At 64.4% G+C, this 48,600-nt stretch carries 51 protein-coding genes and 1 riboswitch (1 of these 52 running past the window's edge); of the genes, 29 read left to right on the forward strand and 22 right to left on the reverse strand.

Annotated features, from left to right (window positions below):
• The 4 genes from purB to hmpA form a co-directional block, all read left to right on the forward strand.
• A protein-coding gene (purB, locus tag ABWL39_RS17335; protein ID WP_367794198.1) for an adenylosuccinate lyase crosses the window boundary here: on the forward strand, positions 1–886 show its 3' portion. 485 nt of this gene lie to the left of the window's left edge; the window shows 886 of its 1,371 coding nt (coding positions 486–1,371); its start codon lies beyond the left edge, outside the window; its stop codon occupies positions 884–886.
• Positions 887–1,069: 183 nt separating this feature from the next.
• Positions 1,070–1,519, forward strand: a complete 450-nt coding sequence (locus ABWL39_RS17340; protein ID WP_367794200.1) for an Rrf2 family transcriptional regulator — start codon at positions 1,070–1,072, stop codon at positions 1,517–1,519.
• A 10-nt stretch (positions 1,520–1,529) separates the two neighbouring features.
• Positions 1,530–1,922 carry a group III truncated hemoglobin gene (locus ABWL39_RS17345; RefSeq protein ID WP_367794202.1) on the forward strand — a complete coding sequence of 131 codons (393 nt, stop codon included), beginning with the start codon at positions 1,530–1,532 and terminating at the stop codon, positions 1,920–1,922.
• 187 nt (positions 1,923–2,109) lie between these two features.
• A complete protein-coding gene (gene hmpA, locus ABWL39_RS17350; protein ID WP_367794204.1) occupies positions 2,110–3,327 on the forward strand; it encodes an NO-inducible flavohemoprotein in 1,218 nt (405 codons plus the stop codon).
• Positions 3,328–3,420: 93 nt separating this feature from the next.
• On the opposite strand, the gene ABWL39_RS17355 is transcribed toward hmpA, so the two are convergent.
• From ABWL39_RS17355 to ABWL39_RS17370, 4 genes are all read right to left on the reverse strand, one after another.
• Positions 3,421–3,999: a DJ-1/PfpI family protein gene (locus ABWL39_RS17355; protein WP_367794206.1), complete on the reverse strand. Its 579-nt coding sequence runs from the start codon at positions 3,997–3,999 to the stop codon at positions 3,421–3,423.
• 126 nt (positions 4,000–4,125) lie between these two features.
• A complete protein-coding gene (locus ABWL39_RS17360) occupies positions 4,126–4,419 on the reverse strand; it encodes a hypothetical protein (RefSeq protein WP_367794209.1) in 294 nt (97 codons plus the stop codon).
• A 95-nt stretch (positions 4,420–4,514) separates the two neighbouring features.
• Positions 4,515–5,897, reverse strand: a complete 1,383-nt coding sequence (locus tag ABWL39_RS17365) for a sigma-54-dependent transcriptional regulator (protein ID WP_367794212.1) — start codon at positions 5,895–5,897, stop codon at positions 4,515–4,517.
• Positions 5,888–7,486, reverse strand: a complete 1,599-nt coding sequence (locus ABWL39_RS17370) for a nitrogen regulation protein NR(II) (protein WP_367794215.1) — start codon at positions 7,484–7,486, stop codon at positions 5,888–5,890. Before ABWL39_RS17370 ends, ABWL39_RS17365 begins: the two co-directional genes overlap by 10 nt.
• A gap of 84 nt (positions 7,487–7,570) precedes the next feature.
• Here ABWL39_RS17370 and ABWL39_RS17375 point away from each other — a divergent pair, with 84 nt between their 5' ends.
• From ABWL39_RS17375 to ABWL39_RS17420, 10 genes are all read left to right on the forward strand, one after another.
• On the forward strand, positions 7,571–8,875 hold the full coding sequence (locus tag ABWL39_RS17375; RefSeq protein WP_367794342.1) for a glutamate-5-semialdehyde dehydrogenase: 1,305 nt from the start codon (positions 7,571–7,573) through the stop codon (positions 8,873–8,875).
• A gap of 141 nt (positions 8,876–9,016) precedes the next feature.
• Entirely contained in the window at positions 9,017–10,033 is a 1,017-nt protein-coding gene (locus tag ABWL39_RS17380; protein WP_367794217.1) for a DUF2804 domain-containing protein, read from the forward strand.
• Positions 10,034–10,137: 104 nt separating this feature from the next.
• Positions 10,138–11,739, forward strand: a complete 1,602-nt coding sequence (locus ABWL39_RS17385) for a methyl-accepting chemotaxis protein (RefSeq protein WP_367794220.1) — start codon at positions 10,138–10,140, stop codon at positions 11,737–11,739.
• Positions 11,740–11,823: 84 nt separating this feature from the next.
• Entirely contained in the window at positions 11,824–12,486 is a 663-nt protein-coding gene (gene nadD / locus ABWL39_RS17390) for a nicotinate-nucleotide adenylyltransferase (RefSeq protein ID WP_367794223.1), read from the forward strand.
• Between the two features lie 7 nt (positions 12,487–12,493).
• A complete protein-coding gene (rsfS, locus tag ABWL39_RS17395; protein ID WP_367794226.1) occupies positions 12,494–12,862 on the forward strand; it encodes a ribosome silencing factor in 369 nt (122 codons plus the stop codon).
• Between the two features lie 28 nt (positions 12,863–12,890).
• On the forward strand, positions 12,891–13,361 hold the full coding sequence (rlmH, locus tag ABWL39_RS17400) for a 23S rRNA (pseudouridine(1915)-N(3))-methyltransferase RlmH (RefSeq protein ID WP_367794229.1): 471 nt from the start codon (positions 12,891–12,893) through the stop codon (positions 13,359–13,361).
• On the forward strand, positions 13,361–13,951 hold the full coding sequence (locus ABWL39_RS17405) for a nucleoside triphosphate pyrophosphatase (RefSeq protein ID WP_367794232.1): 591 nt from the start codon (positions 13,361–13,363) through the stop codon (positions 13,949–13,951). Before rlmH ends, ABWL39_RS17405 begins: the two co-directional genes overlap by 1 nt.
• A gap of 57 nt (positions 13,952–14,008) precedes the next feature.
• Positions 14,009–15,463, forward strand: coding sequence for a ribonuclease G (gene rng / locus ABWL39_RS17410; protein WP_367794235.1), 1,455 nt, complete (start codon positions 14,009–14,011; stop codon positions 15,461–15,463).
• A 46-nt stretch (positions 15,464–15,509) separates the two neighbouring features.
• The gene (locus ABWL39_RS17415) at positions 15,510–15,884 is read left to right on the forward strand and encodes a diacylglycerol kinase (protein ID WP_367794238.1); all 375 of its coding nucleotides are present in this window, start codon (positions 15,510–15,512) and stop codon (positions 15,882–15,884) included.
• Positions 15,885–15,895: 11 nt separating this feature from the next.
• Positions 15,896–16,207 carry a Dabb family protein gene (locus tag ABWL39_RS17420; protein WP_367794241.1) on the forward strand — a complete coding sequence of 104 codons (312 nt, stop codon included), beginning with the start codon at positions 15,896–15,898 and terminating at the stop codon, positions 16,205–16,207.
• A 172-nt stretch (positions 16,208–16,379) separates the two neighbouring features.
• Here ABWL39_RS17420 and ABWL39_RS17425 read toward each other — a convergent pair whose 3' ends face one another.
• From ABWL39_RS17425 to ABWL39_RS17435, 3 genes are all read right to left on the reverse strand, one after another.
• Complete coding sequence (locus ABWL39_RS17425; RefSeq protein WP_367794244.1) at positions 16,380–17,357, reverse strand: lysophospholipase; 978 nt, start codon at positions 17,355–17,357, stop codon at positions 16,380–16,382.
• 136 nt (positions 17,358–17,493) lie between these two features.
• Positions 17,494–18,243 carry a LytR/AlgR family response regulator transcription factor gene (locus ABWL39_RS17430; RefSeq protein ID WP_367794247.1) on the reverse strand — a complete coding sequence of 250 codons (750 nt, stop codon included), beginning with the start codon at positions 18,241–18,243 and terminating at the stop codon, positions 17,494–17,496.
• A 2-nt stretch (positions 18,244–18,245) separates the two neighbouring features.
• Entirely contained in the window at positions 18,246–19,229 is a 984-nt protein-coding gene (locus tag ABWL39_RS17435) for a sensor histidine kinase (RefSeq protein ID WP_367794249.1), read from the reverse strand.
• 96 nt (positions 19,230–19,325) lie between these two features.
• On the opposite strand from ABWL39_RS17435, the gene argH reads away from it, so the two are divergent.
• Positions 19,326–20,726, forward strand: a complete 1,401-nt coding sequence (gene argH, locus ABWL39_RS17440) for an argininosuccinate lyase (RefSeq protein WP_367794251.1) — start codon at positions 19,326–19,328, stop codon at positions 20,724–20,726.
• A gap of 92 nt (positions 20,727–20,818) precedes the next feature.
• Positions 20,819–21,277, forward strand: a complete 459-nt coding sequence (locus ABWL39_RS17445) for a GNAT family N-acetyltransferase (RefSeq protein ID WP_367794253.1) — start codon at positions 20,819–20,821, stop codon at positions 21,275–21,277.
• Between the two features lie 21 nt (positions 21,278–21,298).
• Here ABWL39_RS17445 and infA read toward each other — a convergent pair whose 3' ends face one another.
• The 11 genes from infA to metK form a co-directional block, all read right to left on the reverse strand.
• Positions 21,299–21,565 carry a translation initiation factor IF-1 gene (gene infA / locus ABWL39_RS17450; RefSeq protein WP_367794254.1) on the reverse strand — a complete coding sequence of 89 codons (267 nt, stop codon included), beginning with the start codon at positions 21,563–21,565 and terminating at the stop codon, positions 21,299–21,301.
• 317 nt (positions 21,566–21,882) lie between these two features.
• Positions 21,883–22,791 (reverse strand): DMT family transporter, encoded by a 909-nt coding sequence (locus tag ABWL39_RS17455; RefSeq protein WP_367794256.1) that lies wholly within the window; start codon positions 22,789–22,791, stop codon positions 21,883–21,885.
• Between the two features lie 55 nt (positions 22,792–22,846).
• Positions 22,847–23,344: a methylated-DNA--[protein]-cysteine S-methyltransferase gene (locus ABWL39_RS17460; RefSeq protein WP_367794258.1), complete on the reverse strand. Its 498-nt coding sequence runs from the start codon at positions 23,342–23,344 to the stop codon at positions 22,847–22,849.
• A 52-nt stretch (positions 23,345–23,396) separates the two neighbouring features.
• Positions 23,397–24,860 carry a DNA-3-methyladenine glycosylase 2 gene (gene alkA, locus ABWL39_RS17465; RefSeq protein ID WP_367794259.1) on the reverse strand — a complete coding sequence of 488 codons (1,464 nt, stop codon included), beginning with the start codon at positions 24,858–24,860 and terminating at the stop codon, positions 23,397–23,399.
• A 154-nt stretch (positions 24,861–25,014) separates the two neighbouring features.
• Complete coding sequence (locus ABWL39_RS17470) at positions 25,015–25,383, reverse strand: TfoX/Sxy family protein (protein ID WP_367794261.1); 369 nt, start codon at positions 25,381–25,383, stop codon at positions 25,015–25,017.
• A 2-nt stretch (positions 25,384–25,385) separates the two neighbouring features.
• Positions 25,386–26,216: a methylenetetrahydrofolate reductase [NAD(P)H] gene (metF, locus tag ABWL39_RS17475; RefSeq protein WP_367794264.1), complete on the reverse strand. Its 831-nt coding sequence runs from the start codon at positions 26,214–26,216 to the stop codon at positions 25,386–25,388.
• A gap of 128 nt (positions 26,217–26,344) precedes the next feature.
• Complete coding sequence (locus tag ABWL39_RS17480) at positions 26,345–27,634, reverse strand: hypothetical protein (protein ID WP_367794267.1); 1,290 nt, start codon at positions 27,632–27,634, stop codon at positions 26,345–26,347.
• Positions 27,635–27,878: 244 nt separating this feature from the next.
• The gene (ahcY, locus tag ABWL39_RS17485; protein ID WP_367794270.1) at positions 27,879–29,282 is read right to left on the reverse strand and encodes an adenosylhomocysteinase; all 1,404 of its coding nucleotides are present in this window, start codon (positions 29,280–29,282) and stop codon (positions 27,879–27,881) included.
• A gap of 153 nt (positions 29,283–29,435) precedes the next feature.
• Positions 29,436–29,503: riboswitch (S-adenosyl-L-homocysteine riboswitch) on the reverse strand.
• 84 nt (positions 29,504–29,587) lie between these two features.
• Entirely contained in the window at positions 29,588–30,595 is a 1,008-nt protein-coding gene (locus ABWL39_RS17490) for an anion permease (protein WP_367794273.1), read from the reverse strand.
• Between the two features lie 16 nt (positions 30,596–30,611).
• Positions 30,612–31,253, reverse strand: coding sequence for a DUF47 domain-containing protein (locus tag ABWL39_RS17495; RefSeq protein WP_367794276.1), 642 nt, complete (start codon positions 31,251–31,253; stop codon positions 30,612–30,614).
• A gap of 174 nt (positions 31,254–31,427) precedes the next feature.
• The gene (gene metK, locus ABWL39_RS17500; protein WP_367794279.1) at positions 31,428–32,597 is read right to left on the reverse strand and encodes a methionine adenosyltransferase; all 1,170 of its coding nucleotides are present in this window, start codon (positions 32,595–32,597) and stop codon (positions 31,428–31,430) included.
• 78 nt (positions 32,598–32,675) lie between these two features.
• Between metK and ABWL39_RS17505 the strand changes: the two genes are divergently transcribed.
• The 9 genes from ABWL39_RS17505 to ABWL39_RS17545 all read left to right on the forward strand — a co-directional run bounded on the left by ABWL39_RS17505 (position 32,676) and on the right by ABWL39_RS17545 (position 40,662).
• Positions 32,676–33,536, forward strand: a complete 861-nt coding sequence (locus ABWL39_RS17505; protein WP_367794282.1) for a lysophospholipid acyltransferase family protein — start codon at positions 32,676–32,678, stop codon at positions 33,534–33,536.
• Positions 33,533–34,402, forward strand: a complete 870-nt coding sequence (locus tag ABWL39_RS17510; RefSeq protein ID WP_367794285.1) for a lipid A biosynthesis acyltransferase — start codon at positions 33,533–33,535, stop codon at positions 34,400–34,402. Before ABWL39_RS17505 ends, ABWL39_RS17510 begins: the two co-directional genes overlap by 4 nt.
• Positions 34,399–34,956 (forward strand): D-alanyl-D-alanine carboxypeptidase family protein, encoded by a 558-nt coding sequence (locus tag ABWL39_RS17515; RefSeq protein ID WP_367794288.1) that lies wholly within the window; start codon positions 34,399–34,401, stop codon positions 34,954–34,956. The genes ABWL39_RS17510 and ABWL39_RS17515 overlap by 4 nt, the downstream gene beginning before the upstream one ends.
• On the forward strand, positions 34,953–35,819 hold the full coding sequence (locus ABWL39_RS17520; RefSeq protein WP_367794291.1) for a lysophospholipid acyltransferase family protein: 867 nt from the start codon (positions 34,953–34,955) through the stop codon (positions 35,817–35,819). Before ABWL39_RS17515 ends, ABWL39_RS17520 begins: the two co-directional genes overlap by 4 nt.
• 10 nt (positions 35,820–35,829) lie before the next feature.
• Positions 35,830–36,243, forward strand: a complete 414-nt coding sequence (locus ABWL39_RS17525) for a CoA-binding protein (protein ID WP_367794294.1) — start codon at positions 35,830–35,832, stop codon at positions 36,241–36,243.
• A 45-nt stretch (positions 36,244–36,288) separates the two neighbouring features.
• Positions 36,289–37,119, forward strand: coding sequence for a diaminopimelate epimerase (gene dapF / locus ABWL39_RS17530; protein ID WP_367794298.1), 831 nt, complete (start codon positions 36,289–36,291; stop codon positions 37,117–37,119).
• Positions 37,120–37,303: 184 nt separating this feature from the next.
• Entirely contained in the window at positions 37,304–37,981 is a 678-nt protein-coding gene (locus tag ABWL39_RS17535) for a DUF484 family protein (RefSeq protein WP_367794301.1), read from the forward strand.
• Positions 37,978–38,961: a tyrosine recombinase XerC gene (gene xerC / locus ABWL39_RS17540; RefSeq protein ID WP_367794304.1), complete on the forward strand. Its 984-nt coding sequence runs from the start codon at positions 37,978–37,980 to the stop codon at positions 38,959–38,961. Before ABWL39_RS17535 ends, xerC begins: the two co-directional genes overlap by 4 nt.
• 102 nt (positions 38,962–39,063) lie before the next feature.
• Entirely contained in the window at positions 39,064–40,662 is a 1,599-nt protein-coding gene (locus ABWL39_RS17545) for a mechanosensitive ion channel family protein (RefSeq protein ID WP_367794307.1), read from the forward strand.
• Between the two features lie 103 nt (positions 40,663–40,765).
• Here the strand turns inward: ABWL39_RS17545 and ABWL39_RS17550 are convergent, their stop codons facing one another.
• The 4 genes from ABWL39_RS17550 to ABWL39_RS17565 all read right to left on the reverse strand — a co-directional run bounded on the left by ABWL39_RS17550 (position 40,766) and on the right by ABWL39_RS17565 (position 43,116).
• Positions 40,766–41,548: a DUF2063 domain-containing protein gene (locus ABWL39_RS17550; RefSeq protein ID WP_367794310.1), complete on the reverse strand. Its 783-nt coding sequence runs from the start codon at positions 41,546–41,548 to the stop codon at positions 40,766–40,768.
• The gene (locus ABWL39_RS17555) at positions 41,545–42,378 is read right to left on the reverse strand and encodes a DUF692 domain-containing protein (RefSeq protein ID WP_367794313.1); all 834 of its coding nucleotides are present in this window, start codon (positions 42,376–42,378) and stop codon (positions 41,545–41,547) included. The genes ABWL39_RS17550 and ABWL39_RS17555 overlap by 4 nt, the downstream gene beginning before the upstream one ends.
• 37 nt (positions 42,379–42,415) lie before the next feature.
• Positions 42,416–42,670, reverse strand: a complete 255-nt coding sequence (locus ABWL39_RS17560) for a hypothetical protein (protein WP_367794316.1) — start codon at positions 42,668–42,670, stop codon at positions 42,416–42,418.
• 185 nt (positions 42,671–42,855) lie between these two features.
• Positions 42,856–43,116, reverse strand: a complete 261-nt coding sequence (locus tag ABWL39_RS17565; RefSeq protein ID WP_367794319.1) for a hypothetical protein — start codon at positions 43,114–43,116, stop codon at positions 42,856–42,858.
• 441 nt (positions 43,117–43,557) lie between these two features.
• Here ABWL39_RS17565 and leuS point away from each other — a divergent pair, with 441 nt between their 5' ends.
• Genes leuS through ABWL39_RS17585 form a run of 4 tightly spaced genes read left to right on the forward strand, consistent with a single transcriptional unit; the run spans position 43,558 to position 48,452 of the window.
• Entirely contained in the window at positions 43,558–46,173 is a 2,616-nt protein-coding gene (gene leuS, locus ABWL39_RS17570) for a leucine--tRNA ligase (protein WP_367794322.1), read from the forward strand.
• A gap of 57 nt (positions 46,174–46,230) precedes the next feature.
• Entirely contained in the window at positions 46,231–46,755 is a 525-nt protein-coding gene (gene lptE, locus ABWL39_RS17575) for an LPS assembly lipoprotein LptE (protein ID WP_367794324.1), read from the forward strand.
• Complete coding sequence (gene holA / locus ABWL39_RS17580) at positions 46,756–47,787, forward strand: DNA polymerase III subunit delta (RefSeq protein WP_367794327.1); 1,032 nt, start codon at positions 46,756–46,758, stop codon at positions 47,785–47,787.
• Positions 47,784–48,452 carry an HAD family hydrolase gene (locus ABWL39_RS17585; protein WP_367794330.1) on the forward strand — a complete coding sequence of 223 codons (669 nt, stop codon included), beginning with the start codon at positions 47,784–47,786 and terminating at the stop codon, positions 48,450–48,452. The genes holA and ABWL39_RS17585 overlap by 4 nt, the downstream gene beginning before the upstream one ends.
• Positions 48,453–48,600: the final 148 nt, after the last annotated feature.

The raw sequence follows: 48,600 nt of genomic DNA on the forward strand, positions 1-48,600 counted from the left end.
CGATGTGCCGATGATGTCGCGCACGCACGGCCAGCCGGCCACGCCCTCCACCATGGGCAAGGAATTCGCCAACGTCGTCTACCGCCTGCGCCGCCAGCGTGAGCAGATCGCCGGCGTGCAGTTGCTGGGCAAGATCAACGGCGCCGTCGGCAACTACAACGCCCACCTGTCCGCCTACCCTGACTTCGACTGGGAAGGCTTCGCCAAGCGCTTCGTCGAGAGCCTCGGGCTGAGCTTCAACCCCTACACGATCCAGATCGAGCCACACGATTACATGGCCGAGTTGTACGATGCCATCGCCCGCGCCAACACCATCCTGATCGACCTTGACCGCGACGTGTGGGGCTATATCTCGCTGGGCTTCTTCAAGCAGAAGGTCAAGAAGGATGAAGTCGGCAGCTCGACCATGCCGCACAAGGTCAACCCGATCGACTTCGAGAACTCCGAGGGCAACCTCGGCCTCGCCAACGCCGTGCTGCGCCATCTCGCCGAGAAGCTGCCGATCAGCCGCTGGCAGCGCGACCTGACCGACTCCACGGTGCTGCGCAATATGGGCGTGGCCATCGGCTACACCATGCTCGGCCTCGTTGCGCTCGCGCGCGGCCTGAACAAGCTCGAAGCCAACCCGCAGCGCATGGCAGACGACCTCGACAACAACTGGGAAGTGCTGGCCGAGCCGATCCAGACCGTGATGCGCCGCTACGGCGTGCCCAACCCCTACGAACAGCTCAAGGAGCTGACTCGTGGCAAGGGCGGCATCAGCAAGGAGGCGCTGCATGCCTTCATCGGCGACCTGGCCATTCCGCAGGATGCCAAGGCACGCCTGATCGAGATGACGCCATGGAGCTACATCGGCAAGGCCGCCGAGCTGGCCAGGCGCATCTGACCGCTTTCCATGCCTGAAAAAGCCCGGCTGAGAGCCGGGCTTTTTCATTGCCGGCGCCGGTACCAGCGAGGCAACAGAAGGCCTGGATGAGGCGGCAGGGCAGGGTGCATTGCAGCAATTTTAAGTTGCATATAAAATACATGTTAATTATCATGGCATCCAACGCTGCCACATGAGCCCGCCATGCAACTTACCCGCTTCACCGACCTGGGCTTGCGCGTCCTGATGTATCTCACCCACCGGGACCGCGACGCGCTGGTGACCATCGCCGAGATTGCCGAGCAGTTTGCCGTGCCGCACAACCATCTGATCAAGGTGGTCAACCGCTTGGGCAAGCTGGGCTGGGTCCACACGCTGCGTGGCCGCAGCGGCGGCTTGCGGCTGGCGGTGGTGCCGGCCGAGCTGACCATCGGCCGGGTGTTGCGCGAGCTCGAAGGCAGCACCGAACTCATCGATTGCGCCGAGCCGCCGTGCGCGTTGCGCGCCGACTGCCGTCTGAAGGCCGCACTCGACCAGGGCCTGCGTGCCTTCTATGTCGCCATGGATGCGTTCACGCTGGCCAGCGTGGTCGACGCGCCGACCGGCGACACCATCATCACCCTGCATCGCCAGTATCTGGCGCTGCATCGTTAGGAGAGGCGCCGTGCAGGACATCGCCGAACTGATCGGCCATGATGCCGTGGCCCACGTGGTCGATCGCTTCTATGACCGCATCCAGCAACACCCGAGCCTGGGCCCGGTCTTCTCCGTGGTGGACGACTGGCCGGAGCACAAGGCCCGGCTCACCCTCTTCTGGTGGGTCACGCTCGGCGGGGCGCGCTACCGCGACTATCGCTACAGCGTCGCCGAGCGCCATATGGAAGCCGGCTTCACACCGGCCCTGCTGGGCGACTGGCTGGCCTTGTTCCGCGACACCATCGAGGCCACGCTGCCGGCCGAACAGGCTGCGCCATGGCTGGCGCGCGCCGAGCGCATCGGCGAATCGCTGGTGCTGATGCACGAGCACATGCAGGGCCAGATGCCGGCCGAACGCTAGGGCCGGCCTCGATCACCCTGGCTAGATGGCCTGGTGCCGCCCAAGCGCCGAACGCCATCCCCGCCCCACGTACGTGCACCGTTTTTCCGCTCCCCTTGCCGTCATTGGGGCCGGCTGCTGCGTCATGCGCCGGTGCGTTTTTTCGTGCTTAAAGTTGTATTTTGTATGTAACTAATAGGAGATACCCATGCTGTCTGCCCAAGCCCGCCCCCTGATCGCCGCCACGGTGCCCATCCTGCGCGAACACGGGCTCGCCATCACTCGCCACTTTTACCAGCGCATGCTGGGCGAGCATCCCGAGCTGAAGAACCTGTTCAACCAGGGCAACCAAGCCGGTGGCGAGCAACAGCAGGCGCTGGCCGGCGCCGTGTATGCCTACGCGGCCAATATCGACCGGCCCGAGGTGCTGGGCCCGGTGCTCGAGCGCATCGCACACAAGCATGCGAGCCTCGGCATCACCCCGGCGCAATACACGATCGTCGGCAAGCACCTGCTGGCCTCGATCGGCGAGGTGCTTGGCGATGCCGTCACACCGGCCATTGCTGCCGCCTGGGATGAAGCCTACTGGCTGCTGGCGGTGGAGCTGATCGCACGCGAGGCGCGGCTCTACCATGCCGCGAGCCTGACGCCGGACAGCCATTGGCAGCAACTCAAGGTGGTGGCACGGCAGCCCCAGGGCGAGCTGGCCGAGTCGTTCACGCTGGCGCGCGAAGATGGCCTGCCCTTGCCAGCCTTCCGCCCTGGGCAATACGTGAGTGTTGCGTTGAACCTGCCTGCTGGCGGGCTGCGCCAGATCCGCCAGTACAGCCTGTCGGGCGCCCCCGGCGACGCGAACTGGCAGATTACCGTCAAGCGCGAGAGCGGCGACGGTGAGCGCCCTGCCGGCGCGGTCTCCAATCTGCTGCTCGACACCGTCAAACGTGGTGACCTGCTCGACGTCGGCCCGGCATTCGGTGATTTCGTGCTGGATGACGCGGAAACGGGCCCGGTGGTGCTGATCAGCGCCGGCGTGGGGGTGACGCCGATGGTCAGTATGCTGCACGCGCTGAGCCGTGCGCAGCAGCATCGCCCCGTGGTGTTCGTTCACGCTGCCCGCAATGGCCGTCAGCATGTGCTGCGCGACGCGGTGGCCGAGCTCGCCGAGCGCCATCCCGGCGTGGAGCAGATCGTGTTCTACGAGGTGCCGCACGCCGACGACCGCGACGGCGTCGATTACGACTACAAGGGCCGCATGGCGCTCGACACGATCCGCGACGCCGTCATCCTGCCCGATGCCAGCTACTACCTGTGCGGGCCGCTGCCCTTCATGCGGGAACAGCGGCGTGCGTTGATGGACTGTGGCGTGGACGTTGAACGCATCCGCTACGAGGTGTTCGGGCCGGATCTGCTGACTGGCATGGCCTGATAACCGGCCCGCGATCTAGTCGCGCAAGCCAGCACGCATGCACGACTGGTCGTGGGCGGGCTGCGGCCGGTGGCGCACCCCTCGCCGCCCGGCTCAGAGCGTGATCTTCGCGCCAAGCACGTCGAGGAACCTGGCCAGCCAGATCGGATGGGCGGGCCAAGCCGGTGCGGTGACCAGCTTGCCGTCGACGACGGCCTGATCGACCGGCACGTTGACATACTCACCGCCGGCCAGCGTGACTTCCGGGCCCACGGCGGGGTAGGCCGTCAGCTTGCGCCCCTTCACCACGCCGGCGGCCGTGAGCACCTGGATGCCATGGCACACGGCGGCAACCGGCTTGTCGTGTTCGAAGAAATGGCGCGTGATCTCGAGCACCTTCGGGTTCAGTCGGATGTACTCCGGCGCCCGCCCGCCGGCAATGACCAGGCCGGCATAATCGGCCGGCACCACGTCGGCGAAGCTCAGGTTCAGCGTGAAGTTGTGGCCGCGCTTCTCGGTGTAGGTCTGGTCGCCCTCGAAGTCGTGTATGGCGGTGCGGATCACGTCGCCGCCGCGCTTGTCGGGACAGACCGCGTGCACGGTGTAGCCGACCATCTGCAGTGCCTGGAACGGCACCATCAGCTCGTAGTCCTCGACATAATCCCCGGCCAGGATCAGTAATTGCTTGCTCATGTCAGGCTCCTTGGGTGAGTAGGTTCCACTTGATTATGGTCGCCACTCACCAAGGCTGCTAGGCCGGCTCGATGAATCTTGCATGACCGGCAGCTGCCGTACCCGCCTCACGGCAGCCGCGCAGGCTTACTTGAAGAAGCCGCGTGCCTTCATGCGATCACACGGGTTGCGCCGCATCATCGGCATCGGCCGGCCCTGTTCCTTGGCGCGCTCGTCCATCTGCTTGTGATGCTCGTCGATATAGGCCTTGCACTCGTCGTAAGTCTTGAACCCCATCATTTTCTGGCGGTGTTCGTCACGCTCGCTCGGGCTCATCATGCCCCAGCCGGGCGACAGCTGCTTGGCCGGCGGCAGTGTTGGCTCGGCTGCCAGGGCCAGGTTGGCGGCGAGCAGGCTGGCCATCAGCACGAGTGTTTTCATCACAGTCTCCTTCGTTGGGATGGATTACGCCCGTTCACTATAGCCGCTGTCCGCTCGCCCGCACTGGGTCGAGATGCGCCAGGCCGCCGCCAGCGTTAATTGATACTGAGGCGCTCCATGCGATAGCGCATCGAGCGGAAGGTGATGCCAAGCACCTTGGCCGCTGCGGTGCGGTTGAAGCGGGTTTTTTCCAGCGCCTCGAGGATGGCCTCCTTCTCGATGCGGTCGAGGTAGTCCTGCAACGGATACTTGTCACCGCCCGCGGCCTGTATGAATGATTCGTCCTCGCTGCTCGACGGGGTCAGCTGCAGGTCTGCTTCTTCGATGTGCTGGCCGTCGGACAAGGCCAGCGCGCGCTCGAGGATGTTCTCCAGCTCGCGCACATTGCCTGGGAAGTCATAGTGCATCAGCGCCTTGAGCGCCGCCGGGTCGAGTGTCGGCAGGCCGAGCCCGAGCTGCTCGGCGACGCGCGCCAGCACGGCCTCGGCGATGATCGGTATGTCGTCGCGCATCTCGCGCAGCGGCGGCATCCTGAGCTCGATCACGTTGAGGCGGTAATACAGGTCCTGGCGGAAGCGCCCGGCCTCGACACAATCGCCGAGATTCTGGTGGGTGGCGCTGATGATGCGCACGTCCATCGTTTCCTCGCTCGGGCTGCCGAGCTTGCGCACCTTCTTTTCCTGGATCACGCGTAGCAGCTTCACCTGCATCATCAGCGGCAGGTCGGCCACCTCGTCGAGGAACAGCGTGCCGCCGTTGGCGGCCTGGAAGAAGCCCTCGCGCTCCTGGTCGGCGCCGGTGAAGGCGCCTTTTTTGTAGCCGAAGAACTCGCTCTCCATCAGGTTCTCCGGGATCGCGCCGCAGTTCACCGGCACAAAGGGCTTGGCGGCGCGTGCGCTCTTCTCGTGGATCATGCGCGCCGCGCGCTCCTTGCCCGAGCCCGATTCGCCGGTGATGTAGACCGGCGCATTGGAGCGCGCGAGCTTGTCTATCATCTCGCGCGCCGTCTGCAGCGCTGGCGACGCACCCAGGAAGCGGCTCTCGGCGCTGCCCTTGCGGCCAGCCGCGGCCGTGCCGGCAGTGCTGCGGTCGAGGTTCAGCGCGGATTTGATCAGCGTGCGCAATTGTTCGAGCACGATGGGCTTGGACAGGTAGTCGAAAGCGCCAGCTTTAAGCGCCAGCACCGCATTTTCGGTGCTGCCATAGGCGGTGATGACGGCAATCGGGATATCCAGGCCCTGTTTCTGGATATGCTGCACGATCTGCAGCCCTTCGCCGTCGGGTAGGCGCATGTCGGTCAGGCACAGGTCGAAGTGCTGCCCGGCCAGCTTCGCCAGGGCATCCTTGACCGTGCCGGCCGGCGTCACCTCAAGCCCCATGCGCAGCAGCGTCAGCTCCAGCAGCTCGCGGATGTCGGGCTCGTCGTCGATCACCAGTACGTGTTTGGTGCTGCCTGTGTCTCGTTTGCTCATTGCCATGTCCTGCAGGTAAGGCGGAAGGCGGCGCCCCGGTCCGAATCGATCAGATCGAGCGAGGCATGGTTGGCCGCTGCGACCTCGCGCGCGATGTACAGCCCCAGGCCGCTGCCGTGGCTGTCGTCGGTGGTGAAGAAGGGTTCGAACAGCTGCGCGCGCAGCTCTGGCTTCACTCCGGGGCCGTCGTCGTTGATGTCGATATTGGCCTGGTGGCCGTCGAGATGGGCCGTCAGCACGATGCTGCCCGGCTGCTGGCGGCAATAGCGCCAGGCGTTGCGTACCAGGTTCCACAGCACCTGATGCAGGTGATTGCGGTCGAAGCCGATCACCAGGTCCTCCGGGCAGGCCACGCTCAGCACGTCGGCCGGTATGCCTTCGGCTTGCACGGCCTCGTCGATGAAGGCGTGCAGGTAGCTGGCCAGCCGGATCTGCTCGGGCTGTGCGCGGTCGCGCCGGTTCAGCTGCAGGATGTCCTGCACCATGGCGTCGAGGCGCTTGGTGTTGTCGCGGATGATGCGCGTGAGTTTTTTCGTCAGCGGGTCGTGCGCATCTTCGGCCAGCAGCTCGGCGGCATGGCTGATCGACGACAGCGGGTTGCGCACTTCATGCGCGATATTGGCGGTGAGCCGGCCGAGCGCGGCCAGCTTCATCTGCTGCGACATGGCCTGCTGCCGGTTGATGTCTTCGAGAAAGATCACTGCCCCGGCGTTGCGGTCGGCGGCAATCGGCACGAAACGCGGGTGGATCAGCTTGCCGGTCGGGGTCTTGAGCGTCAGGTCGCCCTGGGTATGGCCCTGGCGCCAGTTGCTGGCGGCAGCTTCGAGCGAGGGTAGGTAGTCCGACAGCTTGGGCTTCTCGGTGATGCGCGGCGGCCCGAGCAGCCGCTCGGCCTGGTGGTTGTGGCTGCGCACCAGGCCGGCATGGTCGATCACGATCACGCCGTCGGGCATGTCCTGGATCACCAGCTGGTTGATCTGCGCCAGGTTGGCCAGGTCGATGCCGCGCTGCAGCGCCACCCGCTCGCTCTCGGTGGCGTACTGCGCCAGCCGGTGGGCGAGCCAGGCCGTGGCGAAATAGCCGAGGCAGAGCAGCGCGGGCTGGCTGAAGTCTGCCTTCACGTCGCCCTGGGTCAGCATGCGCAGGCTTTCGATGAACAGCACGCCGATGCTCGCGATCGAGGCGTGGAACAGCGTCATCTTGCCGCGACTGATCATGCCTGCGCCCGCCAGATACGGCATCAGCAAGAGCCCAAGGCCGCTCGCAATGCCGCCTTTCAGGTACATCAGGCTGATGATGATGACGATGTCGACGGTTACCTGCGCCGTGATCTGGATATTGAAGATCGGCCAGCGGCGCTTGATGGTGAGGAACGAGACGACGCTGAACAGCAGGTAGCCGAATACCAGCGCGGTCAGTGTGGTGCGCGTCATGCCGGTATCGGGCTCGACCTGCAGCGACAGCGTGACCGCCGCGATGGCCAGGATGCAGGCGATCACCAGCCGGTAGAGGTTGAACAGCAACAGCGAACGCCAGAATGCGCCCGGGTAATGCTGGTTGGCGTGGCGCGTATAGGGGTAGGGGACGTAGGCCATGTTCTAGAAAGTATTGTCCGGCCTGTATTGTAGGCCGAAAGCGGGGCCGCGCGCAGGCAGGCGGAACGCTTGGCGCACTGCGTCATTCCTGTACAATCGAAGTCGACCCAAATCGTTTCGCAGGAGAAGTCCATGGACGTCAAAGCCTATATGCTGGAAGTCGGCCGCGCCGCGCGTGCCGCATCCCGCGCCATTGCCAAGGCTGACACTAACGTCAAGAACAAGGCTTTGCTCGTGATGGCCGACGCCATCGAGCGCGACAGCGCCAAGCTGATCGCCGCCAACGAGCAGGATCTCGCGCGTGCGCGCGCCAACGGCCTCGATACCGCCATGCTCGACCGCCTCACGCTGAACGCCAAGGGCGTCGCCAGCATGGCCGACGGCCTGCGCCAGATCGCCGCGCTGCCCGACCCGGTCGGCGAGATCGACGACATGAGCTACCGCCCGAGCGGCATTCAGCTCGGCAAGATGCGCGTGCCGCTAGGCGTCATCGGCATCATCTACGAAGCGCGTCCGAACGTGACGGCAGATGCTGCCGGCCTGTGCCTGAAGGCCGGCAACGCGGCGATTCTGCGTGGCGGCTCGGAGGCGATCGAATCCAACCGTGCCATCGCCGCCTGCGTGCGCGAAGGGCTGCAAGCCGTGGGCCTGCCGCAGACCGTGGTGCAGGTGGTGGAAACCACCGACCGCGCCGCCGTCGGCGAGTTGGTGACAATGCGGGACTATGTCGACGTGATCGTGCCGCGTGGCGGCAAGGGCCTGATCGAGCGCATCACCAACGAGGCGCGCGTGCCGGTGATCAAGCACCTGGACGGCGTGTGCCACGTCTATATCGACGACAAGGCCGACCTCGACAAGGCGATCCGCATCGCCGACAACGCCAAGACGCACCGCTACGGCACCTGCAACACGATGGAAACGCTGCTGGTGAACAAGGCGATTGCCGCGACCGTGCTGCCCAGGCTGGCCGACATCTACCTCACCAAAGGGGTGGAGCTGCGCGGCTGCCCGGCCTCGCGCGATCTGGTGCCGGCGATGAAGCCCGCGACCGAGGAAGACTGGAGCACCGAATACCTGGCGCCGATCCTGTCGGTGCGCGTGGTGGACGATGTCGACCAGGCGATCGACCACATCAACACCTATGGCTCGCAGCACACCGATGCCATCGTCACCGAAGACTACAGCCGCGCGCGCCGTTTCCTGCGCGAGGTCGATTCGGCCTCGGTCATGGTCAACGCCTCGACGCGCTTTGCCGACGGCTTCGAGTACGGCCTTGGCGCCGAGATCGGCATCTCGACCGACAAGATCCATGCCCGCGGCCCGGTCGGCCTCGAAGGGCTGACCAGCCAGAAGTGGGTGGTGTTCGGCGACGGCCAGATTCGCAGCTGAACGATGCCATCTCCGCTACAAGACGCCTGCCCCGAGCAGGCGTTTTGTTTTGGCGCGATTTAACAAGTCGGGTGGCGTGATCTACGCTCAGCGCGAGGGAGCCGCGATGCTAGTATCGGGCGAAACAATCAGGAGCAGACCATGGAACGATCCCCTCACACGCTTGGGCCCGCGCCGGCCCAGGTGGTGCGCGCCGGCGCACCGGCCACCGGGCGCTACAGCGGCCTCATCGAGCGCATCGACTGGCAGGGCCTGGCGGGGTCGTTCCGGCGCTCGGCATGGTGGAAGCGGTTTCATCACAAGCGCTGGCAATATGTCGGCATCGCGACCGAGCGTTGTTTCATCGGCCTCGCCATCGTCGACATCGGCTGGACCAACACCGCCTTCGCCTACCTGTTCGACCGCGAGCAGGGCAAGGTCATCGCCAGCTTCTCGCAGGATGGCCTGCCGGGGCTGACCGCGGGCGTGGCGGACCAGGCCGGGCCCGGCACCCTGTCTTGGTTCAAGCATACGGGTGGCTCGCTGCGTTACGAACATCTGGGCGGCACGCGCTATCGGCTGACGGCCTGGACCAAGGTCGGGCTGGAGATCGACGCGGAACTCGACAGCGCCGGCTGTGCGCCTTTCCTGCTGTCCATCGGCCCGATCGAGCAGGGCGGCTGCGCGCATGCCACGCAGAAATCACCGGCGCTGCGGGTGTCGGGTGTCGCGCGTGCCGGCGGCAAGCAGTTTGCCCTGGGCGGCGGCCATGCCAGCCTCGATTACTCGAACGGCCTGCTCGCACGTGACACGCAGTGGCGCTGGGCGTCGGCGCATACGCCGGCGGTCGGTTTCAATCTGCAGCAGGGGTATTTCGGCACCTACGAGAACATGCTGTGGCTCGACGGCGAGATGATCGCGACCGGCCCGGCCCGCTTCGAGTTCGACCCGGCGCGGCCGCTCGACCCGTGGACGGTGCGCACCGAGGATGACCTGATCAATCTGCGTTTCGAGCCCGAAGGCGCGCGCCAGGAAAGCAAGAACCTGCTGATCGCCGCCAGTTATTACATCCAGCCCATCGGGACGTTCAGCGGCTATGTGCGGGCGCACGAAGCCGGCCCCAAGCGCGAGGTGCAAGGCCTGCTCGGCGTGACCGAAGACCACCGATCCCGATGGTGATGTCGTAAGTTGTTGAATCGAAAAATATATTAATTGCAGTCCATTGACTCGCCGGTTTTGCTGACCTAATCCTTCAAGAGATAACTCTTTCTGGGGGGCAGGCCGTGAAAATCAATCATCCGGTGACTGATGAGGAGCGCTTCCTCAAACCCGGCGAGCCCGTTGTCACCAAGACCGATCTCAAGGGCGCCATCACCTACGCCAACCCGTCGTTTGTCGAGATCAGCGGCTTCAGCCTCGATGAGCTGATCGGCCGGAGCCACAACGTGGTGCGCCATCCCGACATGCCGCCCGAGGCGTTCGCCGATTTGTGGACGACGATCAAGCGCGGCCGGCCGTGGCATGCGCTGGTCAAGAACCGCTGCAAGGATGGCGCCTATTACTGGGTCGAGGCCTTCGTCACGCCGCTCAAGGAAAACGGCAAGACCGTCGGCTACATGTCGGTGCGCAATGCCCCCACGCGCGCCGATGTCGAAGCCGCCGCCACGCTGTATGCCGACATCCAGGCCAAGCGCGCGTCGATGCCGGTCTCGGCCAAGGCGCCGGGGCTGTCGCAGACGGCCATGACATGGTGCATGGCCGCAGCGCTGGCGTGCTGGTTCATCCTGCTCGGCCTTGCCCAGCAGCTGGGGGCGCCGCCACGCGTGCTGCTCGCCATGGCGCTGGTCGGTGCCGCGGCCAGCCTCGGTGGCGGCGGATGGCTGGCCAGCCGCACCTTGCTGCCGCTGCGATCGGTGATCGGCGCCCTGGACAAGATCAGCGAGGGCAACTTCAACTTCAGCCTCGACATTTCGCGTCGCGACGAATTCGGCCGGCTGATGGAGCGCGTCGAGGCCATGCGCATCAACCTGCGGGCGATCATTGCCGATGTGTTGCTTGCGGCAAAGCGGGTATCGGCGGAGGGGGAGCGTCTCGGTGGCGAGATTCATGCCATGCAGGAGTCGATGCTGATGCAGGCCGAGCGCATGCAGGCCATCACCTCGGCGCTGGAGCAGGTCAGTGTGTCTGTCGGCGAGATTTCCGACCACACCCGCACTTCGGCCATTGCAGCCGAGCAGGCGCAGGGCGCGGTGCGCAGCGGCGAGAGTAATGTGCGTGAGAGCATCGCCTCGGCAGAACGGCTGTCGTCGGTGATGAGCGAGTCGCGCCAGGCGATGCTGGAGCTCAACGACGCGACCCACAAGGTGGGCGAGATCGCCGGTGCGATCAAGGATATCGCCGAGCAGACCAACCTGCTGGCGCTCAATGCGGCGATCGAAGCGGCCCGGGCCGGCGAGCAGGGGCGCGGCTTCGCCGTGGTGGCGGACGAGGTGCGCAAGCTGGCCGAGCGGACGGCGGCCTCGACCAGTGACATCGCCAATACGGTCGGCAATATCCGCATCATCAACGATGTGGCCGTCGAGAGCATGAATTCAGCGGTGGAGGAGGTGCAGCACAGCTCGACCCGGATTGCCGAAACCGGCTCCTCGTTTGGCCTGATCGTCGACTCGACGCAGACGACGGTATCGCTTGCTTCGCAGGTGTCCGACATGCTGTCGCAGCAGAATGCGGCGACGACCGAAGTGGCGCAGAACATGTTCCGTATTTCCAGCATTGCCGAGCGTAATTCGGCCATCGTCAAGGAAGTCCAGTCCATCATGCAGTCGATGAACCAGACTGCGTTTGCACTGCGCCAGCTGGTCATGCAATTCGAGAAAAGCCTGTAAGGAAAACCCGCGATGAGCGTGGCGAGCCGCGCCCGCCCGCCACCGCTGCGGCAAGCCCTTGACTACTAGGGTATAATTGCGCGCATGCCCAGCTTGTCCCAGCCCGTCGGCGTTTTTGGCGGCACCTTCAATCCCATCCACTATGGCCATTTGCGCATCGCCCAGGAACTGGCCGATGCGGCGAGGCTTGAGCGGCTGCACCTGATTCCCACAGGGGAGCCGCCGCACCGCGACAGCCCGAGCGTGGAGAGCCGACACCGGCTCGCCATGGCAAGGCTGGCGGCGCAGGGCAACGCGGCTTTTCTGGTGGACGACCGCGAGGTGGCGCGTGACGGCTTGTGCTACACCGTCGACACGCTGACCGAATTGCGCGCGGAATATGGCCCGGAGCGGCCGCTGGTGCTGCTGGTCGGGGCCGATGCCTTCATCGGCTTTGCCTCATGGCGGCGTTGGCGCGAGCTGTTCGAGCTGGCCCATGTCGCCGTGGCGCATCGCCCCGGCGTGCTCACCTCGGCCTGGCAGGACGCGCTGCCGCCGGTGCTGCTGGCCGAGTTCGAGCGTCGCCTGACGCCCGACCGCAGCGCATTCGGCGAAGCGCCGGCCGGTGCCATCGTCACGCTGGGTGTGACACAACTGGACATCTCGTCCACCACGATTCGCCGCTACGTGGCGCAGCGCAAGAGCCCGCGCTATCTGTTGCCGGATGCCGTCGTGGACTACATTGAGCAACATCAGCTTTATCTCTAGAGAAAACATGAATACAGAACAACTGCAAAAACTGGCCATCGACGCACTCGAAGACGTCAAGGCCAAGGATATCGTCGTACTCGACGTCACCAAGCTCACCACGCTGTTCGAGATGCTGATCATCGCCAGCGGCGACTCCACCCGCCAGGTCAAGGCGCTTGCCAACAATGTCCGCGAAAAGATCAAGGAAGCCGGCGGCGAGGTGCTCAGCGTCGAAGGCGAACAGTCCGGCGAATGGGTGCTGGCCGACCTCGGCAGCATCGTCGTGCATGTGATGCAGCCCGCAGTGCGCGACTACTACAACCTCGAAGGCCTGTGGGGTGGGCAGAAGCCCGCTTACACGCCGGCACCGCGCATGTGGGGCCATGCCGAGTGAGGTTTGAGGCAGCCCGGGGGGCGCGGTAATGAAGCTGCAGATCGTCGCGGTCGGGCACAAGCAGCCGGACTGGGTCGAGCAGGGTTACGCCGAGTACGCCAAGCGCATGCCGCGCGAATGCAGTGTCGAGCTCAGGGAGATCAAGCCGGAGAAGCGCGTGGGCGGCAAGACCGCTGCCCAGGTGATGGCTGCCGAATGCACGCGCATCGAGGCGGCCCTGTCGCCCGCTTGTTTCCTGATCGCGCTCGACGAGCGTGGCGAGAACTGGACCACGCTCAAGCTTGCCGAGCAGATGAAGGGCTGGCTCGGCGCCGGGCGTGATGTCGCCTTCGTGATCGGCGGGGCGGATGGCCTCGATCCCGCCATCAAGCAGCGTGCCAACAAGCTGCTGCAACTGTCGGCCATGACCATGCCGCACGGCATGGTGCGCGTGCTGCTCGCCGAACAGCTCTACCGCGCCTGGTCGGTCATCAACAATCATCCTTACCATCGAGAATAATGCCAGACCGCGTCATCTACCTCGCCTCCGCCAGCCCGCGCCGCCGCGAGCTGCTTGCCCAGCTGGGCGTGCCGCTCGAAGTGATCCGCACCGATATCGACGAAACCCCCTTGCCCGGCGAGCTGCCGCGCGACTATACCGAGCGCCTGGCACGCGAGAAGGCCGAAGCCGGCTGGGCCATGCTGAACCGTTTCAACCTGCCGCATCGCCCGCTGCTGGCGGCTGATACCACCGTGGTACTGGGTGACGAGATCATCGGCAAACCCGCCGACCGGGCCGATGCGGCGGTGATCCTGCGCAAGCTGTCCGGCAGCGAGCATCAGGTGATCACCTCGGTCGCGCTGCGCGACGACAGCCGCTGCGAGCTCAGGACCTCGGTCAGCACGGTGCGCTTCAAGAAATTGAGCGAGGCTGAAATCGACGCCTATATCGCCACCGGCGAGCCGATGGACAAGGCCGGCGCGTACGGGATTCAAGGTTTCGCGGCAATCTTCATCGAGGAGATGCGCGGCAGCTTCACCGGCATCGTCGGTCTGCCGCTCCACGAGACTGCTTCGCTGCTGGCCGCTTTCGGGCGGCCCGTGCTATAAACGAGGCAGTCCATACAAACATACATGGCGAGCTCGACTCGCCATTTTTATGCCCCCATGAAAGAACAAATACTCATCAACCTGACTCCACAGGAAACCCGCGTCGCCATGATGTCGGAAGGCGTGGTGCAGGAAATCCACATGGAGCGTTCCGCCCAGTTGGGTCTCGTCGGCAACATCTACCTGGGGCAGGTGCGCCGGGTGCTGCCAGGCATGCAGTCGGCCTTCATCGAGATCGGCCTGGAGCGCGCGGCCTTCCTGCATATCGCTGACGTGATCGAACAGCGCCAGGCACCGGGCGAGCAACAACGCATCGAGAACCTGATGCATGAAGGCCAGACCGTGCTGGTGCAGGTGATCAAGGACCCGATCGGCACCAAGGGTGCACGGCTGTCGACGCAGATCAGCATCGCCGGCCGTTTTCTCGTGCACCTGCCGCAGGAGAACCATATCGGCATCTCGCAGCGCATCGTCGATGAAGAGGAGCGCGAGCACCTGCGCGAACGCCTCGATGCCCTGCTGCCCAAGGAATCGAGCCACGGCTACATCATCCGTACCAGCGCCGAGACGGCCGGCGACGACGAGCTGCAGGCCGACATCGACTACCTGTCGCGCATCTGGGAAGACATCCGCCAGAAGGCGCGCTCGATGCCGCCGCAGAGCCTGCTGTACCAGGACCTGAGCCTGGCATTCCGGGTGCTGCGCGATTTCGTCGACGAAGAGACGGAACGCATCATCATCGACTCGCGCGAGACCCACGGCAAGATGGTGGAGTTCGCCGACGCCTATGTGCACAACGTGGTGGACCGGCTGCAGCATTACACCGGCGATCGCCCGCTGTTCGAGCTGTATGGCGTCGAGGCCGAGATCGAGCGTGCGCTGTCGCGCCGGGTCAACCTCAAGTTCGGCGGCTACCTGATCATCGATCAGACCGAGGCGCTGACGACGATCGACGTCAACACCGGCGGCTTTGTTGGCACGCGCAGCTTTGACGAGACGATCTTCAAGACCAACCTCGAGGCCACCCAGGTGATCGCGCGCCAGCTCCGGCTGCGCAACCTCGGCGGCATCATCATCATCGACTTCATCGACATGGAGTCCGACGAGCATCGCCAGGCCGTGCTGTCTGAGCTCAGCAAGGCCTTGTCCAAGGACCGCACCAAGATCACCGTCAACGGCTTCACCAGCCTGGGCCTGGTCGAGCTCACGCGCAAGCGCACGCGAGAGAGCCTGGCGCACCAGCTCTGCCAGCCGTGTCCGACCTGTCAGGGGCGTGGCGAGATCAAGACTGCGCAGACCGTGTGCTACGAGATCCTGCGCGAGATCGTGCGCGAGGCGCGCCAGTACAATGCCAAGGAATACCGCATTCTGGCGGCGCAGAGCGTGATCGACATGTTTCTCGACGAAGAGTCGCAGAGCCTCGCGCAGCTGGCCGATTTCATTGGCAAGCCGATCTCGATGCAGGTCGAAACCGCCTACACGCAGGAACAGTTCGACGTGGTATTGATGTAACACGCCGCAGGTAAGCTGCCTGGTTTCATCCAGATGAGCCGATACGGTGAACCAGGAAAGCCCCTTCAAAGGCCAGACGGGCCTCAAGCGTGTATGGAATGCGCTGTTTTATTCGATCGATGGCCTGCGCGCCGCCTACCGTGGCGAGGCAGCCTTCCGCCAGCTCTCGTGGATGGCGTTGGTGCTGGTGCCGTTGGCGCTGTGGCTCGACGTGGGCCGGCAGGAGAAGGCGCTGCTGATCGGCAGCGTGCTGTTGTCGCTGATCATCGAGCTGCTGAATTCGGCGATCGAAGCGGCGATCGACCGCATCTCGCTCGAACGCCATGAGTTGTCCAAGCGCGCGAAGGACATGGGCAGCGCCGCGCAGCTGGTCGGGCTGGTGTCGATCGGCAGCGTGTGGTCGTTGATCTTGCTGAAATAGGAGACGCGCCGATGAGCACGGTCCGTTTACGCCACCTGGTGCTGTTCCGTTTTCTGCCCGAGTTGGCGGATGACGAGGTGGCGAGCCTGGTGGCTGCATTTCTGGCGCTGCCGGCGCACATCCCCGAGGTGCTGTCATTCGAGCATGGAGGCAACGAGAGCCCGGAAGGGCTCGATCACGGCTACACCCATGCCTTCACGCTCGGATTTGCCGATGCCGCATCGCGCGACCGCTATCTCGCCCACCCTGCGCACCAGGCTTTCGTCGCGCGGGTTCAGCCCAGGCTGGAACAGGCGCTGGTGTTCGACTACACGCTACGCTAGGGATGGCCGGACCGGCGGCGCAACCGGCCTGCCGGCGCGAAGACAGACCCGCTTTCTCGTCGAACGGGCCCGCTACGCGTATTGAGAACCGAGCCTCCGTTCCCTCTTTCCTGCCAGGCTGACGGCGGATGCCCGGGCCCGGCAGGCGGCCAACGGCCGCCTTCAAGGGCAATCAGGCGGGCACCGTTGCCGCCAGGTTCTGCGGCTGGCTGGCCGACGATTTGCAATGCACCTCGATCCAGCTTGCGAGGTCGGCGTACACCTCGGCATTGTTGGTCTCGTTCAGCAGCTCGTGGCGCCCACCCTTGTACAGCTTGACGCTGACGTCGGCCATGCCGGCCGCCTGATAGCGCCTGGCGAGCTGCTTCATGCCGAGGCCGCCCATGCTGGTCGGGTCCTTGGTGCCGGCGACGAGCAGGGCGGGCAGGCCGCGCGGCAGCGTGCTGCCATCGATTTCGGCGCATTCGGCATCGATGATCCCGCCGAACATGTCGACCCACAGCTGCGCGCTGCAGTCGAAGCCGCACAGCGGGTCGGCAAGATAGGCGTCAACCTGCTTGCTGTCGCGGGACAGCCAGTCGAAAGCGGTGCGGGTCGGCAGGAATTGCAGATTGAAGGTGCCGAAACTGAGCCTGGCCATCAGTTTGCTGGGCTTGCGTGTCCCGATGCGCCGGGCGTCCCAGCGTGCGATCGATCGGGCCAGCTTGGCGATGCCGCCATAACGCACGCCAGTGGCGGAAACAATGACCGCCGCCAGGGTGCTGGCATGTTTGAGCACGTAGGCACGGGTGATGAAGGAGCCCATGCTGTGGCCGAGCAGGGTGATCGGCAGCTGTGGCTGAAGCCTGGCGATCTCCCGGTTGACCTGGTGAACGTCGGCGACCACCTTGTTCCAGCCGTCGCTGTCGGCATAATGGCCGACTACTTCTCCATTGCTGACGGACTGGCCGTGCCCGCGATGGTCGTGAGCATAGACGGCGATGCCGCGCTGGCTCAGGTATTGCGCAAAATCGCGGTAGCGCAGGCAGTGCTCTGCCATGCCATGCGAGATTTGCAGCACACAGCGCACGTTGCCGTGCTCCGGCAGCCATTCGACCGCAAAAATGCGGTGGCCGTCGGCGGCTTGCAGGGTGAATTGGCGTTCCTTCATCGTTCTCTCCGGGCGTTTCTCTTTTATATTGTTATTTTCGAATACGAATATACTCGAAAAATAATAGTGATCATCATGCCATTATCGCATTGGCATGGCGAAACGCAATGGTGAAAAACAATGAAGATTGAATCTTCTATAGGTGCCGGTATTCCCGCACGATGGCTTGCTGCCGCCGGCTGATCGGCAGGCGCTCGCTGGTGGCGCCGATCAGGGCCACCCAGTGGCCTTCGCCCTCGGCCGTGGTGGCGCGTTCGAAGCCGGAAATGGCCGGCCGCGACACCAGGCAGTTGCGGTGGATGCGCACGAAATCATCGGGAAATTCCTGTTCCAGGTGGGTCAGCGATTCTTCCAGCAGGTATTCGCGCTCGGCCGTCCGCAAGGTCACGTACTTGAGTTCGGCCTTGAGGTAGAGGATGTCCTTGACCGGCACCAGGATCACCTTGCCGCGTTCCGATACGCTGAGGAACTGGCGGCTTTTCCTGTCCAGGTTCTTCAGCGCGGGCGGCGCAACGGCGAACTTGTTGGCCTTGTTCAGCGCGGCCTCCAGGCGCTCGGCGCGGATCGGCTTGAGCAGGTAGTCGACGGCGTTGACCTCGAAGGCCTGCAGCGCGAATTGGTCATAGGCGGTGGTGAAGATCACAGCCGGCGGGTGGGGCAGCTTCTGCATGTGCTGCGCCAGCTCGATCCCCGACATGCCCGGCATGCGGATATCGAGCAGGGCGACATCGGCCTCGTGCTCGTTGAGCCAGTCGAGCGCCTGCGCGCCGGTGCTGGCTTCGCCTGCGAAGACCACGGGCAGGGCTTCGGCGCAGTCCGCGATCAGGTCCTTCAGGCGGCTGCGTGCCGGCTGTTCGTCATCGACGATGAAAACTCGGGTGCTCATTGTTATTCTCGGTAAGGCAGCATGATGTGTACTTGATAATAGTTGCTGCCGATCGTCGTTGTCAGGCTGGCCTCGGCATCGAAGAACAGCGCCAGGCGTTCGCGGATGTTGTTCATGGCCATCTTGTTGCCCTCGTGATGGCTGCCGCTATTGGCGGTATAAGGGTTGCGGATGTCGATGTGCACCTCGTCGCGCGAGCGGTAGGCATTGACGCTGACGATGCCGGGATGCTCGCTGGGCTCGATGCCATGATAGACCGCATTCTCGAGCAGCGGCTGGATCACCAGCGGCGGAATCTTCGCATTCGTCGGCGCCTTGTCGGTGTGCCACTCCACCTGCAGCCGCTCGCCGAGCCGCAGCTGCTCGATCGCCAGATAGTTGCGCGACAGTTCGAGTTCACGGCCGAGCGGCGACAGCTGATTGTTATCGGCCATCACCACGCGGAACAGGTCGGCCAGATCTTCCAGCGCCCGCTCGGCCACGCGCGGCTGGCTGCGGATCAGGCTCAGCACCGCGTTGAGCGAATTGAACAGGAAGTGTGGGCGGATGCGTGCCTGCAAGGCCTGTAGCCGTGCTTCGGCCAGAGCCGGGGAGAGCGCGCGGTTGCGCAGATGGAAATATTCGAGCAGTGCCGCGCTGCCAGCCAGCGCGTACAGTGCCGCACGCACCGAGCGTTCGCCGCCGAGCCCGTCGCGCTCCCCGAGCATGGCGACGACGGCAAGGGTGGCCGTTAGGCAGGTTGCCATGACGGCCAGCACGCCGCTGCGGTAGCTCAGGCGATGCAGTTGGCGGTCGAGCAGCAATAGCAGCACCAGGGTGACCAGCAACGCGGGCTGCAGCAGTGCCGAGAACTGGGTGAAGATGCGCGCGAAATCGGCGAAGCGCTCGCTCACCGCCAGCGCCGCCAGCATGGCCGCCAGGTTGACGGCGAGCAGGACGCGCAACTGCGTGCCGAGATTGCGGAAGTCCGGCAGGGCATCGGGCACGCGATTGGGCCCGATAGACGCCTGTCCAGGGTTCTTATTTCGGGTGTTTTGGTCGATAATTGTCATCTTTTCAATTTTGTACAGGGTGAACCCCATATGCAAGCCAGCAACCTGGATAACCGCGACAAGGCGTGGTCCGGCCGGTTTTCCGAGCCGATGTCGGAACTCTTGAAGCGTTATAACGCATCGGTCGGGTTCGACAAGCGTCTGGCGGAGTTCGACATCCAGGGCTCGCTTGCCCATGCCAAGATGCTCAACAAGGTCGGCGTGCTGTCGAACGATGACTTGGCGGCGATCGAGCGCGGCATGGCCGAGATTCTGGCCGATATCCGCGAAGGGCGCTTCGACTGGTCGGTTGACCTCGAAGATGTACACCTCAATATCGAGAAGCGCCTGACCGACAAGGTCGGCGACGCCGGCAAGCGCCTGCACACGGGCCGCTCGCGCAACGACCAGGTGGCGACCGACATCCGCCTCTACGTGCGCGACGCGATCGACCAGATCGTGCCCTTGATCCGTGCCGTGCAGACCTCCCTGGTCGACCTGGCCGAGCAGAACGCCGATACCGTAATGCCGGGCTTCACCCACCTGCAGGTCGCGCAGCCGGTGACCTTTGGCCACCACCTGCTGGCCTACTTCGAGATGCTCGAACGCGATGCCGAACGCTTCACCGATGCGCGTCGGCGCGTCAACCGCATGCCGCTGGGCTCGGCCGCGCTGGCCGGCACCAGCTACCCGATCGAGCGTGCCTACACTGCCGAGCTGCTGGGCTTCGAGCAGGTCAGCCGCAATTCACTCGACGCCGTGTCCGACCGCGACTTCGCGATCGAATTCACCGCTGCCGCGTCGCTCGTGATGATGCACTTGTCGCGCCTGTCCGAAGAACTGATCCTGTGGATGAGCCCGCGTTTCGGCTTCATCGACATCGCCGACCGCTTCTGTACCGGTAGTTCGATCATGCCGCAGAAGAAGAATCCCGACGTCGCCGAGCTGGCACGCGGCAAGTCCGGCCGCGTGTTCGGCCACCTGATGGGCTTGCTGACGCTGATGAAGGGCCAGCCGCTGACCTACAACAAGGACAATCAGGAAGACAAGGAGCCGCTGTTCGACACCGTCGACACGCTGACGATCACGCTGAGCATCTACGCCGACATGATGCGCGGCATCACGGTCAAGAAAGAAGCGATGCGTGCCGCCGCGCTACAGGGCTTCGCCACCGCGACCGATCTCGCCGACTATCTGGTCAAGCGCGGCCTGCCGTTCCGCGATGCGCACGAAACGGTCGCCCGCGCCGTGCGCTTTGCCGAGCAGAAGGGCTGCGACCTGGCTGACCTGAGCCTGGCGGAGCTGCAGGCTTTCCATGCGTCGATCGAGCAGGATGTCTTTGCGGTGCTGACGCTCGAAGGCTCGCTGAACAGCCGCAACCACATCGGCGGCACCGCGCCGGCGCAAGTGCGCGCTGCGGTCGTCGAGGCACGCCGCCTGCTGGGGCTATGAGCCCCAAGCTCGCCTGGACGTGAGCGAGTGATGAAGTGATGTGACGTAAACCGGGCCGGCTCTTGCCGGCCTGGCTGTTTCCGGAGGGAGCGATGCAACTGATCTGGCAATGCAAGCCGTTCTCGGCGCTATCGACTGACGAACTCTACGATCTCATGGTGCTGCGGCAGCGCGTATTCGTGCTCGAGCAGGCCTGCCTCTACCTCGACGCGGATGGCAAGGATAAACACGCCTATCACCTGATGGGGCGGGACGAAGATGGCGCATTACAGGGTTATGCGCGCCTGCTGCCGGCCGGGGCCAGCTACCCCGACCCATCGTTCGGCCGCGTCGTGACGGCGCCCGAGGCGCGTGGTCTGGGCCTTGGCCATGCGCTCGCGGGCGAGATCATGGCCTGCATGGCGCGACTGTTCCCGGCGCAGGCCATCACCATCGGCGCACAGGCACATCTGCAGGGATTCTACGGGGGATATGGGTTTGTTGCGGTGGGGGCGGTGTACCTGGAAGATGGTATTCCCCACCTGGACATGCGCTGGCAGCGGGCACCGTGATTCACGGTGCCTGCAAGCCGATCAACGACGGTGGAACGGTGCGGGCGCCGGCGCGCCAGACGGACGTTCGTCCTTGTGGCGGAAGCTGATGCGGCCCTTGGTCAGGTCGTAAGGCGACATTTCGACGGTGACACGGTCACCGGCGAGCACGCGGATGCGGTGCTTCTTCATCTTGCCCGAGGCATAGGCCGAGATTTCGTGGCCGTTGGTGAGCGTGACGCGAAAACGGGTGTCGGGTAGGACTTCGGATACGACGCCTTCCAGTTCGATTACTTCTTCTTTTGCCATGTGGCGAATCTCCTGTATGGATGGGCACCCGCTGCAACAGCCATCTGTTGCCGGATGCCGCGCACCTGGCGTCTCTGGGACAAAGGCCAATGATCCGATGGAGCCCCAATGGGCATCGGCAGCACAGCCAGAATGCGGTTGAAAAAACGGAAGCCGTCTAGATGGCCAACACGAAACGACGGTGAAGAGACAGCTGGCGGGGCGCAGACAGGTACAGGCAAGCCCAAGTACCTCTAAGCACCCAATTATACAGGATTTTCAGGCCACTGGCCCGTGTCGCCCGCTGGTGATGCAATGCAACACCAGCCGACGCCGCCTCAATCGGCGCTGCGTGCGGCGGGCCGCGCGGGCCATGGCCGCCAGCCATTGCCGATGACGCCCGTGGTGAGCGCCGTACCGAGCAATACCACGCCGCCGCCCGCGAACATCGCCGTGGTGACCGGCTCGGCGAGCCACAGCACGCCCCAGAGCGAGGCAAACAGCGGGATCAGGAAAGTCACGCTGATTGCCTTGGCCGGGCCGAGCCGGGCGATCAGGCGGAAATACAGTACATAGGCGATGCCGGTGCAGAACACGCCGAGCAGGATTGCCGCGGTCCAGGCGGTCGTCGTCGGTGCCTGCGCCGGCCACCACCACCAGGCGAACGGTGCCAGCACGAGGGCGGAGCTCAGCTGGGTGCCCGTGGCGATAGCGAGTGCCGGCACGCCGGTCAGGTAGCGCTTGGTGTGATTGGCTGCAATGCCATACATCAATGTCGCGCTCAGGCAGGCCACGATGGCCAGGCCCGATCCGCCGGGCTTGAACGACACCTTGCCCCACACCAGCACCACGATACCGCTGAAACCGACCAGCAGGCCGACGATGCGCAGCCAGCTGAGCTTGTCCTTGAGCCACAGCCAGCCTACCAGTGCACCGAACATCGGCGTCGTGGCATTGAGTATCGAGGTGAAACCGGCCGTGATCGACAGCGTGGCATAGGCAAAGCAGATAAAAGGCAGGGCCGAGTTGAGCAGCCCCACCACGAGCATGAGGCCGGGAGATGCCACGAGGGGCTGCAGGCCGCCGCGCCAGGCGAGCAGCGGCAGCAGGCAGGCCGTCGCGACCGCCACCCGCACTGCAATCAGTGGCACAGGCCCGAACACCGGCGCGGCAATGCGCATGAACAGGAAGGAGGCGCCCCACAGGGCGGCGAGCAGCAATAGTTCGATCAGGTCGGCTGGCTTCATGGCGGCTGGCATGGGTTCACATAATGGGTGGCAGGATGGGGCTTGTCCGGCAGCGCTATTCACCCCGCGCATGGCGTGGCAGATAGCCCTCCAGCGTCAGCAGCGCGGTCTTTCTGCCGAGGCCGCCGGCATAGCCGGTCAGCGAGCCGTCGCTGCCGACGATACGGTGGCACGGAATGATGACGGACAGCGGGTTGCGCCCCGTGGCGCTGCCAGCGGCGCGGATGGCGCGGGGCGCCTCGACCGTGTCGGCCAGCTGGCGGTAGCTGATGGCCGCCCCCGGGGCGATGCTGGCGATCGCCCGCCACACCCGCTGCTGAAACGCCGTACCGGCGCTCAGGTCGAGCGGCAGGTCGAACTGCCGGGCCTCGCCCGCAAAATAGCTCGCCAATTGCTCGGCTGCCTGCCGGAAGACGGGCAATGTGCCGTCTTCGCGCCAATCCGCCGCAATCTCGGGCTGGTAGCGTTGCCCGACGAAATAGCAGCCGCAAAGCGCGTCACTACCGGTCAGCAGCATGGGCCCGAGCGGGCTGTTCACATAGGTATAGCGCATGATTTGTTCTCCTGTTTGTGCGGCCCCGAGGGCTGGCGGCAAGCGTTCGGGCTCATCGATCTGCCGTATCCGCACCGTCTGCTGTGGCCAGGCTGGCCCACAGGTGCATCACGGCATAGGCCCGCCATGGGCGCCAGGCTTCGGCCTGCGCCAGCATCTCGCGTGGCGCCATGCCGCCCATTGCCTTGCGCACCGCCACATCTCCCGGAAGGAAGGCATCGGGCCAGGACAGCGCACGCATCGCGATGTAGTGGGCGGTCCAGCCACCAATGCCGGGCAGCGCTGTCAGCGCGGTGAGCGTGCGTTCGACATCGGCGTGCGGCAGCAGCGCCAGCTGCCCGTCCGCGACTGCCCTGGCCAGAGCTAGGATGGCCCGTGCACGCGCACCGACGATGCCGAGTGAGGCAATGTCGCTTTCGCTGGCCACGGCCACCTCGGCCGCAGTCGGGAAGACAGCGGCGAGTGCCGGCCACGGCGTCGCGATCGCGCTGCCGAAACGGCTGGCAAAGCGCCCGGCCAGTGTGCGCGCCGCCTTGACCGTGACCTGCTGCCCGAGAATCGCACGCACGGCCATCTCGAAGCCATCGAATGCACCGGGCAGGCGCAAGCCGGGGCGCGGCTCGGCCAGCGGGCCCAGCGCGGCGGCCACCTCGTCGGGCTGGCAGGCGAGATCGAACAGCCGCTTGACCCGGCCGAGCAGCAGCGGAATGGCGCCGGCCAGGCTGGCCGACAGCTGGACCTCCAGCACCGGCCGCTGCGTCGCAGCCTTGACGCTCAGCCAGCCGGTAAGGAGGTGGCCGCCGCGTTCCAGCCTGACCGTGCGGCGGTAGCCGTCGGCCTCGCCTTGTTCGACGCCGGGGATGGCCCGCGCCGAGAGGAAGGCGAACATCTGCGCCGTAGCGTAAGGCGGGCGATAGCCCAGCTCGAAACGCAGGCTGTCGACGGCCTGCGACGTGTCGATGCTGCGACGGAACTGGCTGGGGTTGAGTCGATAGCGCTCGACGAACAGCTTGTTGAAGCGGCGGATGCTGCCGAAGCCCGCCGCCAGGGCGACATCGGTGACGGGCAAGGCGGTGTCGGTCAGCAGGCGCTTGGCGAGCAGCAGGCGCTGCGTCTGGGCGTAGGCGATCGGGCTCACGCCGAATTCGGCAAGAAACACGCGCCTCAGGTGACGGTCGGTCACACCCATGCGCTCGGCGAGCGTGGCAAGGCTGTCATCGTTCAAGCTGCCATCTTCGATGTGGTTTGCGGCGAGCCGGGCCAGCCGTGCCGGCGCATCAACGCTCGCCAGCCCCGGCGCCAGTTCGGGCCGGCAGCGCAGGCAAGGTCGGAAACCACAGGACTCGGCCGCCGCCGCGCTCGGGAAAAACCGGCAGTTCGCGGCTTTCGGCGTCTTGACTGTGCACACCGGGCGGCAATAGATGCCGGTCGATGTCACGCCGACAAAGAAGCGGCCGTCGAAGCGGTGGTCGTGGGTGAGCAGGGCCTGATAACAGGCGCTTGGATCAAGTAGCATTGGCGCCATTATGAGCCCGGCACCCGGGAATTACTCGCCGTTTTCGGACGTCGAAATTAGGTGGCGCAAGTCAGCTGCCGGATCACTGCGAACACGTCGGGCCGGGAAACAGAAAGGCCGGCAGAGCCGACCTTTTTGGGGGGAGGGAAGCGCCTTATTCGTCCGCTTCGGCACTTTTCTTGCGTTTCTTCGATTGTGCCCGCAAGGCGACTTCAAATGCCGTGCGTGCCCAGTTCATCAGCAGTTCCCGGTCTTCGAGCACTTCTTCCGGCAAGGGATAGTAGGACATGCTCGCGCTCGTGCCGTCCTTCTTCTCGTAAGTGAACGGCCCGAGGTTGTGTTCTTCGTAGTCGGGACGGGTATGGTCGTCGACCTTGAAGTACAGGGTCTCGTCGGTCACGATGGCGAAGCAGGTGCCATCGAGATAAATACCGAAACCGCCGAACATCGCACGCGAGGTGACGGTGCCGAGCGGGGCAAGCTGTTCCTTGATGTGTTCGACGTATTCGCTGTAGGCGGCCATGATCAGAGCCCCAGACGCTGCCAGACGGTGGAGACGGCGCCCGCCGCATTCAGGGTGTAGAAGTGCAGGCCCGGTGCGCCGCCGCTGAGCAGGCGGTCGCACAGGTCGGTGACCACGTCGAGGCCGAGTGCGCGGATCGACGCCATGTCATCGCCGTAGCTCTGCAGCTTGAGCCTGAGCCAGCGTGGGATCTCGGCACCACAGGCGTCGGAGAAACGGGCGAGCTGGCTGAAGTTGTTGATCGGCATGATGCCGGGCACGACGGGGATGTCGACGCCGCGGAAACGCACTTCGTCGACGAAGGCGAAGTAGGCGTCGGCATTGAAGAAATACTGGGTGATCGCCGAGCTTGCACCAGCCTTGGCCTTGCGTTCGAAATTGGCCAGGTCGTCGAGTGCTGAGCGTGCCTGCGGATGGTATTCGGGATAGGCCGCAATCTCGATGTGGAACCAGTCGCCATGTTCGGCCCGGATGAACTCGACCAGCTCGTTGGCGTAGCGGAATTCGCCGAATTCGACCATGCCGGACGGGATGTCGCCGCGCAGCGCGACGATGCGCTTGATGCCGTGCTCACGGTAGGCATTGAGCAGCGCGCGCACATTGTCTTTGGTCGAGCCGATGCAGGACAGATGGGGAGCGGCATCAAAGCCTTCGCACTGGATTTCCAGCACCGTGTCCATCGTGCCCTGCTGGGTCGTGCCGCCGGCGCCGAAGGTGACCGAAAAGAACTGTGGCTTGAACTGGGCCAGTTGTTTGCGCGTGTTGCGCAGCTTGTCGGTGCCTTCCGGCGTCTTGGGGGGGAAAAACTCGAAGCTGAAAGTAGGATGGTTCATCTTGCGTGCGGCGAAGTCATGGCAAATTGTGCCCGATGTTACACCAAGCCGTATGGCCGCGGCTTGAATTCTCGGCATCCTGACATGAGGCGGGCTCATCGCCCGCCATCGTCCACATCAGGCCTGCATCACCATTTGCGCAGATTGGCCGAGCCGGTGTTGGCGATCGCCCAGATGCCGGGTAGGTTGACCACCGACATGATGCGCACGTTGTCCGTCAGGTTGAGCCAGGCGCCGTGCTGGGCCGGGAAGTTTTCGTTCGGGTTGGTGGCCGGGTAGAGCAGGTTGTCGACCTTGCTGAACGACACCCAGAAGTCGCGCGTGGAGGTGTCGTATTGAGGGTAGTTCTTCAAGCCGGCAAGCAGGTCGAATGCGCCAATCTGGTTGGGGCCGCCCAGGCCGGGGATAAAGCCGGGAATGCCACTGTGATCGACCGTGCCGGGGCGGTACATGTTCTGTTGGTCGGCGGGCGCGCAGCGGCCCAGGCCGGCGGTGCGGCCGACGCAGAGCGCGTCGGTGAACATCAGGCCCTTGTTGGGCGAGATGACGATCGGGTCCAGACCCAGGATCGGGTTCGAGGTCGAGTCGAGCAGGCCCGGCAAGTGTGCGAGTACGGCGTCGCCTTCGGCACGGCGGCCGTAGTTGTTCGAGGTGATCGTGGCTATGCCGCCGGGCGGGAAGCCGTTGAGTATCGGCGTCTTCACTTGCGATGTGACGAAGCCGCGGCCGGAGCCGATCCGGAAGTTGACGCCGAAGATGCCGTCCATTTCCTCGAAGCCGACGCGGAAGCCGAGAATCTCCTTCTCGCCGTTGGGGTTGTCCTTGTGCGCGATTTCGATATAGGGCTTGCCCAGGTGAAACGGGTGGTAGGCGCCGGTCTGGTTGCCGAACAGGTCCGGGTCGCGCCAGCCCGTCCACTTGATGTTGTCCTGCTTGATGTCGTAGTCCGACACGCTCTGGTAGGTCTCGTTGACGTAGCCGCCGGGTGCCGAGTCATCGCGCTTCTTGCGTATGCCGTTGTCGGTATAGCCACCCAGCCACATCTTGCCGACGTCCATGTCGACGTCGATATCGGCGCCGATGCGCAGCTTGGTGAAATTGATCGGGCCTGTGATCTGCATTTCCTGGCCGGTGGTGGGGTCCTTGTAGACGGGCCAGCCGTCGATCTTGAAGTTTTCTTCAAACGTGCGGCCGGTGGCAGGGTCGATATAGCTGGAATGGGTGGTCCTGTCCTTGGCCAGCTCGCGCCACTTGTTATCGTAGGAAATCCAGTCGTTCTTCCAGTCGGCGACGAAATGCTGGGGTGCCTGCGTGAAGGTGGTATTCACAATTTCGAACATGGCCTGGCCGCGCACGGAAGAGAGATCCTCGTCGTCGAGCGAAACCATGCCGGCATGGGCCTGGGTGCAGAGAGCCAATACAGGTGCAACGGACAGAAGTGGGGCGAAATATTTCACATTGCACCTATTGCTGTTCATAACTGAAAAAATATTGATCAATTTTGTTTATAAGACGTTAACAAAATTGTCGAACAATTAAATCATGTTGCTATCATAGAGTAAAAGCTCGTGATTTTCAATTGTCATATTTAACTGAATTGGCATATGTCATAGGCAACAAAAAAGCGCCTTGCGGCGCTTTTTCGTGTCGACGGTGACAGGCTTAGTAGCGGTAGTGGTCCGGCTTGTAGGGGCCGTCCTTGGGTAGGCTCAGGTAGTTTGACTGCTCGTCCGTCAGTGTCGTCAGCTTGGCGCCGATGCGGCCCAGGTGCAGGCGGGCAACCTTCTCGTCGAGATGTTTCGGCAGCACGTAAACCTGGTTCTGGTATTGATCGCCACGCGTGAACAGCTCGATCTGCGCCAGTGTCTGGTTGGTGAAGGAGTTGGACATCACGAAGCTCGGGTGGCCGGTTGCGCAGCCGAGATTCACCAGGCGGCCTTCGGCCAGCAGGATGATGCGCTTGCCGTCCGGGAAGATGATGTGGTCGACCTGGGGCTTGATGTTCTCCCATTCATACTGGCGCAGGCTGGCGACTTCGATTTCGCTGTCGAAGTGGCCGATGTTGCAGACGATGGCCTGGTCGCGCATGGCCTTGAGGTGGGCGTGGTTGATCACGTTCACGTTACCGGTGGCGGTGACAAAAATATCGGCCTGCGGTGCCGCTTCGTCCATGGTGACGACGCGGTAGCCTTCCATGGCGGCCTGCAGCGCGCAGATCGGGTCGATCTCGGTCACCCAGACGGTGGCGCCAAGGCCGCGCAACGACTGCGCGCAGCCCTTGCCCACGTCGCCATAGCCGGCCACGATGGCGATCTTGCCGGCCACCATCACGTCGGTTGCGCGCTTGATGCCGTCGACCAGCGATTCACGGCAGCCGTACAGGTTATCGAACTTGGACTTGGTGACCGAGTCGTTGACGTTGATTGCAGGGAAGGGCAGCGAGCCGTCAGCGGCCATCTGGTACAGGCGCTTGACACCGGTGGTGGTTTCTTCGGTCACGCCCTGGATGCCAGCGAGCTGCTTGGCGTACCAGCCGGGCTGCTCGGCGTTGCGCTTCTTGATCGCGGCGAACAGGACCTTCTCTTCCTCGTTGGTCGGGTTGGCGACCAGTGCCGGGTTCTTCTCGGCCTTGGCGCCGAGGATCAGCAGCAGGGTGGCGTCGCCACCGTCGTCGAGGATCATGTTGGCGCCTTCGCCCGGCCATTCGAAGATCTTGTGGCTGTAGTCCCAGTATTCTTCGAGCGACTCGCCCTTGTAGGCGAATACGGGAATGCCGGCGGCGGCGATTGCGGCGGCGGCGTGGTCCTGCGTCGAGAAGATGTTGCACGATGCCCAGCGGACTTCGGCGCCGAGCGCGACCAGCGTCTCGATCAGCACGGCGGTCTGGATCGTCATGTGCAGCGAGCCGGTAATGCGCGCGCCCTTGAGCGGCTTGGCCTCGCCGAACTCGCGGCGCACGGCCATCAGGCCGGGCATCTCGGTTTCGGCAATGCGGATTTCCTTGCGGCCCCAGTCGGCCAGGGAAAGGTCGGCGATCTTGTAATCGGTAACGTTGGTATCAGCCACAGCGTGAACTCCTTAATCGGTAAATTCGTCCGAAATAAGAACCTTGCCGCACCTTGCGGCGGGCAAGTTCTAAAGCATGTGGCCGGGGGAGGGATGCAGACTCACCTGAAAGGCCTTGGGGGCCTTATGCATCCCGTGCCCGGCACGGGTTTTGTCAGGTGAGCGCGGTTGTTCGAATACCGAGCCTGGGGTGGCGACACCTCGCAGCGCTCCTCGGAAGTGCGGGATTATATCGCCGCCAAAAATAAAGCGCGACTTTCGCCGCGCTTTATTGGTCCTGGCCAGCGGCGCATGCGCCGACACGATCAGAACAGCTGCTTGCCGACCCACCAGCCAATGGCCGAAATGACGGCGCTTGCCGGGATGGTTAGAATCCACGCCCAGACGATGCCGCCCGCCACGCCCCAGCGTACCGCCGAGAAGCGCCGCGCGGCGCCGACACCGACGATGGCGCCGGTGATCGTGTGCGTGGTGGAGACCGGGATACCCAAGGCCGATGCGATGAACAGCGTGATCGCACCGCCGCTTTCGGCGCAGAAACCGCCGACGGGCTTCAGCTCGGTGATGCGCTGGCCCATGGTGCGCACGATACGCCAGCCGCCGAGCATGGTGCCGGCGGCAATCGCACCGTAGCAGGCAATGATCACCCACACCGGCACATCCTGCTGCGCGGTCGACATGCCCGCTGAGATCAGGATCAGCCAGATGATGCCGATGGTCTTCTGCGCATCGTTGCCGCCGTGGCCCAGGCTGTACATGCCGGCCGACAACAGCTGCAGGCGCCTGAACCAGCGGTCGACCTGGCCGGGGCGCTGGCGGAAGCAGGCCCAGGATGTGGCAATCATGATCAGCGCGCCGAGGAAGAAGCCTAGGATAGGCGACACGAAGATGAAGGTGACGGTCTTGAGGATGCCGCTCGAAATCAGCGCGCTCGGGCCCACCTTGGCCAACGCCGCCCCCACCAGGCCGCCGATCAGAGCGTGCGACGACGAGGACGGGATACCGTAGTACCAGGTGATGATGTTCCAGGCGATGGCGCCGATCAACGCGCCGAACAGCACGTACTGATCGACGATGCTCGGATCGATGGTGCCCTTGCCGATGGTGGCGGCCACCTTCAGGTGGAAAATGAAGATGGCGATGAAGTTGAAGCAGGCCGCCCACAGCACCGCATGCTGCGGCCGCAGGACGCCGGTGGACACGATGGTGGCGATCGAGTTGGCCGCATCGTGAAAGCCGTTCATGAAGTCGAATGCGAGCGCCAGCAGGACCAGCAGCACGACAACCGACAGGTGGATTTCCAAACCAGTCATGAAAACCTCACCCGGCTCAGGCGTTCTCGAGGACGATGCCCTCGACGGTATTGGCAACCGACATGCAGCGATCGGTGATGGTTTCCAGCAGCTCGTAGATGGCCTTGTGCTTGATCAGCTCGCGCACATCCTGTTCGTCGCGGAACAGGCGGGAAATCGCGCCGCGCATCACGCGGTCGGCATCGCCCTCGAGCTTGTCGATGTCCTTACAGGTCTTGAGGATGTCCTGCGCATGCTTGCCCGGCTCGTGCAGCAGGCCGACAGCGGCCCTGACGCGGTCCACCGCCGACAGGCTGATTTCGGACAGCTGCTTCATGTCCGGCGTGGCGCGGCGCACGTCGTACATGGTGATGGTCTGGGCGATGCTGTGAACCACGTCGACGATGTCGTCCATCGAGTTGATCAGCTGGTGGATTTCGTTGCGGTCGAGCGGGGTGATGAAGGTCTTGTTGAGCAGGATGACGGTATCGTGCGTCAAGCTGTCTGCCCGGTGTTCGGCGGATTCGATGGACTGAACAGTGGCCTCGATCGTGCGCGCGTCGCCGCCGAGCTGGTCCATCAGGGTAACGAGTTTCTGTGCGCCCAGAACGATCTGTTCTGCGTGGGCGTTGAAGAGGTCGAAGAACTTGCCCTCTTGAGGCATGAAGCGTGCGAACATGGCGAGGCCCAATGTTACAAAAAGGTGAAATTTTAACATGGCTGCATCGTTATGCTCTTGTGAAACGATGCCGAGCCGATTGTTTATTGGCTGATTTATAGTGTGGGATCAAGTCACTGGCAAAGAAAAACGGGGCAAACTGCCCCGTATTCCATGCTGTGTCCGGCGCCTTGATTACAGGCCGGCGTCGGCGCGCAGAGCCTCGGCCTTGTCGGTGCGTTCCCAGCTGAAATCCGGCTCTTCGCGGCCGAAGTGGCCGTAAGCCGCCGTGCGGGTATAGACCGGGCGCAGCAGGTCGAGCATCTGCACGATGCCCTTGGGGCGCAGGTCGAAGTGCTTGTTGATGAGCGCGACGATCTGGTCGTTGCTGAGCTTGGACGTGCCCCAGGTGTCGACCATGATCGACACCGGCTTCGATACGCCGATCGCGTAGCTGACCTGCACCATGCACTGCTTGGCGATGCCGGCAGCGACGATGTTCTTGGCGACATAGCGGCCGGCATAGGCGGCCGAACGGTCGACCTTGGACGGATCCTTGCCCGAGAAGGCGCCGCCGCCGTGCGGTGCTGCGCCGCCGTAGGTGTCGACGATGATCTTGCGGCCGGTCAGGCCGCAGTCGCCCATCGGGCCGCCGATGACGAAACGGCCGGTCGGGTTGATCAGGAAGCGGGTGCCCTTCAGCCACTCGGACGGGATCACCGGCTTGATGATCTCCTCGATCACGGCTTCGGACAGCTGCGCGTGGGAGATATCCGGGTGGTGCTGGGTCGAGATGACGACGGTGTCGACTTCTTCGATCTTGCCGGTCTCGTTGTCGTAACGGATGGTGACTTGCGATTTCGCATCGGGGCGCAGCCAGGGCAGGCGGCCATCCTTGCGCAACTCGCTCTGGCGTTGCATCAGTCGGTGTGCGTAATAGATCGGGGCGGGCATCAGCTGCGGGGTTTCATCGCAGGCGTAGCCGAACATCAGGCCCTGGTCGCCGGCGCCCTGGTCGAGGTCGAGGCCCTGGCCTTCGTTCACGCCCTGGGCTATGTCGGGCGACTGCTTGTCGTAGGCGACGAGCACGGCGCAGGTCTTGTAGTCGAATCCGATGTCGGAATGGTCGTAGCCGATGCGCCTGATCGTGTCGCGCGCGATCTGGATGTAATCGACGTTTGCATGCGTGGTGATTTCACCCGCCAGCACGACGAGGCCGGTATTCACCAGGGTCTCGGCGGCGACACGCGCATGCTTGTCCTGCGCCAGGATGGCGTCGAGGATGGAATCGGAAATCTGGTCGGCAACTTTGTCCGGATGGCCTTCGGAGACCGATTCGGAGGTAAACAGAAACGTGTCACTCATGATTGGCGTGTCGCTCTCACAATGTAGTTAAAGTTAGAATATTAGCTTTTGAGTTTATCACACGCTTTGATGCTGAATATGCTTCTCGCTGCGGTGGCCCGCGTGCCGCTCGTGGTTTTGCACACGTTGGGCGGCTTGCTGGGGCTGCTGGCGCTGTTCGTGGACAAATCGTTCGCCCGGCGCCTGCGCGAGAACCTGCGCCTGTCCGGCATTCCCGGGGCCGAGCGCCTGAGGTGGCGCGTGGCGATCGAGACCGGCAAGGGGGCGCTCGAGCTGTTGGTGGCCTGGGGCCGCTCGCCGCGCGGGGTGGCGCGGCTGGTGCGCGAGTGCTCGGGCTGGGAGCATGTCGAAGCGGCGCTCGCGGAGAAGCGCGGCATCGTGTTCGTGACCCCGCACCTCGGCGGTTTCGACATTGCCGGCCGTTATCTGAGTTCGCGCCTGCCTTTCCCGCTGACCGCGATGTACCGCCCGCCCAAGTTGCGCTGGCTCGAGCCGCTGATGAACGCCGGGCGCGTGCGCGGCAATGGCAAGACGGCGCCGGCCACGCCGGCCGGGGTGCGGCAATTGTTCAAGACGTTGAAGCAGCGTGAGGCCTTGATCATCCTGCCCGACCAGGCGCCGGGGGAGGGCGGCGGTGTCTGGGCGCCGTTCTTCGGCCGGCCCGCTTACACCATGACGCTGCTGGCCCGGCTCGCGCAGTCTGCGCAGACTTCCGTACTGTTCTTCTATGGTGAGCGCCTGTCGTTCGGGCGCGGCTACCGCGTGCATGTCGTGCCGATATCCGGCGCGTTCGCCGGTGATGCGGCGGCCGATGCGACACTGGTCAATCGCAATGTCGAGGCGCTGGTCCGGCGCTGCCCCGCGCAATACCTGTGGAGCTACAATCGTTACAAGCGGCCGGCAGGCGTCGAGCTGCCGGCGGAGGAGGTCAAGCCATGAGATTCGCATTATTCGTCTGGCGCCTGCTCAGCTATCTGCCGACGCCGCTGCTGGGCTTGTTCGGCTACGCCCTGGGCTGGTGCCTGTTCTGGGTCGGCAGGCGCACCACGATGCGCAACCTCGAGCTGTGTTTTCCGCAGCTCAGCCGTGCCGAGCGCGCACGCATCGGCCGTCGCCACTTCATGCGCTTGACACGGGCGCTGCTCGAGCTGGGCCTGCACATCTGGCAGCCGAAGGAACGCACGCTGAAGATGGTGCGGATGAAGGGCTGGGAGCATCTGGCGCCGCATCTCGGGCAGCCCGTCATCATGCTGAACCCGCACTTTGTCGGCCTCAACAACGGCTCGGCCATGCTCGGCGAGCGCCTGGCCGAGTATACGGGCTCCGTCACGCTCTACAGCCGGCACAAGGACCCGCAGATCGATGCGCTGTTCTACGACGCGCGCCAGCGTTTCGGCTCCCCGCAGCTGTTCGCGCGCCAGGACGGCCTGCGCGGCATCGTTAAGCAGCTCAAGCATGGTGTGCCATTCTTTTATCTGCCGGACATGGATTTCAACAGCAAGGATGCGGTGTTCGTGCCATTCTTCGGCGTGTTGGCCTCGACGCTGACCATGCCATCGCGGCTGGCCGCCATGACGGGGGCCCGTGTGGTGCCGGTGGTGACACGCCAGCTGTCGGTCTGGCGGGGTTATGAGATCGAGCTGTTTCCAGCCTGGGATGACTTTCCCGGTGCCGATCCGACCGAAGACGCGCGCCGTATGAATGCCTGGCTCGAAGACCGCGTGCGCGAGATGCCCGACCAGTATTACTGGGTGCACAAACGCTTCGGTACACGGCCGTCCGGCGAGAAGAACCTGTACAAATGATTGCGCAAACCGACTATCTGGCGCGCCTTGCCGCCATCCACCAGTCGCTCGGCATCGATCCCGGCTATGGCTGCGCACGCGGGCTGTCGCCGCAGATCGAGGCGACGGCGCTGGTCGAGGTCGGCCCGGACAAGTTCGGCCGCGACGCCCGGCTGGTGGCGGACGCGGCGGCGGCCTGGATGGCCATGCGTGACGCGGCCGCGAGCGATGGCGTGGTGCTTGAGCTCGTCTCGGCGTTTCGCAGCGTCGATTACCAGCGCGGGCTGATCGAGCGCAAGCTCGCCGCCGGGCTGGCTATCGACGCGATCCTTGAAGCCAGCGCGGCGCCGGGCTACAGCGAGCACCACACGGGGCGGGCGGTCGATCTCGGCACGCCCGGTTCGCCGGAGCTCGAAGAGGTGTTCGAGGCCACGGCTGCCTTCGCCTGGCTTGCCCGGCACGCGGCGCGATATGGCTTTCGCCTCAGCTTTCCGCGCGACAATCCGCACGGCATTCTTTATGAACCATGGCACTGGGCCTATACCGGCATCCAGGCCGAGAACCCCATCGCATGAATTTCGCCCTGTTTCTGCTCTGGCTGCTCCATTGGCTGCCGCTCTCCGTCCAGGCCGCTATCGGCAACGCGCTGGGCCGCCTGGCCTACTATCTGGCGAAGAGCCGGGTCAAGGTGGCGCGCACCAACCTCAAGCTGTGCTTCCCCGAACTGAGCGATGCCGAACGCGAGCGGCTGATCGTCAAGCATCTACAGTCCTTCATGCGCGGCGCGCTCGAGCACGGCCTGCTGTGGTGGGCGCCGGAGGCACGCCTGCGGCGCCTGTTGCGGCTCGAAGGCTACGAGATGTTCAAGACCTACCGTGACCGGCCGATCATCATGTTCGCGCCGCATTTCATGGGGCTCGACCATGGCGGCACGGCCTACCTGCTGCACGACACCGGCTGCTCGATGTATGCGCAGCAGAAGAACCCGCGCGTGACCGAGCTGCTGCTACGCGCGCGCAAGCGCTTCGGCAACGCGGTGCTGCTGTCGCGCCAGGATGGCATCCGCGCGCTGGTCAAGGCGGTCAAGCGTGACAAGCTGCCGTTCTACTACCTGCCCGACCAGGATTTCGGCCGTGAGGATGCGGTGTTCGTGCCGTTCTTCGGCGTCAAGGCCGCCACGCTCACGGGCCTGTCGCGCATCGCCAGGCTGACCGGCGCAGTGGTGATCCCGACGATCACGCGGCAGCTGCCGGGTGGCGGCGGTTACGTGATGACATTCCATCCGCCGCTGGAGAATTTCCCGAGCGACGATGTCGAAGCCGATACGCGCCGCATGAACGAATTCATCGAGGCGCGCGTGCGCGAGATGCCCGAGCAGTATTTCTGGACGCACAAACGCTTCAAGACTCGCCCCGAGGGCGAACGCTCGCTGTATTGAGGGAGTCATCATGTTCCACAACCCCAGCCCGGCGGGCATCGCCGACCTGCTCAGGCAAGTAAAGCGCATCGCCGTGCTCGGCTTGTCGCCGAATCCGCGTCGGCCGAGCCACAGCGTGTCGGCCCAGATGCAGCGTTTCGGCTACCAGATCGTGCCGGTGCGCCCGGCCGTCAGCGAGGTGCTCGGGCAGCCGGCCTATGCGCGGCTCGACCAGGTGCCGGGCGAGATCGATCTCGTCAACGTGTTCCGCAACGCGGCCGAGATCGACGCCATCGTCGACGACTGCATCCGCCTCAAGCTGCCGGCAATCTGGATACAGGAAGGCATCGTCAACGAAGCGGCCGCCGAGCGCGCCCGCGCAGCCGGCATGACGGTGGTGATGGACCGCTGCATTTACAAGGATTATCTGGCCTATTGCCTGTAATATGGCGGAAAAGCGCGGCCACGGCGCAATCAGGACGGATCACGCATGAAACTCAAGTTCACCAAGATGCAGGGCCTCGGCAACGATTTCATGGTTGTCGATGGTATCAACCAGGTCTTCCATTTCAGCAATGAGCAGATCGGCCAGTGGGGCGACCGCCGCTTCGGCATCGGCTTCGACCAGCTGTTGCTGGTCGAAAAATCGACACTGCCCGGCATCGATTTCAAGTACCGCATCTTCAACTGCGACGGCAGCGAGGTCGAGCAATGCGGCAACGGCTCGCGCTGCTTCGTGCGCTTTGTCCACGAGCAGGGGCTGACCGACAAGACCCAGATCCGCGTCGAGACTGCCAAGGGCACCATCGTGCCGCGGCTGGAGGGCAACGGCCTGGTCACCGTGGACATGGGCATGCCCTTTCTCGACCCGGTCGACATCCCTTTCGTGGCCGATGCGCAGGCGATCACCTATGGCCTCGATGTCGATGGCGAGCGCTACGAGATCGGCGCGGTGTCGATGGGCAACCCGCACGCGGTGCTGGTGGTCGACGATGTCGACGCCTACCCGGTGCGCGAGCTCGGTGCGCGCATCGAGGTTCATCCGCGTTTTCCGCGCAAGGTCAACGTCGGCTTCCTGCAGGTGATCGACCGCAGCCACATCAAGCTGCGCGTGTTCGAGCGCGCGGCCGGCGAGACGCTGGCCTGCGGCACCGGCGCCTGCGCCGCCGTGGTGTCGGGCATCCAGCGTGGCCTGCTCGACCCCACCGTGACCGTGTCCACGCGTGGCGGCGAGCTGACCATCAGCTGGGCGGGCGAGGGCCAGCCGGTACTGATGACCGGGCCGGCGGTGACCGTTTATCACGGCGAGATCGAAGTCTAGACGGCCGGTCGAAATCCAGGGGCCTGGCTTTTCGCCAGGCTCATCCACAGCCGGGCTGCTTGGGGGCAAGCGTGTACGGGCGTACATGCGGGCCGCGAATATCGTCCGGCTGCAAACGGCAAGTGTGGGGCCCGCTGACATGGGCTCCGAGGCGGGCGCCATGCCCCTATGCGAGGAATACACCATGCAATCGAGCCTTGTCGCTCAATACCTGAAGGACAACCCCAGCTTCTTCGAAGACTACGCCGACCTGCTCGCCGATATCTTCATCCCGCACCCGCACGGTGGCCACGCGATCTCGATCACCGAGCGCCAGATGCTGACCTTGCGCGAAAAGAACCGCCTGCTCGAGAACAAGCTCGGCGAGCTGTTGCAGTTTGGCGAAGAGAACGATGCGATCAGCGAAAAGGTGCATCGCCTGAGCCTGACGCTGTTGGCCGCACGTGATGCGGTCGAGGCGATCAACGGCTTCGTCTATAACCTGCTCGAGGATTTTGCCGTGCCGCATGTCGGCTTGCGGGTGTGGGGTATTGCCGGCGCCGACGGCGATCAGCCCGAGTTTCAGCCGGTATCCGATGCGGTCAAGCAACTGGCCGAGAATCTCGGCGAGCCTTACTGCGGCCCGCACGTGGCCGAGGAAACTCAGGCCTGGTTTGGTGAATCGGCAGCCAAGCTGCGCAGTTTCGCCCAGGTGCGGCTCGCCACCGACAAGACCGAGGGCCTGCTGGTGCTGGCCAGCGAAGACGCCGAACGCTTCTATCCCGAGATGGGCACGCTCTACCTCAAGCGCATCGGCGAGTTGCTGTCGGCGGTGCTGCTGCGGACCATTCCGCTCGGCCAGGTCTCCCGCCAGGAGGCATGATGCCGGCGCATGACGCGGCTGCGCCTGGCCCCGGGCGGCATGATGCCGACGGGGCGGTACCGTCGCTGTCACGCTTCCCGCCACTGCCCGCCAGCAAGGCGGAGCAGATCGCAGCCTATCTCGACTGGGTCCGTTTCGAGCGCAGGTTGAGCCCGCTGACCTGGGAGGCCTACCGGCACGACCTGTCCCTGCTCGAACGCCTGTCCGAGGGCACCGAGCTGCTGTCGCTGACGCCGCCGCAGGTCAAGCGCTTCGTCGGCAAGCTCAAGAACGACGGCCTGTCCGGGCGTTCGCTCGGGCGCGTGTTGTCGGCCTGGCGCGGCTTCTACGATTTTCTCGCGCATAAATACGGGGCTGAGCACAACCCGTGCATCGGGCTCAGGCCGCCCAAGTCGCCAAAGGCGCTGCCGCACGTGCTGACGCCCGACGAAGCGGCCAAGCTGCTGGAGATCGAGCCCGAGGACGTGCTCGTGGTGCGCGACAAGGCGATGTTCGAGCTGTTCTATTCGTCGGGCCTGCGGTTGTCGGAGCTCGTCAACCTGCCGCTCGACGCGTTGAAGCTGGCCGAAGGCGAGGTGCGCGTGCTCGGCAAGCGCAACAAGGAGCGCGTCGTGCCCGTCGGCGCCCCTGCCATCGCGGCGATCGAGGCCTGGCTCGCGCTGCGCGCGATGCTGGCGTCGCCTGACGAGCCGGTGCTGTTCGTCGGCCAGCACGGCGGGCGGCTGACTCCCAGGGCGGTGCAGAAGCGGCTGGCGGAATGCGGCGTGAAGCAGGCGCTGTCCGACCATGTCCACCCGCATGCCCTGCGCCACTCGATGGCCACCCACCTGCTGCAATCCTCGCAAGACCTGCGCGCGGTGCAGGAGATGCTGGGCCATGCCAGCATCTCGACGACGCAGGTCTACACCCATCTCGACTACCAGCACCTGCAGCAGATCTACGACCAGGCCCATCCGCGCGCGAAGCGCCAGGAAAAATAGGCCGAAGCCGCACCTGCAGCCGTCTTGCGCTTGGAAAAACCGGCGCCAGGCGTTATGTTGGCGGTATTGCCATTCAGGCGGCATTCTCCGCCCAGAGCCACGATGATTCGTTTGTTGAGCCGCTACCTGCTGGTCACCCTGCTTGCGCTGTGCACGGGCCTTGCCCTGGGCGCGGAGGCCGGCAAGACGGTGGCGCCGCCCGCCCAGTTGCAGTTGTACAACCGGCCCATCGTCACCTTCCACGCCACCTTGCTGTCCTATACCCCGACCGAGCGCGCGGCAGCGGCGCGTGAACGGGTGTTGCGCGCGCTGGAGCGCTCGCCGCATGGCACGCTCAGCGCCGTCACGCTGGCCGAGGGCGTGATGCTGAGGCTCGACGAGCAGAACCTGTTCCTGATCGCCGAGGGCGATGCCAATACGCTCGCCGGCCTGAGCCAGGCCGACGTGGCGCAGAACGCACGCGAGGCGCTGGCGACGGTGATGTCCGAGCGGCTCGAACTCGGCTCGGCGGCCCAGCTGCTGGCGCTGCTGCTCAAAGCGTGCGCCGCGACGGCGGCCATGCTGCTGGCGGGCTGGGCATTCCTGCGCGCGCGGCGCGTGGGCATGGTGGTGCTGCATCGTTGGCTCAATCACAGTATCGCTACGCTGGCGGCCTGGAAACGCCTGCGCATCTCGATGCGGGCTGTCTGGCGCGGCATACGCGCGCTGGAGCGGGGGCTGGGCAGCCTGGTGCTGCTGTTCCTGCTCTATGTCTGGGCCAGCTACGTGCTGTGGCTGTTCCCTTATACCCGCGCCTGGAGCGAGCAGCTCAATCACACGGTATTCGGCTTTCTCGGCCAGATCGCGTTGTCCATGATAGGCGCCTTGCCCGGCCTTGGCGTCGTGGTGCTGATCGTGATGCTGACGCGTTTTGCCGTGCGTCTGCTGCACCTGCTGCTGGCGCGCGTGGAAAATGGCCAGCTGGTGGTGCCGTTCATCGATCGCGACACCGCATCGACCACACGCCGCCTGCTCACGGTGGCTTGCTGGCTGTTCGCGATTGCCATGATCTACCCCTATCTGCCGGGCGCGAACACCGAGGCATTCAAGGGCTTGTCGGTGATGGTCGGGCTCATGGTGTCGCTCGGTGCGTCGAGCGTGGTCGGCCAGTTCGCCGCCGGGCTGATCCTTGTCTACTCGAAGTCGCTGAAGCACCACGAATATGTGCAGATCGGCGACGTGGAAGGGACGGTGGCCGAGATCGGCCTGTTCGCCACCAAGATCCATACCAACCTGCGCGAGGTCGTCAGCATCCCCAACTCGCTGCTGGTGGGGCAGACGGTGAAGAACTATTCGCGCCTCGCCTCGGGTGGCGGCGTGATCACCACGGTCAACGTCACCATCGGCTACGATGCGCCGTGGCGGCAGGTGCAGGCCATGTTGCTGGAGGCGGCGGAGGGCACGCGCGGCGTCCGCCGCGACCCCAAGCCCTATGTCTATCAGACTGCGCTGTCCGACTACTACGTCGAATACAGCCTGCGCGTGGCGGTGGACGACCCGCGCCGCCGGCTCGAGATCCTCAACGAGCTGCACGGCCATGTGCAGGACGTGTTCAACCATTACGGCGTGCAGATCATGTCGCCGCACTACATGGCCGACCCCGATCAGCCCAAGGTAGTGGCGCCGCGCGACTGGTATCCGGCGCCGGCGAAGCAACCCTGAGCATCGCTGCAGGGCAGGCGTGGCGCGCCTTCCAGCCTTGCCGGGGAGCGCGCCAGGCTTGCCGCGCAGGCCGGCACCATGTCTTGCCTGCGTGTACGGGCATCTAAGCCTCGCCCAGCGCGACGATCAGGCCATCCGTCAGCCAGGTTTTCAGGTATTGCGCGGCGTGCAATGGCGCCTCGTCTTCGCAGACGAAAGCACACAGGCCCTCGCACACCTCGCCGAAACCCGCGCCGGCCCGGGCGCTGTCGAGGGCATCGGCCTCGGCGGCGTCGAGCGAGCGGAAGTAGCTGGTGATGCCATTGCGCCAGATCAGCCATGGCTGCGGCTGGCCTGCCATGGCCGGTGGTGGCGTTGCCTCGGCGTTGGCGGTAACGGCCTTCCAGATCGTCGGGATATTCCATGCGAGCGTCAGCCGGCGCAGCGAGGGGTGGAAGCTGAATTGCAGCCCGGCCCAGTCCTCGGGCGTGACGGCAGCCATCGTGCCGACGCCGAGCGCTGGCCTGTCGGCGGCATCGAAGGCCTCGGTCATGCTCCATTCCCACGCGGCGAGCTCGGCCAGGCGGTTATCCGCGCCATAGCCGGCATGTTCGCCGAGGAAGGTCGGCAGGCGGTCGCCGAACCAGCGGATGGAAAAATGAGTCGGCGCGTGGGCGGCGAGATAGTCGCGTGCAATGCGCTCGAAGCCATCGTCGCCGACCATCTGGCGCAGGATCGGGTAATTGCTGTCGAGCGCCTCGATCAGCCTGCGGCGGTAGGCGTTGGCGTAGACCGCGAGTCGGGTCGGGGCGTCGACCTTGTCCGTGCCGACGATATGCTCGGCGAATCCGTCGTTGTCGCCGCGCAGGTGGCGGTAGAAGCCGTGTTCGAGCTCGTCGAGTGTCATGCCGGCACCGCCTGGGCCTGTGCGGCGATGCGGCGCGCCTGATCGAGCTCGGCCAGCAGCTCGGGCAGCGGCGGGATGTCGTCGTCGCGTTCGATCATCGTCGATACCGGGCCAAAACGGCTGATCGCCTCGCGGTACAGCGCCCATACCGGGTCGGGCACCGGGTGGTCGTGGGTGTCGATCAGGTAGGCGCCGGCATCGGTGTGGCCGGCCAGGTGTATCTGCTGGATGCGCTCGGCCGGCATGCCGTCGAGGTAGTCGAGCGCGTCGAACTCATGGTTGACGCTGCTGACATAGATATTGTTGACGTCGAGCAGGATCAGGCAATCCGCGCGTTGTGCGATCTCGCGCAGGAAGTCCCATTCGGTCATGCCCGAGCTTTTGTAGCTGACATAGCTCGATACGTTTTCGAGCAGGATGCGCCGGCCGAGGAAATCCTGCACCGCCTGCACCCGTTCGGCCACGTGGCGGATCGCCTCTTCGGTGTAGGGCAGCGGCAGCAGGTCGTGCGCGTTGTGGCCGCCTATGCCGGTCCAGCACAGGTGGTCCGAAATCCAGGCGGGCTCGATGCGTTGCGCCAGCGCCTTGAGGCGCGCCAGGTAGTCGCGGTTGAGCGGGTCGCCCGAGCCGATGGACAGGCTCACGCCATGCATGACCATCGGGTAGTGTTCGCGGATACGGTCGAGAAAGTGCAGCGGCTTGCCGCCGTCGACCATGTAGTTTTCGGAAATGATCTCGAACCAGTCGACCGCAGGACGGCTGTCGAGAATCGCAGTGTAGTGGTCGGTTCGCAGGCCGAGGCCGAAACCGAGGCTGGGGTAGTGGCTCATGGTGATCGGGCCGGACGAGCCGGCCCCGGGCGTCCTGTCAGTTAACAACCTTGCCGTGCTTGGCCGTGCACTCCTTTTCGGTGGCCGAGAGCCAGCCGTGACCCTTGCAGGTATTCTGGCCCTTGCACTCGTTCGTGGCCGATTTGCATTCGCTCGTGCCCTTGCAGGAATTGATGCCGGCACACTTTACCGTGGCATCTTCAGCATGGGCCGCGCCGGCCACGCCGACGGCGGAGAACATGGCTGCAGCTGCGGTGGCCAGCGCAAGTCCGGCAAATTTTCTCTTATCCATGGTAATGCTCCTTTCAGATTGACTGGAAAAACGGCTTCACACCCAAATCGGGTCGCCTGGGTATCCCGCGGCGACACGTCATGCGTGGCACCGGCCGGTTACGCTGACTTGGTCGAAACCCATATCGATTTCTTACAGCCCGTTGCCGATCGTGCTGGTGGCACCCGACGACCGGCAGCAGGCTGTCACTGTGGTTTCGGCTTCGCCGCTTCGGCCTGTGCCGCCTCGCATTCCTGCTTGGTCGTCTCCACCCAGCCCTGGCCCTTGCAGGTATTCATGCCCTTGCAGTCGTTTTTGGCGGATTTGCACGAACCCTGGCCCTTGCAGCCATTGATGCCTTCGCACTTCACGCGGGCCTCGTCCGCCTGGGCCGTGCCTATCGCGGCGCTGGCAAACATCGTGGCGGCCGCGGCAGCCAGGGCGATCTGGGATAGTGTCGATTTCATCGGCTAACTCCTTTTAACGTGTTCGAACATCGCAGCCCGACATGGGCTGGACGCGCTATTCAACGTAACACCGCCGAGATGGTTATGACAAAAACATGAAACAAACAGAATCTTCAGGTTTCGTGCATTACATCGACGGCATGGTTCGAACGGCGTTGAAGTGCTAACGACAAAGGGCTTTCCGGGATGGCTTGCGGTCTTGGGTTCGCATAGGCGGATCACGTAAATGCGCGATATCGCACGCGATTTTTGGGTTGCGTGGCCAAATCAGACGTTTACCGCACGATCCCGCGCTTTCCTGCAACGTCGGTCATGTGGCCATATACGGGTGAATGCCGCGATTGGATGCGGCGTACAGAAAAAAGATTGGCAAGGCGCGTGAAGCCCTGTTTCCAAACGGTATAATCCGCCTTTTACCGTTTAGCCAGGAAGCGTTGCATCATGCAAGAACAGTACAGCCCGGCGCAGGTCGAGCAGGCCGCACAGGACCACTGGAACCGTACCCAGGCCTTCAAGGCCGTCGAAGATGGCGGCAAGCCCAAGTACTACTGCCTGTCGATGTTCCCGTACCCCTCGGGCAAGCTGCACATGGGCCACGTGCGCAATTACACGATCGGCGATGTGTTGTCGCGCTTCATGAAGCTCAATGGCTACAACGTGCTGCAGCCGATGGGCTGGGATGCCTTCGGCCTGCCGGCCGAGAACGCCGCGATGAAGAATGGCGTGGCGCCCGCCGCCTGGACCTACGACAACATCGCCTACATGACCCAGCAGCTCAAGAGCCTGGGCCTGGCGATCGACTGGGAACGCGAAGTCACCACCTGCAAGCCCGACTACTACCGCTGGGAGCAGTGGCTGTTCACCAAGCTGTTCGAGAAGGGCCTGATCTACAAGAAGAACGGTGTCGTGAACTGGGACCCGGTCGACCACACGGTGCTCGCCAACGAGCAGGTGATCGACGGCCGCGGCTGGCGCTCTGGCGCGCTGGTCGAGAAGCGCGAGATCCCGATGTACTACTTCAAGATCACCGCCTACGCCGACGAGTTGCTGACCTCGCTCGACAGCCTGCCGGGCTGGCCCGAGCAGGTGAAGACGATGCAGCGCAACTGGATCGGCAAGAGCTTCGGCGCCGACATCGTGTTCGACTACGACGTCGCAACCAGCGGCGAGGGCAGCCTCAAGGTCTACACCACGCGCCCGGACACGCTGATGGGCGCCACCTATGTCGCCGTCGCCGCCGAGCACCCGCTCGCCACGCGCGCCGCCGAGAAGAACCCGGCGCTGGCCGCCTTCATCGCCGAATGCAAGGCCGGCTCGGTGGCCGAAGCCGATATGGCGACGATGGAAAAGAAGGGCATGCCGACCGGCGAGTTCGTCATCCATCCGCTGAGCGGCGCCAAGCTGCCGGTGTGGGTCGCCAATTACGTGCTGTGGGGCTACGGCGAGGGCGCGGTGATGGCCGTGCCGGCGCACGATGAACGCGATTTCGAGTTCGCCAACAAGTACAGCCTGCCAATCACCCAGGTCTACACCCCGGCCAGCGGCGAAGACGATTTCGACGGCAAAGCGTGGAAGGAATGGTACGCCGCCAAGGATGACTCGGTCCGTACCGTCAACAGCGGCAAGTACGACGGCAAGGGCTTCCAGGCTGCATTCGACGCCATCGTCGGCGACCTCGAAGGCAAGATCCACGGCGCCAAGCGCACCCAGTTCCGCCTGCGCGACTGGGGCATCTCGCGCCAGCGCTACTGGGGCTGCCCGATCCCGATCATCCATTGCGCGAGCTGCGGCGACGTGCCGGTGCCCGAAGACCAGCTGCCGGTCGTGCTGCCCGAAGATGTCGTGCCCGACGGTGCCGGCAGCCCGCTGGCCAAGATGCCCGAGTTCTACGAAACCACCTGTCCCAAGTGTGGTGGCCACGCCAGGCGCGAAACCGACACGATGGACACCTTCGTCGAGTCGAGCTGGTATTTCGCCCGCTATGCCTCGCCCAAATTCGACCAGGGTATGGTCAGCAAGGAAGCCGCGAGCCACTGGTTGCCGGTCGACCAGTACATCGGCGGTATCGAACACGCGATCCTGCACCTGCTCTACGCGCGCTTCTTCAACAAGCTGATGCGCGACGAGGGCCTCTTGACCAATGATGAGCCGTTCACCAACCTGCTGACGCAGGGCATGGTGATTGCCGAAACCTTCTACCGCGAGCTGCCTGGCGGCAAGAAGGACTGGTTCAACCCGGCCGATGTCGAGATCGAGCACGATGCCAAGGGTAAGACCATCCGCGCCGTGCTGAAGGGTGACGGCCAGCCGGTCGAGATCGGCGGCACCGAGAAGATGTCGAAGTCGAAGAACAACGGCGTCGACCCGCAGGAGCTGATCGACCGCTACGGCGCCGATACCGCGCGCCTGTTCATGATGTTCGCCGCACCACCGGAGCAGAGCCTCGAATGGTCCGACGCCGGCGTCGAGGGGGCGTTCCGTTTCCTCAAGCGCCTGTGGAAGATCGTGCATGATCATGTCACTGCCGGCGTCGTCGTCAGGTACGCCAGCGGCGAGCTGAGCGTGGGCCAGAAGGCGCTGCGCTTTCAGCTGCATAGCGCGATCCAGAAGATCACCGACGATTACGGCCGCCGCAAGCAGTTCAACACCGCGATTGCTGCCGTGATGGAGCTGTTGAACAATACCGGCAGGACCGACCTGTCCGATGCGACCGGCCGCGCGGTGGCGCAGGAAGTACTGGAGACCGTCACCATCCTGCTGTCGCCGATCGTGCCGCATGCCTGCGAGGCGCTGTGGGGCGAGCTGAAGCCGGGTACGCAATTGCTCGACCAGCCCTGGCCCAAGGCCGATGCCACCGCGCTGGTACAGGACGAGATCGAACTCGTGGTGCAGGTCAACGGCAAGCTGCGCGGCAACATCACCGTCGCCAAGGATGCCGACAAGGCCGCGATCGAGGCGCTGGCGCTGGCCAACCCGCAGGTGCAGAAGTTCGTCGAAGGCCAGGCGATCAAGAAGGTGATCGTCGTGCCCGGACGTTTGATCAATATCGTGGTGTAAGCATCGCGCGCATGGCCTGCATGAGCAGGCCGTGCTCGCCTGATCGAGATGGTGAAGATGGCAAGACTGAGCTCCCTGACCCTGATGCTCGCCGCCGCGTTGAGCGTGTCGGCCTGCGGTTTCCACCTGCGTGGCGTCGGCGGCAGTACCGATATCCCGTTCCGCACGATGTATGTCGAGGGCGGCGGTGGCGTGGCGACGGGCCTGCAGCAATACCTGCGCGCCGTGCCGGGAATGACGCTGGCGAAGCAGGCGAAGGATGCCGAGGCGACCATCGCGGTGGTCAGCGAAAAGACCGACAAGACTATTCGTTCGCTGAACCAGGCCGGCAAGGTGAGCGAATATGAGCTGCATTATTCGCTCACCTACACGCTGCTCGGCGCCAGCCGGCAGCCGCTGTTTCCGACCAGCGAGATCAATATCCGCCGCTACATGACCTACGAGGACAGCTTCGCGCTCGGCAAGGAGCAGGAAGAGGCGATGCTGGTGCGCGACATGCAGCAGGATGCGACGCAGCAGATCCTGCGCCGTCTGACGGTTTACAAGCCGCGTCCGGAAGACATGGCGAGCCGGGTACAGTAGATGCAGCTGAAGCTTGAACAGCTCCCGCAGCATCTGCAGAAGGGGCTGGCGTCACTCTATGTGCTGCATGGCGAAGAGGCTTTTCTGGTGCTCGAAGCGGTGGACCGCATCCGTGCACGTGCGCGCCAGGAGGGCTTTGCCGAGCGCGAGGTGTTGACGGTCGAGCCCGGCTTCAAGTGGAACGAGCTGATGATGGCCGGCGCGAGCCAGAGCCTGTTCGGCGACCGCAAGCTGCTCGAACTGCGCATCCCCGGCGGCAAGCCCGGCGCCGAGGGCGGGCAGGCCCTGCAGGACTACTGCCAGAACCTGTCGCCCGATACGGTGACGCTGATCACCCTGCCCAAGCTCGATCGCACCCAGCAGGGCAGCAAGTGGTTCACCGCACTCGAACACGCCGGCGTGGCGGTCGCCGCGTGGCCGATCGAGCGCGCCAGCCTGCCGCAATGGATCGCCGGGCGCCTGCAACAGCAAAACCAGCGGCTGGACCGCGATACCCTGGCCTTCCTCGCCGACAAGGTCGAGGGCAATCTGTTCGCCGCCCACCAGGAAATCCAGAAACTCGGCCTGCTCTATGGCGAGGGCGAGCTGTCGCCGGAGCAGGTGCGCGATGCGGTGCTCGATGTGTCGCGCTTCGATGTTTTCAAGCTGGGCGAGGCGCTGCTCGGCGGCGACGCCCTGCGTTTCAGCCGGGTGCTCGACGGCCTGCAGGCCGAGGGCGAGTCGCCGGTGCTGGTGCTGTGGGCGCTCGCCGAGGAGGTGCGCACGCTGCTCAAGCTCAAGCGCGGCCTGCTGCAACGGCAGGCGCTCCCTCAGTTGCTCAAGGAGCATCGGGTGTGGGGGGCGCGCCAGCAACTGATGGAGCCCGCCTTGCGCCGCTTGTCCGTGGCCCAGCTCGAAACGGCATTGAGCGAGGCCGCGCACAGTGATCGGCTGATCAAGGGCCTGGGCAGCGGCGAGCCGTGGTCGGTCATGCTGCGCCTTGGCTTGTCCCTATGTTCGGCCACGGCCGGCGCTTTTGTGATCAACACATGATGGAACTGCATCACATCGAAGCCGTCATCTTCGATATGGATGGCCTGATGCTCGACACCGAGCGCATCTCGCTCGCCTGCTGGCAGCAGGCGGCCGAGGCCCACGGCTACCGGCTCGATCCGGCCATCGGCATCGGCATGGTGGGGCTCAACAGCCGCGATTCCGCGCGCTGGATACGCGAAACGCTCGGTGACGACTTCCCCGTCGACCGCATCAACGACACCTCACGCAAACTGTATCTCGAGGCGTTCGAGCGCGGCATCCCGACCAAGCCGGGGCTGTTCGAACTGCTGGACTGGCTCGACGATGCAGGGCTCCCCAAGGCCGTGGCGACGTCCACCCGACGCAGTTTCGCGGAGAAAAAGCTGGGCCAGGTCGGCATCCTGCAACGCTTTCAGCACACGGTATGTGGTGACGAGGTCACGCAGGGCAAGCCAGCGCCGGAGATCTTTCTGCGTGCGGCGCAAGGGCTGGGGATCGACGCCGCAGCCTGCCTGGTGCTCGAAGACTCCGATCCCGGCGTGCGCGGCGCGTTGGCGGCGGGCATGCGGGTGATCCAGGTGCCGGACATCCGGCCGCCGCATGACGAGGTCCGGGCATTCGGCCACCCGATCATGGCATCGCTCGATGCCGTGCTGGCTGCCCTGAAACAGTCGTGCGGCTGAGTGCCGGGCCGATCTCCGTCGGTACCGGCCGACCCACGGAGTGTAGAGCGGCGCGCGTTTTGGCACAGATTTGCATGGCATTTGACATAGGTTGCGCGCAAACCTCTCGCCCGGGATTTGCGTGCAAATTGGCACAGGCAAGGCGGGT

This window comes from Chitinivorax sp. PXF-14, assembly GCF_040812015.1.
Classification (GTDB): domain Bacteria; phylum Pseudomonadota; class Gammaproteobacteria; order Burkholderiales; family SCOH01; genus JBFNXJ01.

Bases quoted from the DNA above. Each gene is read 5' to 3' on its own strand.
- ABWL39_RS17490 (WP_367794273.1), bottom strand. From the start codon at position 30,595: ATGACTGGTTTGGAAATCCACCTGTCGGTTGTCGTGCTGCTGGTCCTG.
- rng (WP_367794235.1), top strand. From the start codon at position 14,009: ATGAAAGAACAAATACTCATCAACCTGACTCCACAGGAAACCCGCGTC.
- ABWL39_RS17425 (WP_367794244.1), bottom strand. From the start codon at position 17,357: ATGAAGGAACGCCAATTCACCCTGCAAGCCGCCGACGGCCACCGCATT.
- rlmH (WP_367794229.1), top strand. From the start codon at position 12,891: ATGAAGCTGCAGATCGTCGCGGTCGGGCACAAGCAGCCGGACTGGGTC.
- ABWL39_RS17430 (WP_367794247.1), bottom strand. From the start codon at position 18,243: ATGAGCACCCGAGTTTTCATCGTCGATGACGAACAGCCGGCACGCAGC.
- ABWL39_RS17405 (WP_367794232.1), top strand. From the start codon at position 13,361: ATGCCAGACCGCGTCATCTACCTCGCCTCCGCCAGCCCGCGCCGCCGC.
- leuS (WP_367794322.1), top strand. From the start codon at position 43,558: ATGCAAGAACAGTACAGCCCGGCGCAGGTCGAGCAGGCCGCACAGGAC.
- ABWL39_RS17370 (WP_367794215.1), bottom strand. From the start codon at position 7,486: ATGGCCTACGTCCCCTACCCCTATACGCGCCACGCCAACCAGCATTAC.
- metF (WP_367794264.1), bottom strand. From the start codon at position 26,216: ATGAACCATCCTACTTTCAGCTTCGAGTTTTTCCCCCCCAAGACGCCG.
- ABWL39_RS17355 (WP_367794206.1), bottom strand. From the start codon at position 3,999: ATGAGCAAGCAATTACTGATCCTGGCCGGGGATTATGTCGAGGACTAC.
- ABWL39_RS17470 (WP_367794261.1), bottom strand. From the start codon at position 25,383: ATGGCCGCCTACAGCGAATACGTCGAACACATCAAGGAACAGCTTGCC.
- ABWL39_RS17515 (WP_367794288.1), top strand. From the start codon at position 34,399: ATGATTGCGCAAACCGACTATCTGGCGCGCCTTGCCGCCATCCACCAG.
- ABWL39_RS17340 (WP_367794200.1), top strand. From the start codon at position 1,070: ATGCAACTTACCCGCTTCACCGACCTGGGCTTGCGCGTCCTGATGTAT.
- ABWL39_RS17545 (WP_367794307.1), top strand. From the start codon at position 39,064: ATGATTCGTTTGTTGAGCCGCTACCTGCTGGTCACCCTGCTTGCGCTG.
- metK (WP_367794279.1), bottom strand. From the start codon at position 32,597: ATGAGTGACACGTTTCTGTTTACCTCCGAATCGGTCTCCGAAGGCCAT.
- ABWL39_RS17365 (WP_367794212.1), bottom strand. From the start codon at position 5,897: ATGGCAATGAGCAAACGAGACACAGGCAGCACCAAACACGTACTGGTG.
- ABWL39_RS17505 (WP_367794282.1), top strand. From the start codon at position 32,676: ATGCTTCTCGCTGCGGTGGCCCGCGTGCCGCTCGTGGTTTTGCACACG.
- ABWL39_RS17360 (WP_367794209.1), bottom strand. From the start codon at position 4,419: ATGAAAACACTCGTGCTGATGGCCAGCCTGCTCGCCGCCAACCTGGCC.
- ABWL39_RS17460 (WP_367794258.1), bottom strand. From the start codon at position 23,344: ATGCGCTATACCTATGTGAACAGCCCGCTCGGGCCCATGCTGCTGACC.
- ABWL39_RS17560 (WP_367794316.1), bottom strand. From the start codon at position 42,670: ATGGATAAGAGAAAATTTGCCGGACTTGCGCTGGCCACCGCAGCTGCA.
- argH (WP_367794251.1), top strand. From the start codon at position 19,326: ATGCAAGCCAGCAACCTGGATAACCGCGACAAGGCGTGGTCCGGCCGG.
- nadD (WP_367794223.1), top strand. From the start codon at position 11,824: ATGCCCAGCTTGTCCCAGCCCGTCGGCGTTTTTGGCGGCACCTTCAAT.
- ABWL39_RS17525 (WP_367794294.1), top strand. From the start codon at position 35,830: ATGTTCCACAACCCCAGCCCGGCGGGCATCGCCGACCTGCTCAGGCAA.
- ABWL39_RS17445 (WP_367794253.1), top strand. From the start codon at position 20,819: ATGCAACTGATCTGGCAATGCAAGCCGTTCTCGGCGCTATCGACTGAC.
- rsfS (WP_367794226.1), top strand. From the start codon at position 12,494: ATGAATACAGAACAACTGCAAAAACTGGCCATCGACGCACTCGAAGAC.
- ABWL39_RS17585 (WP_367794330.1), top strand. From the start codon at position 47,784: ATGATGGAACTGCATCACATCGAAGCCGTCATCTTCGATATGGATGGC.
- ABWL39_RS17555 (WP_367794313.1), bottom strand. From the start codon at position 42,378: ATGAGCCACTACCCCAGCCTCGGTTTCGGCCTCGGCCTGCGAACCGAC.
- xerC (WP_367794304.1), top strand. From the start codon at position 37,978: ATGATGCCGGCGCATGACGCGGCTGCGCCTGGCCCCGGGCGGCATGAT.
- ABWL39_RS17380 (WP_367794217.1), top strand. From the start codon at position 9,017: ATGGAACGATCCCCTCACACGCTTGGGCCCGCGCCGGCCCAGGTGGTG.
- ABWL39_RS17495 (WP_367794276.1), bottom strand. From the start codon at position 31,253: ATGTTCGCACGCTTCATGCCTCAAGAGGGCAAGTTCTTCGACCTCTTC.
- dapF (WP_367794298.1), top strand. From the start codon at position 36,289: ATGAAACTCAAGTTCACCAAGATGCAGGGCCTCGGCAACGATTTCATG.
- ABWL39_RS17420 (WP_367794241.1), top strand. From the start codon at position 15,896: ATGAGCACGGTCCGTTTACGCCACCTGGTGCTGTTCCGTTTTCTGCCC.
- holA (WP_367794327.1), top strand. From the start codon at position 46,756: ATGCAGCTGAAGCTTGAACAGCTCCCGCAGCATCTGCAGAAGGGGCTG.
- alkA (WP_367794259.1), bottom strand. From the start codon at position 24,860: ATGCTACTTGATCCAAGCGCCTGTTATCAGGCCCTGCTCACCCACGAC.
- ABWL39_RS17520 (WP_367794291.1), top strand. From the start codon at position 34,953: ATGAATTTCGCCCTGTTTCTGCTCTGGCTGCTCCATTGGCTGCCGCTC.
- ABWL39_RS17550 (WP_367794310.1), bottom strand. From the start codon at position 41,548: ATGACACTCGACGAGCTCGAACACGGCTTCTACCGCCACCTGCGCGGC.
- ABWL39_RS17535 (WP_367794301.1), top strand. From the start codon at position 37,304: ATGCAATCGAGCCTTGTCGCTCAATACCTGAAGGACAACCCCAGCTTC.
- lptE (WP_367794324.1), top strand. From the start codon at position 46,231: ATGGCAAGACTGAGCTCCCTGACCCTGATGCTCGCCGCCGCGTTGAGC.
- ABWL39_RS17510 (WP_367794285.1), top strand. From the start codon at position 33,533: ATGAGATTCGCATTATTCGTCTGGCGCCTGCTCAGCTATCTGCCGACG.
- hmpA (WP_367794204.1), top strand. From the start codon at position 2,110: ATGCTGTCTGCCCAAGCCCGCCCCCTGATCGCCGCCACGGTGCCCATC.
- ABWL39_RS17565 (WP_367794319.1), bottom strand. From the start codon at position 43,116: ATGAAATCGACACTATCCCAGATCGCCCTGGCTGCCGCGGCCGCCACG.
- ABWL39_RS17455 (WP_367794256.1), bottom strand. From the start codon at position 22,791: ATGAAGCCAGCCGACCTGATCGAACTATTGCTGCTCGCCGCCCTGTGG.
- infA (WP_367794254.1), bottom strand. From the start codon at position 21,565: ATGGCAAAAGAAGAAGTAATCGAACTGGAAGGCGTCGTATCCGAAGTC.